The following is a 55,327-nucleotide window of genomic DNA, read 5'->3' on the forward strand; positions in this document are numbered from 1 at the left end:
GCACGCATCAGCACGGGATCAAACGCATCATGCCCGGCGCGCAATAGTCTGCATTTCAGCAGTGCTCGTTGGCGCAACCAACGCAGGCTCGACAGGCCGATAGGGTCATTGATGCCCTGTATCACGTGGCACGCACAGCTCAGTGTCAGCCCCTGATCCTCCTCGCAAAAAAAATAACCGGCGCGATGGTAGTGCACCTCCAGACGGATTGCGCGCAAGGCGACTTCATCAATGAAGTGCTCCAAGGCTGCCTTGCCCATCCGCTGGCGATTCAGGCGCAGCGCTGCGCCGACCCATGCCATCGCTGCCTTGTGTTGCAAGCGTTCGCAAGATTGTTCGAGGTCCTTGCACACTTGTTCAAACGATGTAACCGCCTCGGCCTTCAAGTAGCACGCTAGTGCTCGATGGTAGGTGGCAAGGTGATTGGGAGTGGGTACGAACAGTGATGCCAGCACCAATCGGCATACTCGCGATGGGGCCTGCCAAGCATATTTGAGCGCCAGCCAACTACCCCAGGAAATACCCAGCAATGTGATCTGGGTAAAGCCAAAATGCTTACGCAACGCTTCAATGTCTTCGATGATCCGGGCCGTTTCGTTGTTCTGCCACTCGCCATGGGGACTCGAGCGTCCGCCACCGCGCTGGTCGAACAGGACGACTTCGAAGTGTTCCAGGTTAAAAAACGCCAGGTGATCGTGGCTGGAACTACCGCCCGGCCCGCCGTGCAAGAAGAACACCGGTTCACCACCTTCCTGGCCGTGCCGCTCCCAATACACCTGATGGCCGCCGGATACCGGCAAGTGCCCACTGCGATACAGAGGCTTCATGCCGAGGGGCGACTGAGCAAGTAAAACTGAAACAGCTCAAGCTGTCCTGGCCGGGCTGCCACACAGGATTCCAAGGTGATGCCCAGCGCTTGTGCGATCCAGGGGACTGCCGGCAGTACCGGCGTATGACCAAAAACCAAGGCCAGGCCACTCGGCTTGAGGCTGCCGAGTAATGTGCGCAACAAGGTTTCGGCGTCGCGCCGCGTGACCACCTCGGCGTTGAGAAAGCGTAGGATCAAGGCATCGCAGGCAGGGTTTTCCCGTGCAGCGTCAGCTTGCCTGAAGCGCACGGTTGAACCGACGTGGCGTTGCGATGCGTAGCGAATCATCGAGGCCGAAAGGTCCGAGCCCAGGCACCGGCAACGGGGCAGCGCCTGGGCCAGATGGGCGATCAACTCGCCGGTGGAGCACGCCGGGTCATGGATCAGCGCCCCAGGCTTGAGGCGCTCGCGTAGCACAGCGACACACTGTTCACGAAAGTGCGCTTCGTCGATGTTCAACTGCGTGGCGCGCTCATCGTCACACTCCCAAAAGCTCGGCGGGCAGACGAATTCCTCAGCGTGCATCTCCAGCGGCGGATACGGAAAGCACACGTCGCTATGGATTTGCTGCTGTGCTTCGATAAATGCCAGGTGCTTGGCCGCAGGCGTAGCGGCCTGATAGAAAAGTGCAACGCCTTCATTGCTCCAGTGATGGCTGGTGAGGGGGCCCAGCAGCATGGAGGGACGCAAGAGGCTGCTCAGGCGGCGTTGCCCCTGATCGTCGGGCATCGGCCTGTTGCGGCCTGCCCAGTGGCGGCTCCCGGTATTGAGTACAAACAGCTGACTGAGCCCGAATCCCAATGGCTCAAAATGACGTTGCACGGTGCTGGGGTTCATAGCGTGGCAACTTGCGATTCACCGCATAGACGCCTGCCGCGCTGTTGCGGCACCACGATATTGCCGGTGGAGACCAGGAAAAAACGCTCCAGCCCCGGGATCACCACCTGGACGAGCGTGGTGCCAAGCTGGCTTTGAAACAGGCGGCACACCCCGGGTGTCAGGTTGTGGCTGGCCATATCGCCCACCAGGAGAGTGATTTGTTCGCCTAGACCGGTTGGCGCCGGCCGCTCGTGGAGTTGCACCCATTCGACGGGTTGCGCCATCAGGCGCTCAGGGGCGAATTGCAGGCAGCGTTGCAGGCGCGGGAATCGTGCCAGGTGTCGCTGGGCATTGAGCAAATGACGGCTCAAAGGCGGTTCGACCGCCAGCGCCTGCAACTGTGCTAGTTCGGTCAGTGCACGCCAGGCCGCGTGCGCGGGCGTCAGGGAGGTGCCTGAGCCGTAGACGGTTGGCATCGCGCAAGGCGTGTTGATAAAGGCCAGGCAGGTGGTCGCGCAGAATTCGCGGCTGATATCCAGCAAGACCACCTCTGCATCGAAGGGCTGACTCAGTGTTTGCAACACGGCTCGGGCCTCGGGTCCAAGGCTGTCCGGATAGACGCGGCGTAGACGACTGAGCGGGCGCTGGTAGTAGAAATGCTCCAGCAGAAACAGTGAAAGGGCATCCCGTTCGATAGTCTCGTTCAAGGCATGCAGAAGCGCTTCGTCAGCCGTGGCTCCGATGGCAGTTCCGCTGTTGCTCGAATAACGGCGCAGGACGCGCAGGTCTGTCGGATCGTTATGCAGTGGCTGCTCGCAGTAGCGTGGGCAGGTCAACGCTAGCGGGTAGGAAAATGACTGGTCATCCACCAAGCTGCGATAGGTGCGGCAAACGACAGCGTCTTCTTGTTGTGCGACCAGCAATGCCAACGCGCTGTCATCGACAAACTGTGGGTGATCAACAAAGTAGCCGGACGCCTGGCAGTGAAGGGGCGACGCATGCAGATCGTCGCTCAAATAGTGTTCCAGTGCCTCATATAACGCGCCTACACGTGCCGTTGCCGGAGGACCCTTGCCCGCGCCGCGTGCGACCTCTATCGCATGTGCGTCGTACAAACAGGCTTGGACGCACAGCTCGCCTTCACCCACGATGCGCAAGTGTGCGCGCAAATTCAACGCACTCAACTGGGCGAGAATCTGATGGTGGGCGAGTACGAGTGTCTGGCAGCGTTCGGGGGCGATGGCTTGGGGAATGCTCATGAAGGTAACTCCTGGGAAGGAGGAGAGGCATTGCCTCTCCTCGACTCACTTACTCGGCTTCCAGCTCCGCTCTTTCCGTATCAGTGAGTTGCAGGGTCTCGATGAAATCATCCGCGTGCTCCTGCTCCAGCTGTTCCATCTCGGCGATTTTATTTGCGTTTGCACTAGCCATGTAGCCCATGTTTGAAGCCTCATTTTTGTTTGAAGGTAGGGTGACGTGCTCTCGATGAGCACGGCTAGAACCTATTAAAAATGGCCGGCGTGGGCAAATGTGAGCAGCTGTTGCAAAAGCGTTGGCGGAGGGCTATGGAAATGAATTCTTTCACTTCAATATTTCACCGCTGTGGAGAGGTTGCTTTGCTTTGGAACCGGGGGCTGCGTCTGTGGTGAGATCCATCGCTAAGGGGAGTAGCGGTAGGCATTGCCCTGGGCAGGGGCGGGTAAGTCTTCCAGAGGTGTTGAATTTTCGCGGTGGTGAAGCGGTGATGGCCGTCCCGATATTGATCTTGGTTTGATGTACTACTGACGCTGTCGGGCTTGCTTGCAAAAAGATTGATAGGAGCGCTCGCTAGCCTGCGATGGCATCACCACGGTGCGCCTAACGCCCAGATCAGTCCTGCATTGAATGACGGCTTTTGTTCTCGCCTAAAATTCGCGCTGTATCCCTCGCCGGCGGCAGCCCAAACACCCGCGCATAGTCCCGGCTGAACTGGGTCGCGCTTTCATACCCCACTTCAAACGCCGCACTTGTCACGCTGCTCGCGCTGGCCACCATCAACGTGCGCGCCTGCAACAATCGCACACGCTTCTGATACTGCAACGGGCTCAGATTAGTCACCGCCTTGAAGTGCCGGTGAAACGCCGAAACACTCATCGCCGCCTTCTGCGCCAATGCTTCCACTCGAATCGGCTCTGCAAAATCCCGGCGAATCCACTGGATCGCCTGGCTGACCCGCGCTATGGCGGTATCCGGCGCAGCAATCTCGCGCAACATCCAGCCGTGGGGGCCTTGCAACACGTGGTAGAGGATTTCCCGCTCATACACCGGTGCCAGGGCGGCGATCGCCACGGGGTCACCCATCAGGCGCAGCATGCGCACCCAGGCATCCATCAAGGCCGGCGTCACCGCCGCCACTGAAAAACCGGCTTCCTGTTCGCGACGACCACTGGGCGCCGGCAAGTCATTGAGCAGTGTGGTCAGCACGCTCGGGTCCAGGGTCAGGCTCACCGCCAGGTAAGGTTCGCCGGTGCTCGCCGGGTTCACCACCCCCACGGCAGGCAGCTCGATGGACATCACAAAATACGTCGCCGGGTCGTAGCGCAAGGTGCGGTCGCCCACGGTCATGCACTTACTGCCCTGCAGGATCAGGTTGATCATCGGGTCATACACCGCCGCGAGCATATGCTCGGGAATCGCCCCCTGGACCATCGCCACGCGGGGGATACCAGTCTCGGTGCGGCGGTTTTCAGCCTTGGCGGCCAGGGCACGCAGTTCGATCAATTGAGTATTCATGGCCGCCATGCTGTTCCTTCCTACAAACCTCGCGCAAGCAAAAAGCAGAAACAGGCAGGATTGGAGTAGGAACGGCTGCGTGGAGGCGTGGGGTGATGGCTACTGTGGTCACTCAACTTTTTAGCACTGGAGCAGGCCATGAGCGTCATCGTAATTACCGGAGGCAGCCGCGGGATCGGTGCCAGTACCGCCCAATTGTGTGCGCGCCAGGGGCACGGCGTGATCCTTACTTACAACAGCAACCCGGATGCGGCGCAGGCGGTGGTCAAGCGCATAGTGGCTGAAGGCGGTAAAGCCGTGGCGCTGCAATTGGACGTTGCCGCCGTCAGCACTTTCGCTGCATTCCACGATGCCGTGGCGCGCGCCCTGCAAGCCACTTGGGGCGTAAGCACCCTGAGCGGCCTGGTGAACAACGCGGGCTACGGCCTGTTCAACCCCCTTGAATCGGTGACCGAGGCGCAATTCGACGGCCTGTTCAACGTGCACCTCAAGGGGCCGTTTTTCCTGACCCAAACCTTGCTGCCGCTGCTGGAAGAACACGCCAGCATCGTCAACCTCACCAGCGCCACCACCCGCGTCGCTACGGCTGGCGTCGCACCTTACGCCGCTTTCAAGGGCGGCCTGGATGTGCTCACCCGCTACATGGCCAAGGAGTTCGGCGAGCGGCGTATCCGCGCCAACGCCGTGTCCCCCGGCGCGATCCGCACCGAACTGGGCGGCGGCTTGAACGACGAGTTCGAAGCCCAGCTGGCCGGGCAAACCGCCCTTGGCCGTGTAGGCGAACCGGAAGACGTGGCACGGGTAATCGCCCTGTTGCTATCGGAAGAAGGCCGCTGGATTAATGCCCAGACCCTTGAAGTCGCGGGCGGCTACATCATCTGAGTCGGGAGACCCCACCATGCTGGATCATCTGTTTATTTCGGTGAGTGATATTGAGCGCTCCATTCGTTTCTACGCAGCCACCCTGACGCCCCTCGGCATCACTGCGCGGCATGACTACGACGGCAAAGACGGCCCACCCGGCCACCCGGACTTGAAGGGCTTTGGCGCCAATGGCCGGATATTTTTCTGGTTGCGCGAAGGCGTGGTGGAAGGGCGAGCTGTGCATGTGGGCTTTGTCGCCAATAATCGCGCTGAGGTGGAAAACGCCTACGCCGCCGCCTTGGCGAACGGCGCCACCGACGACGGCGCGCCGGGTGCACGCCTGCATTACGACCCCAACTACTACGCGGCCAATGTCCTTGACCCGGACGGCTACAGCCTCGAATTCGTCTACAAGAACTGGCAGCACACCTCATGAAAACCCTGATGATCTACGGCGCCACCGGCTACACCGGACGCATGGCGGCGCAACACGCGAAAACACGCGGACTCAACCTGGTGCTGGCCGGCCGCAACGTCGAACGCCTGGCTTCCCTGGCGGCTGAGCTGGACGCGCCTTACCGCGTATTCACGCCAGATGCCGCCCAGTTGGAAGGGATTGACGTCCTGCTCAATTTCGCCGGCCCTTTCGCCCAGACCGCCGGAGCCCTGATGCGTGCGTGCATCGCCAATGGCACCGACTACCTGGACATCACCGCCGAAATCAACGTGTACCGCTTGGCCGAGCAACTCGGGGCTGGAGTGCAGGTGATGCTGCTGCCCGGTGTGGGCTGGGACGTGGTGCCCACCGACTGCCTGGCCCTGCATGTTGCCCGCCGTGTGCAGCAGCCGCAGTCGATAAAAATCGCTCTGCAGGTGCCCGGCGCCATGTCCCGTGGGTCGGCCATGAGTGTCGGCGAGATCATCGGTGCCGGCGTGATGGCGCGGATCGACGGCCAACTGGTCGCCACGCCGGACGCGCAACCGCAGTACCTGGACTTTGGCGATGGCCCGGCGCTGTGCGCGCCCTTGTCGTTTGGCGACCTAGTGACGGCCTGGCATTCCAGCGCTATTCCGAATATCGCCATGTTCGTGCACATCACCGGCGAAGCCTTTCCCGAAGGCGACCTGTCGCTGCTGCCCGATGGCCCCACCCAGGCACAGCGTGACGCCCATCGCGCCCTCGCCGTGGCCGAAGTTATGGGTGCCGATGGTTCGGTGGCGCGTTCGGTCATCGAGACCGTCAACGGCTACAGCTACACCCCACTGGCAGCCGTCGAAGCCGCGCGCCGGGTACTCGGCGGTGAGCGCCGGGCCGGCTTCGAAACACCTGCAAAGCTGTTCGGCGTGGGCTTTGCCCAGACGATTGCCGGTACGCAGATCATCGATTATTGAGCTATCGGGAATTGCCATCGGCGGGTATTTGAGAACGTCGCAGCTCCCACCTATTGTCGTGCGGTGATTTCAAGATCACGCCGCCTGTGGCTGAACCAGCAACTCCCCCTCGACATCCTTGACCAACTCACTGGCCAAAAACAGCGGTGCCAGGCGTTTATGCAGTTGTGGCTCGACAAACTCCTTCACCGTCTCCAGCGCCAGTACGCCGCTCAACGGCAACTCGGCCTTGGTGTACGACAACCAGGCTTTCTTCAGTGCCTGCAACACATCACTGCCGGCGGTGGTGGCGAAGCGGCGGTGGGTAGGTTTACCGTCAAAAGTGAAGGTGTGCTGGAACGCGTAGCCGGTTTCATCACCCTGGCTGGCGGTGCAGCGGATGCAGCTGCACGGGCCTTCGCCGAAAGCACTGCGCAGGTAGGCGTTGAAGTCCACCACGGGTTTGAGTGACAGGCGCTTATCCACCTCGAACAGGTCCCCGGTCATTTTTTCGTCAGTGTTCAACGTCCATTTCCTCGCAGGTTCGGCGGTTTTTCAAAGCGCGGCACAATAGCAGCCGAGCGGCTGTTTGTGGGTTATTTGCATAACAATAGATCTCGATATTCTTTTCCCGTCTTAAAAATCGTGGCTACCCTCGTTCACCTTCTCAAAAGTGCGGCAGATCCCCATGACCCTCAAGCGCTCCTCTTTGACCCTTCTGGCTGCCTCGCTGGCTGCCGCAAGCACTTTGCTCAGCCCCGGTGCCCAGGCTGAGGGCAAGATCAGCATTGCCCAGCAATTCGGCATCGGCTACCTGATCCTCGACGTGGTGCGTGACCAGCACCTGATCGAGAAGCATGGCAAGGAGCAGGGCCTGGATATCCAAGTGGAGTGGAACAGTATTTCCGGCGCCACGGCGATGAACGAATCGCTGCTGGCCGGCGCGCTGGACGTGGTTTCCGCGGGCGTGCCGCCGATGCTCACCCTGTGGGACCGCACCAAGGGCAAGCAGAACGTCAAGGCCATCGCTTCGCTCGGTTCGATGCCCAACTACCTGCTGACCAACAACCCCAACGTGAAGACCCTCAAGGACTTCAGCGAAAAAGACCGCATCGCCGTGCCCGCCGCTGGCGTGGGTTTCCAGTCGCGGACCTTGCAGATCGAGACGGCCAAGCAGTTCGGCGATGCCAACTACAAGAAGTTTGATGACATCTCCATCAGCCTGGCGCACCCCGACGCCACTGCCGCATTGATTGCCGGTGGCTCGGAGATCAACTCGCACTTTTCCAGCCCGCCGTTCCAGTATCAGGAATTGCTCAATCCGAATGTGCACAAGGTGCTCAGTTCCTACGACATCCTCGGTGGGCAGGCGACGTTCAACGTGCTGTACACCACGCAGAAATTCCACGACGAAAACCCCAAGACCTACAAGGCGTTCTATGCCGCGCTGGCCGAAGCCGAACACATCATCAAGGCTGATAAACCGGCGGCGGCCAAGACGTACATTCGGGTAGAGCAGTCGAAGTTGCCGTTGGACCTGGTGGAGAAGATCGTCCAGGACCCGGAAATCGACTTCACCATCGTGCCGCAGCGAACCTATATCTATGCTGAAAAACTGCAGGAACTCGGCGTGCTGAAAAACAAGGCCGACAGCTGGAAGGACTACTTCTTCGAAGAAGCCCACAGTGGTAACGGCAGCTGACCTCCAATGTGGGATCTGCAGTGTTTGAGCGGTCAGCGGAAAAACTCACCGGGCGTGGCGTCAAACTGCTGCCGAAACGCATTGATAAACGCCGACGTCGACTCATACCCACACCCCAACGCCACATCCGTTACCCGCTCGCCTTGCTCCAGGGCGGGCAGGGCGGTGAGCAACCGCAAGCGCTGGCGCCATGCGCGAAACGTCAGCCCGGTATCCCTCAAAAACAACCGGCTCAACGTCTTCTCACTCACGTCCAGCTTTTGGCTCCACTGGCCCAACGTTGTCTGCTGCTCCGGGTGCAGGTTCAAACTGCGATAGATCTGCCGCAAGCGCGGGTCCAGCGGCAGCGGTAACATCAAATCGACCTGCGGCGCCGCTGCCAATTGATCCAGCACCACTTGCGCCAAACGCCCATCCGGCCCGTCCTCAGCGTATTCCACCGCGAGTTCGCTGAAGCTGCGGATCAACTCGCGCAGTAAATTGCTCACTTCCAGCACATGACAGCGCTCAGCCGCCCAGGCCGTGACGCTGCAATCGAGGTACAGACTGCGCATTTCTGTGTGGGGCGAGCTGAACACCCGGTGCGGCATTCCCGCTGGTATCCACACAGCGCGCTGTGGCGGCGCCACGAAACGGCCGACGCTGGTCTGGATCTCCAGCACCCCGGAAATCGCGTAGGACAATTGCACCCAAGGGTGGCTGTGTCGGCGGGTCAGCGCACGGTTGGGCAGCGATTCGGTGCGCCCATACACCGGCCGTGGCAGGCTGGAAAGCCCAGGGACACTGCGGCGGACGGTCTTTTCATGTCCTTTAGGCGGCATTTACTGGCTCATTGGCGTTAGTCGGTAATAAGCCGTTACGTTAGAGTCGCGGTGACGCTCTTGGCAACCCCTGGAAGATCCTGTTTATGACTCGCCCGCGTTTCGTGCCCGACAACTTCACCCTGACGCTGATCGCCACGGTGATCCTCGCCTCCCTGTTGCCCGCCAGCGGCCAGACCGCCGTGGCCTTCGGCTGGGTCACCAACCTGGCTATAGCACTGCTGTTTTTCCTGCACGGCGCCAAGCTGTCGCGCCAGGCCATTGTTGCCGGCGCCGGTCATTGGCGCCTGCACCTGCTGGTGTTCAGCCTGACCTTCGTGCTGTTCCCGCTGCTGGGCCTGGCGCTCAAGCCGCTGTTGTCGCCAATGATCGGCAACGACCTGTACATGGGCATGCTTTACCTCTGCGCTCTGCCGGCTACGGTGCAGTCGGCGATTGCCTTCACGTCCCTGGCACGCGGCAATATCCCGGCGGCGATTTGCAGTGCGGCGGCCTCCAGCCTGTTTGGCATCTTCCTCACGCCGCTGTTGGTGACATTGCTGCTCAACGTGCACGGTGACGGCGGCTCGACCGTCGACGCAATCCTGAAAATCAGCGTGCAATTGCTGCTGCCGTTCATCGCCGGGCAGATCGCGCATCGCTGGATCGGCGAGTGGGTGGGGCGCAATAAATCCTGGCTGAAATTCGTCGACCAAGGCTCGATCCTGCTGGTGGTGTACGGCGCGTTCAGCGAAGCGGTCAACGAAGGCATCTGGCACCAGATCCCGCTGTGGGAACTGGGCGGGCTGGTGGTGGCGTGCTGCGTGTTGCTGGCCTTGGTGTTGGTGGCGTCGGCGGTGCTGGGCAAGGCCTTCGGCTTTAACCAGGAAGACCGCATCACCATTCTGTTCTGCGGCTCGAAGAAGAGCCTCGCGACCGGCGTGCCGATGGCGCAGGTGCTGTTCGCCGGGGCGACCATGGGGGTGCTGATCCTGCCGCTGATGCTGTTTCACCAGATCCAGTTGATGGTCTGTGCGGCATTGGCCCAGCGTTATGCCAAGCGCCCGGAAAGCATTCCGGAATTGATGGGGCAGGTGGATCCTTGATCTACGTCACAGCCTTTGCCGAGTAAGCTCAATAAACGCCCGGCCAGACAACTTAGTGGTAAGAGCCCAGTAAGGCGTGTCGGCATGAGCACTAAAGGTATTTCGCTGCTTACCGGCCTGTTGTGCGTCTGGGCGGGGCGTGCGGCGCGGCGCAAACCGTGGGCAGTGTCGTCGAGCCCGGATGTGCGACAAATGCGCACAGGGGCACGGTCATGGCGTCGAACGGCTGTGCCGAGTCCAGGCGTGACAGGCGCCTGGATGTGTGCAACATGGCGTAGCCAGTGTCAATGCAGCCCATGTGCATCGGGTGGCGAACAGTGGTAACGGGCGTTATTACGAGCAGCGGTATGTGCTGGTGGACAGCGCCGGCAAGCCGATTCAGTCGGGTAACTACGTGATCATCCTGACGTCGCCCTGACCCCCTTAGGCGACGATCCGCGTCAACAGTGGGGCCAGAAACCTATAGAATACTCGGCGGCGGCGCTTGTCCTGGGTGGCCGCTCGATCACCGTCAGAGTACCGCGCCGTTCAATGAGCATTTCAGCCGCAACCCCCCAAACCAATTGGCAACCGGTCATCGCCCTCGCGTTGGCCGCCTTTGTGTTCAATACCACCGAATTCGTGCCCGTTGGGCTGCTCAGTGCCATCGGCGCCAGCTTCGACATGCCGGTGTCCAGCGTCGGCCTGATGCTCACGATCTACGCCTGGATCGTGTCCCTGACCTCCCTGCCGGTGATGCTGCTGACCCGCAACATCGAACGGCGCAAGCTGCTGATCGTGCTGTTCTGCATGTTTATTGTCAGCCACATCCTTTCCAGCGTCGCTAACAGCTTCGGCCTCCTGATGCTCAGTCGCATTGGCATTGCCTTGTCCCATGCCTTGTTCTGGTCGATCACCGCATCGTTGGCCGTTCGCTTGGCGCCGGAAGGCAAGCAGGTGCAAGCCCTCGGCCTGTTGGCTACCGGTACGTCCCTGGCCATGGTCCTGGGCATTCCCCTGGGTCGCCTGCTCGGCGAAGCCATGGGCTGGCGCACCACGTTCCTGGTGATCGGCGCCTTCGCTGCCGCACTGGTGTTCTGGCTGGCGCGCACCTTGCCGCTATTGCCGAGCCAGAACTCCGGCTCCCTGCGCAGCCTGCCGCTGCTGTTCAAGCGCCCGGCGCTGGTGGCGCTTTATGTGCTCACCGCGATGACCGTCACCGCGCAATTCACCGCCTACAGCTACATCGAACCCTTCGTCGAAGGCGTGGCCGGCATGAGCGGCAGTGCGGTGACCCTGATCCTGCTGGTATTCGGCGGCGCGGGCATCATCGGCTCTCTGCTGTTCAGCCTGGTGCACCGCTTCAACCCGCATGTATTCGTTGTCGGCGCGGTATTTATCCTGGCCGCGTGCCTGGCGCTGCTGCTGCCGTTGAGCGGCGCGGAATCCTACCTGGTGGTGCTGAGCATTTTCTGGGGCATGGCGATCATGGGCTTTGGCCTTGCCATGCAGTCCAAAGTGCTGGTGCTGGCACCGGATGCCACCGACGTGGCCATGGCGATGTTCTCCGGCATCTACAACATCGGCATCGGCGGCGGCGCACTGATGGGCAGCTGGGTCGGCAGCCAGTTCGGCTTCGCCTGGATCGGCGCGGCGGGCGGGTTGCTGGCGGCGGTGGCGTTGATTGGGTATTGCTTGGCGATTCGCAAGTTTGGGCAGGGTGTGGCGGGAGCCTGAATCAAACTCTCGCGCCAGCCACCGTTGGGTTAAAGGGCCAACGCATTCAACACATGGACCGGGTCATTGTGAATGGCCCTCAACAGCGCCTTTGCTGGCCCTGTTGGTTCGCGTCGCCCCTGTTCCCAATTACGTAGCGTGCCGATTTGAACATCGATGATGGCTGCGAATTTGGCTTGAGTCAGGCCCGTTGCCTTACGGATTTGTTTGACTTGAAGCGCGTCAACAATGAATTCGCGAGAGGGCTTGCGCTCGCCTCGGACGATTTCGTCCATCTGTTGCACGCTTTCCATCAGCTCATCGAAGAATTTGCTCATGGTTATCTCCAGTGTTCGATGACGGCTTTCAGTGCTTTGCGTTCATCGTTAGTCAGGTCTTGCTGTTCGTTTTTTGGATAGATCATTAATAACGCAATTTTTGAAGCCGTTACAAAGTGGTAGTAAATCACTCTGGCGCCGCCTCGTTTGCCGTGACCTTTTGAAGCAATACGCAGCTTTCGGATGCCGCCCGTTCCTTCGATCACATCTCCAACGCACGGATTGAACATCAACGCTACCTGCAAACCCAGGTAGGCGTCGTGATTCATGAGCTCCGTTACACGCCGGGTGAAAACCGCAGTTTCAATGAAAATCATAGCAAATGTACGCCATTGACTTAGTCGGCGGCAATGCTAGTGCAGTCAGGGAAGGGGAACAGCTGGTTAGTTGTAAGCGGGTTTTATACAAAGGGCCGGCGTGCTTCAGAAGCAACGTGTTCAGGGGCTAGAACTCCAGACAAGTCTTACACAGTATTTTGATACCCATTGCTACCGTCGCCCAGGACCGCCCACGGCCTGTGGTGACGGCACTTGAGCAGCAATGGAGTCCACTGTGCAAAAGCGTTTGACCGCCGAGTTTATCGGCACTTTCTGGCTGACGTTCGGCGGCTGTGGCAGCGCCATTCTGGCGGCTGCCTTCCCCGGCTTGGGCATTGGCTTTGTGGGCGTTTCGCTGGCGTTTGGTCTCACTGTATTGACCATGGCCTACGCGGTCGGCGGCATCTCCGGCGGGCATTTCAACCCGGCGGTGACCATTGGCCTATGGGCAGGGCGCCGCATTCCTGCGGGTGATGTGCTGCCGTACATCGCGGCGCAGGTCAGCGCAGCGATCGTCGCCGCTGCGGCGTTGTACCTGATTGCCAGCGGGCAGCCTGATTTCGCAGTGGGTGGTTTTGCCGCCAACGGGTATGGCCCATTGAGCCCAGGCCTCTTCGACATGAAGGCCGCTTTGCTGGCCGAACTGATCGCCACGTTTTTCTTCGTATTCATCATCATGCGCGTGACCGCACCAGGTGCTGTGCCCGGCTTTGCGCCGATCGCCATTGGCTTGGCGCTGACCTTGATTCACCTGGTGCTGATCCCGGTGACCAATACGTCGGTGAACCCGGCGCGCAGCACCGGACCGGCGTTGTTTGCTGGGGGCGAATACATGGCGCAGCTGTGGTTATTCTGGGTGGCGCCGATTGTTGGCGGAGTGTTGGGAGCGTTGGCAGCTCGCACGTTGGGCGAGCGGAAGCCGGCTTGACGCCTTATACGTTTGAGAAAATTGGTACAGCCTTAGCTTTCAGCAGCGTTTGCTTTGGCTTCGGCTTCGGCTTTTGATCTGTTTTTGATGTTGATCTCGAGCGCCCCGTTAACCACGCAGGCCGAATGCAGGCTTGAATTCGTGGGTAACCCGGCAGGACGCCGGGTTAGCCGCGCTGGGCCAAGGATGGCCCATCGCGGCGGCCCACGGATTCAAGCCTTCGTTCTGGCACACCGAGCCTAGGCGAGGTGCCGAGTGGTGGGGCGAGAGCGCTTTGGTTACTTTGCCGCTTTTGCAAAGTGACTCGCCGTAAGGGCGAAACCTATATTAGCCATCACCCAAATAACGGATATGTACTCATTCCAACCACAACACATGGCCGCCCTACAAACCGCCATCGCAGGCAAGCCAGCTCCCACATTTTGATCGATTTACACCTGATAGGGTTCGGGCGACTCCCAGGTCGCCACAGGACCGAAAGTAGCCAGCGTCATCACAGCGCAGCCAATACCGCCTCAAGCTTTTCCTGATCCCGCGCAAACTGGCGAATGCCTTCGGCCAGCTTCTCGGTAGCCATCGCATCTTCGTTGGAATCCCAGCGAAATTGCGCCTCGTCGATGGTCTGGCGCGGCTCGCCCGTCGCCCCCGGTACCAACTTGCGCTCCAGCGGGCCGTGGTCTTCATCAAGTTTTTGCAGCAATTCGGGGCTGATGGTCAGGCGATCGCACCCGGCCAATTCCTCTATCTGGCTGAGGGTACGAAAGCTGGCGCCCATGACCACAGTCTTGATGCTGTTGGCCTTGTAGTAGTTGTAGATCCGCGTCACCGACTGCACGCCCGGGTCTTCAGCGCCGGTGTAGTCCAGGCCCGTGCTCTTGCGGTACCAGTCGTATATGCGGCCGACGAAAGGTGAAATCAGGAACACCCCGGCATCGGCGCACGCTGCCGCCTGGGCAAACGAGAACAACAACGTGAGGTTGGTCTGGATACCGGCTTTTTCCAAGCGCTCGGCGGTGCGAATGCCTTCCCAGGTAGAAGCCAGTTTGATCAGTACACGGTCGCGGCCAACACCGGCTTTGTCATACAGCTCGATGAGCTGGTTGGCCTTGGCCCACAGCGCGTCTTCGTCAAACGACAGGCGCGCGTCGACTTCGGTCGAGATGCGACCTGGAATGGCCTTGAGGATGCCGCAGCCTACTGCCACCGAAAACTGGTCGCAGGCCAGGCCCAGGTCACCCTTGGACAGGTCGACCGAGTGACGCAGGATGTCGCCGTAGTGTGCGATAGCCGAGGCTTTGAGCAGCAGCGACGGGTTGGTGGTGGCGTCGACCGGTTTCAGACGGCTGATAGCCTCAAGGTCGCCCGTGTCGCAGACCACCGTGGTGAACTGCTTGAGTTGTTCGAGCTTGGATGTCATGAGCGGTCGATCTCCCTAATGAGTTTAGTGATTCAAGGCCTGTGCGGTATCCAGGTCGGTGATCAGGATGTCCAGGTAGCCGCCCTCGAGCGCGCCGCGAATCGCCTGGACCTTGTTCAACCCGCCGGCCAGGCCGAGCACGCGGTGGATCGAGCGCAATTTGGGCAGGGCCACCGACACTACGAATTCTTCGTCTTCCTCCAGTACCGGCTTGCCCTGGGCATCGAAGTAGCGCAGGCAGATATCACCTACGGCACCGCGCTCGGCCAGCAGGCGCAGCATGTCTTCGGTGTAGTAGTTACCGCTGTTGCGCAGCAGTTGCGACGGTTCCAGGTCGCCGATGCCGACAATCGCCAGGGTGATGCTGTCAAAGCGTTGCAGCACCTCCTTGACCTCTTCCATCTGCATGATGCGCTGCTTGCTTTGCACTGATTGCTCGATGCTTTGCGACGGCAGCAAAAACGCCGGGCAGTTGAGCAGGGTGGCCAGGCGCTGGGTGAGCAGGGTGGCTTCAAACGCGCCCTTATGGCCGACGCCGCCCAACAGTTGTACCACTTCCTGGGCTGCCTGTTTGCCCGGCTGCGCATGCAAGTGGCCAACCATGGCGCGAATGGTGCTGCTCCACGACGAAATACCGATATGGTCCTGGGGCGACAGGCTGGTTTCCAGGTAATGCGCGGCCGCTGAACCGATGGCCTGCTTGATGCTTTCATCGTTACCGGGCTCGGTGGCTTCCACCACGATCACCTGGCGCACGCCGTAGCGGCGCTGCAATTGGGTTTCCAGCTCCAGGTGAAGGCCCTGCAGGCGCATCACGCTGATCTTCACCACGCCTTCCTGCAGCGCCCGACGCAGGGCGCGGCTGATAAAGGACTGCGACAAGTCCAACTGTGCGGAAATCTCGGATTGCTTGAGCCCTTCTTCGTAATAGAGGCTCGCGATCTTGGTGATCAGGCGCTGTTCTTCGATCTGGCTCATGAAGGCCTCAGTGATGACATCAATGCGGGTGAGGATACCAAACCCTTACGACATGATCAGGCCGCCGTCGATATTGATCGCCTGGCCGGTCAGGTAAGCCGCGTCATCGGACGCCAGGAACGCCACCAACCCCGCGACATCCGAGGGTTTGCCGGCGCGGCGCAATGGGATGTTCTTGACCCATTCGGCCATCAACTCCCCCTTGCCGTAGCGCTTTTCGTCGGTGCTGAGAATCTCGCCCCAGACGCGGTCGTTGTAGTCCCACATCTCGCTTTCGATGATGCCGGGGCAGAACGCATTCACCGTGATGTTGTGCCGCGCCAACTCCAGCGCCAGGCTCTGGGTGATGCCGATCACGCCCATTTTGCTCGCGGCGTAGTGCGGCGTGTAGATAAACCCCTGGCGGCCCTGGCCGGATGACGTGTTGATCAGCCGTCCGCTGCCTTGTTTGACCATGTACTTGGCCGCTTCCCGGCACCCCAGCCACACGCCGGTAGTGTTGACCTGTAGCACCTTGTCGAAGTCGGCGCGGGGCATGGTGTCGTAGTGGTCGATGGTGATGATGCCGGCGTTCTGCACCGACACGTCGATGCTGCCAAAGCGGGCATGGCCTTCGCGGTAGAGCTTTTCGATGTCGCTTTCGTCTGTGACGTCGATGCCCAGGGCCAGGGTGTCCACGTTGTATTCCTGGGCGAGCTGGTTAGCGGTAAAGGTCACGCGTTCCAGATCGTTGGAGGCCAGTACCAGGTTGGCGCCCTCTTGGGCGAAGCGCTCGGCAATGCCGGCGCCGATGCCACGGCAGGCGCCGGTGATGACGATGGTTTTACCGCTGAATCGTTGCGACATGATGAACTCCTACCAGCACACAAAGCCGCCATCGACCAACAGGTCGACACCGGTGCAGAAAGATGACGCCTGGCTGACCAGGAAGATCGCCGGGCCAACCATTTCTTCCACGCTGGCCATGCGGCCCATGGGCGTGGTCTGTTCAAATATCTTCACCTGGTCGGCCACTTCCGGCCGCGAGTTCATCGGCGTGGCGGTGTAGCCGGGGCTGATGCAGTTCACGCGCAAGCCCTTGTCGGCCCATTCCATCGCCAGGCTTTTGCTCAGGTGGATCACCCCAGCCTTGGAGGTGTTGTAGTGCGCCTGCAACAGGCCACGGTTGACGATGCTACCGGACATGGAGGCGATATTGACGATGGCGCCTTTGCCACGCGGCAACATCACCGCGGCCTGGGCCTGGCAACTGAGGAAGATGCCGGTGAGGTTGATGTCGAGGGTGGTTTGCCAGCGTTGCAGTTCCAGGTCTTCGGCAGCCTGGGCGTTGGCGATGCCGGCACAGTTGACGGCGACGCTGAGTTCGCCGAGTTCGCTTTCGGTGCGGGCGACGGCCGCATCCAGGGCGGCACGTTCGGTGACCGTGCCGCTGAGGGCCAGGGCGCGACGGCCGAGGGCTTGGATGCGTTCGACGGTGCTGGCGATACCCGGGCTGCCGGGTAGATCGAAGCAGGCTACATCGGCGCCGGCTTCGGCGAGGCCGACGGCGATGGCTTGGCCGATGCCACTGCCGGCGCCAGTTACAAAGGCGACTTGGCCCTGAAGACTAAAAAGCTGCATGAAATACTCCATTGTTGAAATCACAGTGGGACCCCTGTGGGAGCTGGCTTGCCTGCGATAGCGGTCGTTCAGTCACATCTTCGGTGGCTGTACACCGCCATCGCAGGCAAGCCAGCTCCCACAGTTGATGTGTGTTGTCTTTGCTCACGCGGTGGCCATTTCCATCACTGACACCGGTGTGGCTTCACCACGCTCCAGAATCCCCATCTGCCGTCCCCGGCTCATCACCATCACCCGATGGGACAATCCCAGCACCTCATCCAGGTCCGAACTGACCACTATCACCGCCATGCCCTTGGCCGCCAGGTCTGCAATCACCTCATAAATCGCCGCCCGCGCACCCACGTCGATGCCTCGAGTCGGCTCGTCCAGAATGAACACCTTGGGATTACGCGCCAGCCATTTGGCAATGATCACTTTCTGCTGGTTACCGCCGGACAGGCTGGAAATCCGCGACTGCGGCGCGCCTTTCACGCCGAGTCGAGCCACCGCCGTACGCGCGAATTCGCGCAGCGGGGCAGGGAACACCCAGCCGCGTTTATCCAGCAGGTCGGTGTTGCCATAGATCAGGTTGTCTTCGATGCGATGTTCCACCACCACGCCTTGCTGCTTGCGGTCCTCGGGCACCAGCACCACGCCGGCCTGGATGGCTTCGAACGGCGAGCGCAACTGACGCACCTCGCCATCCAGCACCATAAGCCCCTGAATGTCCTGGGCCGCGCCGGCAATGGTGCGCACCAGTTCGGTCCGCCCGGCGCCGACCACGCCGGCAATGCCGAATACCTCACCGGCGCGCACGCTGAAATCGATGCCGTGCAGGGCGAATTCACGGCAGCTCAACTCCTTGACCTGCAACATCACCTGGTCCTGCGGCGGTTGCAGCGCGGGGAAAATGCGCTCCAGGCTGCGTCCGACCATTTGCTCGACCAGCTCACGCACCGGCACCTGGGCCGTGGCGTGCAAGGCAATCTGGCGACCGTCGCGCAGTACCAGCACACGGTCGGCAATACGCGCGATTTCTTCGAGGCGATGGCTGATATAGATAAATGACACACCCTCGGCCTTGAGCCGTTCCACCTGTTTGAACAGCAGCTCGGTCTCTTCCCCACCCAACGCCGCGGTGGGTTCATCGAGAATCAACAGGCTCGCCTTGAGGGTCAGCGCCTTGGCGATTTCCACCAGTTGCTGCGCCGCCACGCTCAGGCCTTCGACCTTGCGCGACGCCGGCACCTTGAGCCCCAGGCGTTCCAGTTGGATCTGCGCCTGGGCTTCCATGTATTCGCGGTCCACCTTCCCATAACGCATGGGCAGGCGGCCGACGAAGATGTTTTCGGCGATCGACAATTGCGGCAGCAGGCGGATTTCCTGATGGATCAGGCCGATCCCGGCGCTCAGCGCGGCCCCCGGCGAACCCGGTGCGTAAGGCGCGCCGAGCCAGGTCATGCTGCCGCCGGCTTCGGGCTGCACAAGCCCGGCGATGATCGACGACAGGGTGGATTTACCCGCGCCGTTCTCGCCGAGCAGGGCCAATACTTCGCCGGGGCGAATGTCCACGTTGACCTGCGACAGGACCTGCACCGGCCCGTAGGCCTTGCTGATATTGCGCAGGCACAACACCGCTTCGGCGGTGTTATCCAGAGCTGCTGCTCGCATGACGACCTCCAAGGTTTACGGGTGCTGTTGCAGGAACGGCGCGACGTTGTCTTTGGTGGTCAGCACGGTGGGCAGCAGTTGTTCCTTGGGCACGTCTTTGCCGGCCTTCAGGTCAATCGCCGACGCCACCGCCAGGCGGCCCATCTTCTGCGTCTGCTGGGTCATAGTCGCGTTCAGCACACCGCTTTGCACCGCCTTGAGCCCGGCGACGTCACCGTCAAAACCAACCACCACGACCTTGTGATCCAGGTTGCCGACTTTCACTGCCTGTGCAGCGCCCAACGCCATGGCATCGGCACGGCCGAAAAACACGGTGATGTTCGGGTCACGCTGGAGCAAGTCCTGGGCGACGGCGAAGCCTTTGTCCTGGGCCCATTCGGCGGGTTGCTGGGCGACGACTTTGAGGTCCGGGAAGGCTTTCAAGCCTTCTTCGAAGCCTTTGGCTCTATCGTTTTCAGGCGTGGTGCCGAGCTGGCCTTGCAGGATCGCGATGCGGCCCTTGCCGTCGGTGATCTTGCCGACGTATTCGGCCAGCGTCTTGGCACCTGCCACGCTGTCGCTGGCGATAAAGGTATCGCCCGGCGCGTCAGGGGCGTTGCGGTCGACGGCGATCACCGGGATGCCGGCGGCCTTGGCGGCTTTGACTGGCACACCGGCGGCGGTCGCACCGGCAGGGATGTAGATCAGCACGTCGATCTGGCGGGTGATCAGGTCTTCAATCTGGCTGACCTGGGTAGACGAGTTGCCCTGGGCGTCCACGGTGATCACCTTGATCCCCTTGGCCTTGCCCTCGGCTTCCACCGATTGCTTGATCTGGTTGAAGAAGTCGGCCTGCAGGTTGGCCACGGCGAGGCCGATGGTCAGGTCCTTGGCCCAGGTGGTGCCGGCAGCGGAAAGGGTGGCGGCAGCGAGAGCGGTGGCCAACAGCAGTTTCTTGGGGCTGAACATGTCGGTGACTCCTGGTTTTATTGTTGGAGGGTGTCAACTGTCGAACAGGTTTTAACGGGCAGTGCTGGAGCGGCGTCGCAGGGTGTCGATGGTCACGGCGAGGGCGATCACCACGCCGATCACCACTTGTTGGATAAAGGGCGAGACGCCCAGCAGGTTGAGGCCATTGCGCAGCACGCCAATGATCAGCACGCCCACCAGGGTGCCGCCGATGCTGCCGACGCCACCGTTAAGGCTGGCGCCGCCAATCACCACGGCGGCGATGGCGTCCAGTTCCAGGCTCAGGCCGGCGCTGGGTTGGGAAGAATCGAGGCGCGCAGCCAAGGTCACGGCGGCGATACCGGCGAGGGCGCCACTGATGGCGTACACCCACAACGTAATCGCGCGCACCTTGATACCCGACAGCCGCGCAACTTCCGGGCTGCCGCCCATGGCGTACAGGTTGCGGCCACCGGCACGAAAGCGCAGGAACACCCAGGCCACTACCAGCATCACCAGGAAAAACCCGACCGTCGCCGAGAGAAAACCGAAATGCCGCACCGTGGCCAGATTGGTAAACCACTCCGGGTAGCCGACAATCTGCCGGCCTTCGGTGAGGATATTCGCCAGGCCACGGGCCACCGACATCATGGTCAGCGTGGCAATGAATGGCGGCAACTTGGCATAGGTAATCAGCGCGCCCGACACCAGCCCGGCGAGCATGCCGGTGGCGATCGAGATCGGAATCGCAAAGCCCAGCGGCACGGCCTGATCCTGATAGAGCCAGCCGAGCATCATCATTGAGAAGGCCAGCACCGACCCTACCGACAGGTCGATGCCGCCGATCACGATCACGGCGGTCATGCCAATCGCCAGGATGCCCAGCACCGTGACCTGATCAAGGATGTTCAGGCCATTGCGTAAAGAGAAGAAGAATTCCGAACTGAAGGAGAAGACCAGCACCAGCAGCACCAGGCCGATCAGCGGGCCGCCGATGTTGCTGGGGAGCAGTTTCACCAGCCGTGGGCGGTGGGGCGGCTTGAGTTCGGCCGGGTGCTGGACAATAGCTTTGGCGTCCACAGTGTTCTCCTGATTTATTTTTTTTGGAGTGCTTTCAGGCGGCTTGAATATTTATGCGTGCCTGACTGTTAATTCAGATTCCAGTGCCACCGTGTCAAAGTCAAGCGCTTAATTTTTCAGGTATGTCTCTAGAACGCTGCTTTCACCGGGCGCAAAGCCACGGGATAGAGTGGTGCGCGTGGGATTTTGGCCGTTTGTCCGAGGGGTCTTTTCGAGTTTTATTTCATTTTTCCACTGTTCGCTCACTTGACCTGCCGGGCGTTCGGCGTCTAAATATAAATATATTGTCACTGCTGAATAAATATTCAAACACAGCTTTTGGCACTTTCAACTCGCGTGGTCAGCCCACAGGAGCCGCTGCATGAATGCCTTCCAGTACGACGCCCACCAGATCAAAGAACAGGCCCGCCTGATCCGGCGCCATGTGATCCGCCTGAATGCCGACTCTCCGGCCGGCGGCCACACCGGGGCGGACCTGTCGGAAACCGACATCCTCGCCACCCTGTATTTCCGCATTCTCAATACCGGCCCGGAGCGCACCGAAGACCCGGAGCGGGATATCTACATCCAGAGCAAGGGCCACGGCGTCGGCGGTTTGTATTGCTGCCTGGCGCAGGCGGGCTACATCCCCACCGAGTGGTTGCCCACCTACCAACACTTCAATTCCCACTTGCCCGGCCACCCGGTACGCCAGAAAACCCCTGGCATCGAACTGAATACCGGCGCCCTCGGCCACGGTCTGCCGGTGGCGGTGGGGCTGGCGTTGGCGGCGAAGATGTCCGGCAGTAAAAAGCGCATCTACGTACTCACCGGCGACGGCGAACTGGCCGAAGGCTCCAACTGGGAAGCCGCGATGGCAGCGGCCAAGTACGGCCTGGATAACCTGTTTGTGATCGTCGACAAAAACAAGCTGCAGCTGGCGGGGTTGACGGCCGACATCATGCCGCTGGACCCGCTGGACGTGAAATGGGCCGCCTTTGGCTTCAGCGTCAGCGAATGCGACGGCAACGATGTGGGCCAGTTGATCGCAGCCCTCGAAACCATGCAGACCAAGACCGGCGCGCCCCAGGTGCTGATCGCCCATACCATCAAAGGCAAGGGCGTGTCGTTTATCGAAGCCCGCCCCGAATGGCACCACCGCGTGCCCAAGGGTGACGAAATCAACGCAGCACTGGAGGAGTTGAATCATGGCGAGTGAACATTTGGCGAGCGTCATGGTGGACGCCTTTATTGCCGCCGTCGATGCCGGGCTCGACGTGGTGCCGGTGGTCAGCGACTCCACCTCCACGGCCAAGATCGGGCCGTTTGCGCAGCGTTTTCCCGACCGCCTGATCAACGTTGGCATCGCCGAGCAGTCGCTGGTCAGCGTTGCGGCGGGGCTGGCATTGGGCGGTAAGATCGCCGCCACCTGCAATGCGGCGCCGTTCCTGATTTCGCGGGCCAATGAACAGATCAAAGTGGACGTCTGCTACAACCAGGCCAATGTGAAGATGTTCGGTCTGAATGCCGGCACCAGCTATGGCCCGTTAGCCAGTACCCACCACAGCCTCGACGATATTTCGGTAATGCGTGGCTTTGGCAATGTGCAGATCTTTGCCCCTGCCGATGCCGTCGAGTGCCGGCAGATTGTCGATTACGCGCTGCGGTATGAGGGGCCGGTGTACATCCGTCTCGACGGCAAGGCCTTGCCCGACGTTCATGGCGCCGATTACCAATTCAAACCCGGGCACGTGGATATCCTGCGCCAGGGTGCAGACCTCAGCATCGTCGCCTTGGGGTCGGTGGTGCACGAAGCGGTCGACGCGGCGGCGTTGCTGGCGGAGCAGGGCATTGAGGCGCAGGTGATCAACCTGTCGTCGATCCGCCCCTTGCAGCGTGATGTGCTGTTGAGCGCGTTGCGTGGCACGCGCGCGGTGATCACTGTCGAAGAACACAACATCAATGGCGGTGTCGGCAGCCTGGTCGCCGAAGTACTCGCCGAGGCCGGCCTGGGCATTGCGCTGACTCGCCTGGGCATCGGCGATGGCGAATACGCCGCCGCGGGCGCCCGGGAACCGACGCGCGCCTTGCATAACATCGACGTGGCTGGGATTGTGGCGGCTGCCACTCGGTTGCGGTGAACGTCATGAATAATCCTACGCCGCTGATCCTGGCGATAGATGAAGGCACCAGCAACGCCAAGGCGGTGCTGGTCAACGAGCTCGGGCAGGTGATAGCACGCGGCTCTCGGCCATTGAGCATCATTCATCCACAGCCGGGTTTTTCTGAGCAGGATCCGCTGTTGATCTGGCACAGCACCCTGGCCGCCATTGAAGAATGCCTGGCTCAGGTGGATCGGCCAGTCACTGCATTGGCCATCAGCAACCAGCGTGAATCGGTGGTGGCCTGGGATCGACATACCGGTGAAGCACTCTCGCCGTGCATCAGTTGGCAGTGCCGGCGCTCCACGGCGTTATGTGCCCGGCTGCACGCGCAAGGTCATGAGGCGCTCGTTCTGGAAAAAACCGGTTTGGCCCTCGACCCGATGTTTTCCGCCGGCAAGTTTCGCTGGATTCTCGACCACCTGGAAAATGGCCATGCCCGCGCCGCTGCGGGTGATATCTGCCTGGGCACGGTCGACAGTTGGCTGCTGTGGAAACTCAGCGGCGGCCAGGTATTTGCCACCGACTATTCCAACGCCGCGCGCACGCAATTGTTCAACCTGCACACCTGCGCCTGGGACCCAGAGCTGTTAGCGCTGTTCGCCATCCCGCTGGCGGCACTGGCGCCGATTCGGCCCAGCGCCGGCTTCTTCGCCGAAACCGTCGCGGTGGGCGGCTTGCCCGCCGGCATCCCGGTGATGTCGATGATCGGCGACTCACACGCCGCACTCTACGGGCAGGGTGGTTTTGCGCCCGGCCTGGTGAAAGCCACGCTTGGCACCGGCTCATCCTTGATGACGCCCATGAGCGGCCCGATTGCCTCCACTCACGGCCTTTCGACCACACTGGCCTGGCACGACGGCGGCACACCGACCTTCGGCATGGAAGGCAATATCGTCCACACCGGTGCCGCCGTGCAGTGGGCTTCGCGGCTGGTGGCCGGGGAATCCCTGGACGCCTTGACGGAGCAGGCCGCGCAACTGCCCGACAACGGCGGCGTGTATTTCGTGCCGGCGCTGTCCGGGCTGGGCGCGCCACATTGGAAAGCTGACGCACGCGGGTTGATCTGCGGGCTGACCGAAGCCACGTCCGGCGCACACATCCTGCGTGCTTCACTGGAATCCATCGGTTATCAGATCCGTGATGTGTTCGAAGCGATGCAGCAGGACATCGGCAGCCCGTTGAAGGCGTTGTGGGTGGATGGCGGCGCGACGCGCAACCGCTGGCTGATGCAGTTCCTGGCCAACCTGCTGCAACGCCCGGTGGTGCGCAGCCTGTCACCGGAGGTGTCGGCATTGGGCGCGGCGCACCTGGCGGGCAGGGCGTCGGGAGTGTGGGCGAGCGATGAAGCGCTGGGCGCGTTGGAGCGCCAGCGGGAGCGGTTTGAGCCGCAGGAAGATCCGGCGATGGCGGGGCGTTATGGCGAGTGGAAAAAGGCCTTGAGCCGTACTCTTCTCTAACTATTTATGCAGCCTAAAAGTGTGGGAGCTGGCTTGTCGAATCGTCGCACCGCTGCGATAGCGGTTTTTCAGCCAATATTTTCATTGCTGACCCACCGCCATCGCAGGCAAGCCAGCTCCCACAATTGATCGAGTTGTGCCTGTTATTCGCTTAAGGCTTCCAGGTCTGCACATCCTTCGCATCCACCGCCTTGGGCAACAACCCCGCCTTGAAGAATGCATCGGCAATCTTCTGCTGTTCACCCAACTGATCGATCGTCACCGGCTGCACCTGATAACTGCGGTGTGCATTCGCCGCTTCAACCGTGGCGACATCCAGATTGCCCCACAACGGGCCGAGCACTTTAGCCGCGTCCTGCGGGTTGGTTTTCACCCACTTGCCCGCTTTTTCCAAAGCGTCATACACCACCTTCAACGCGCCCCACGATAGCCTGGGCCTCGGCGCTTATGCCGATGGAAAAAGCCAGCAACCCGATTACTGCGGCGAGGGGACGACGTATGGACATGGTGTGCTCGATCTCTAACGAAATAGATTTGAGCTTAAGGTTCTAAAAACTATTCGCTAAATACTCTTTCGATCTTAGCTTAGGGCGCTTTTTCCAGGTTCCGACGAATTGGGCATAACCATAGAATTATAGGGTTCTTTCATAATTTCTCGTCATTAATATAATCGAATTAACTCTACTGCCAGGCCTTGCGCGGGTTTTTGGCATATGCAGCTCTTTTCATTTCTCCCACGCCAAGGTCTTCCATGACGTTCAAGAAACTTATTGTTGCCGCCAGTTTGCTGTTCGCCGCTGCGGCGGCCCATGCCGAGCAAAGCCTGGATATCAGCTACCAGCGTTCGTCCACCTTGTGGATCCTGCTCAAGCAAAATGGCCAGTTGGAACAGCGCCTCAAGCCGCTGGGTTTCACAGTTAACTGGCATGAGTTCAGCACCGGCCTGCTCAGCTCGCTCAACGCTGGCAGTGTCGATCTGCACGCCGATGTGGCCGACGCCTTTGCCCTGTTTACCCAGGCCGCGGACGCGCCGTTGACCTACTACGCCCAGGAAAACTCATCGCCGAGTGCCCAGGCGATCATCGTCCAGGAAAAATCACCGATCCACAGCATCGCCGACCTCAAGGGCAAGACCGTCGCCGTATCCAAAGGCTCGGGCAGCAACTTCCTGCTGATCTCTGCGCTAAAAAAAGCCGGGCTGACGCTAAGCGATATCACCCCGCGTTACCTGGAAGCGCCGGATGGCGGCGCCGCCTTCGCCAATGGCAGCGTGGACGCCTGGGTGATCTGGGACCCGTTTCTCGCCACCCAGCAACTCGATCATCATGTGCGTGTGATCGCCGATGGCAAGGACGGCTTGGCCGACTACAACCGCTTCTACCTGGCCACCACTCAGTTCGCCAACGCCCACCCGGACGTGTTGCAGGTGACCTTCGACACCCTGCGCGAGACCGGCCAATGGGTGAAGGCCCATCCCAAGGAAGCCGCCGAAATACTTGGCCCACTGTGGGGCAATATCGCCCCTGCCACGGTGGAGCGCGCGAACAGTCGCCGCAGCTACGACATCATTCCCGTGAAGGTTGAACACCTCGCCGAACAACAACGCATCGCCGACACCTACTACGCCGCCAAGCTGATTCCCAAGGCGTTGAAGGTCAGCGCAATCACCGTGTGGACACCCAAACCATGAGCCGCCAAATCCATTTATCCGCGTTCCTGTTGAGTGGGCCGGTGGTGCACAGCCATGCGGTGTGGCGCCACCCGGAAACCGTCGGCAATTACCTCGACCCCGAGTATTACGCACGGGTAGCCAAGGTGGTGGAGGAGGGGCTGTTCGACTTCCTGTTCTTCGCCGATCGCCTCGCGGTGGGTGACCATATGGGCGGCTCCCGCGAGTTCGCCTTGCGCTACGGCGCCCAGGACGCCACGCGCCTGGACCCGTTGCCGATCCTCTCTTACCTGGTGGGCAAGACCACCAAGCTGGGCCTGGGCGCCACCCGCTCCACCACCTATTACGAGCCGGCGCACATTGCCCGTGAATTCGCGACCCTCGACCACCTGTCCAAGGGCCGTGCAGCGTGGAATATCGTCACCTCGATGAACGACAGCGAAGGGCGCCTGTTCGGCAAGGACAAGCACCTGGAACACGACCTGCGCTACGACCGCGCCGACGAGTTTGTCGAAGTCGCGCTGAAGCTCTGGAACAGCTGGGGCAAGGACGCGCTGAAGCTGGATCGCGAAAGCGGGGTGCTGGCTGACCCTGAGCTGATCCGTTCGGTGCAGCATCAGGGCGAGTGGTTCAAGGTTGAAGGCCCGCTGAATATTCCGCGCACGCCCCAGGGCCGGCCGGTGCTGATCCAGGCCGGTTCTTCGGGGCGTGGCCGGCGTTTTGGTGCGCGTTGGGCCGAGGCCATTTTCACCATTCACCCGCACTTGGCGGCGATGCGCGCGTTTCGTGATGACGTACGTGCCCAGGTCGTGCAACAAGGCCGTGCCGCTGACAGCTGCAAAGTGCTCACGGCGGTGATGCCGTTTATTGGTGGCAGCGAAGCCGAGGCCCGCGCCAAGCGCGACAAGCACAACGCGCTGGCACGTCCGGAGTTGGGGTTGGTGACCTTGGCTTCGCAGCTGAATGTCGACCTGTCGCCATTCCCGCTGTCGGCGACGCTGGCCGAGATCGCTCAGTCGCCCCAGATCCCTCGGGCGGCCGCTGAAAAGCTATTGATGCAAGGCCCGGAAACCACCCTCGAACAACTCGGCCGCATCTTCGCCAGTAGCGTGCGTGTGCCCCAGTTGGTGGGCACCGGCGCACAAATCGCCGACCAGTTGGCCGAGCTGTTCGAGCAGGGCGGTTGCGATGGGTTTGTGATTTCGCCGGGGTATCTGCCGGGCTCGTTCACGGAGTTTGTGGAGAGTGTGATTCCGCATTTGCAGCGCAAGGGGTTGTTCCGCACGGCGTATGAGGGGACGACGCTGCGCGAGCACCTGGGCCTCGCTGATCTCACACGCTGAACGCCCACATGTCATATCCGCAAATCTATCAATTTAGAAGGGACACTTTGCATGACTGATTTCGATTATTTAACCCGTCGTCGCCTGCTTGGCCTGGCCGGTATCACCCTGGCCAGCCTGTCGCTGCCGCGCCTCGGCTTCGCTGCCGACGCGCATGCCGGCCATAATGTCGCCCAGGAACCTGCCGGCACCGGTGAGTTCATCCGCCTCGACGCACCGCGCAAGTTGAAACTCGCCGTCAACCTGAACGCCGTGTGCCTGGCCCCGGTGGTGATCGCCCACGGCCAGGGCTTTTTCACCAAGCACAACCTGGACGTGGAACTGGTCAACTTCGGCAACTCCACCGAAGTGCTGTTGGAAGCGATTGCCACCGGCAAGGCCGATGCCGGCGTGGGCATGGCGCTGCGTTGGCTCAAGGCACTGGAACAGGGTTTTGACGTGAAACTCACCGCCGGCACCCACGGTGGCTGCCTGCGCTTGCTCAGTGCGGTGAATGGCGGCGTGACCAAACTCGAAGACCTCAAGGGCAAGGCCATTGGCGTGACCGACATGGCCAGCCCGGACCGCAATTTCTTCTCGATCCTGCTGAAAAAACACGGTGTCGACCCGGTACGTGACGTGGAATGGCGTCTGTTTCCAGCCGACCTACTCGGCACTGCGCTTGAGCGCGGCGAAGTGCAGGCGGTGAGCGGTAGCGACCCCTTCATGTACCGCCTGATCAAGTCTGGCGTGGCGAAGGAGCTGTCCACCAACCTGGTGGAGGAGTACGCCAACCTCAGCTGCTGCGTGGTCGGTGTCACCGGCAAGCTGGTGCGTGAAGAAAAGCGCGTGGTCGCGGCACTGACCCAGGCGATCCTCGAAGCTCACGACTATTCGGTGCAACATCCGGAAGAAGTCGCCAAAGGCTTCCAGGCCCATGCGCTGAACACCTCGGTGGAGGAAGTGCAGGCGATCCTCCACGACCACACCCACGGTCACCACGCGGTGGGCGCGGCGCTGACCCAGGAAATCCTCACCTACATTACCGACCTGAAAACCGTCGAGGTGATCAGCAAGAGCACCGACCCGTTGGAGTTTGCCAAGGAGATCACCGCCGATGTCTTCAGCTGATGCAACAACCCTGAACCCCTCCCTGGCGTTCAAAGTCTGGTGGCAGGGCGTGGCGGTGGTCGGGGCCTGGGCCGCCGTTGCGCTGTTGATCAGCTACTGGCCCAACGCGACACGCAACTGGCCGATGACCCAAGGCTTGGCCAACCTGTGTGTGGCTGTGGCGGCGCTGTTCATCGTGCTGAGCCTGCTGGGGCGCAAGCTGCCAGGGCTAGGCCTGCGCTTGCGTAATGCCGGCCCTTGGTTGATCGCCTTGCCGGTGCTACTGGGTATCTGGGAGTTGGCCACCGCCAAGCTGGCGCTGTTGCCGGTGCCGTTTTTTGCGCCGCCCCAGGCCTTGCTGGCGGTGTATCTCGAAGACTATCCGCGACTGGCCGACAGCCTGCTGCATTCGGCGTTGCTGCTCGGCTCGGGCGTGGCCCTGGGCGCGATCACCGGGTTTATTGCCGGGGTGGCCATCGGTTGGTCCACGCGCATCGGCTACTGGTTGCACCCGGTGCTGCGCATCCTTGGCCCGGTGCCGTCAACGGCGTTGTTGCCGCTGTGTTTTTTCCTGTTTCCGAGCAGTTGGAGCGCCAGCGTGTTTCTGATCGCCCTGGCCACGTGGTTCCCGGTCACGGTACTGACTTGGTCCGGCGTGTCGAGCGTGGATCAAGCCTATTACGACGTGGCCCGCACCTTGGGCGCCAAGCAGGGCTTCCTGGTTTTCAAAGTGGCGATTCCCGCGGCTTTGCCTCACGTGTTCGTTGGCCTGTTCATGGGCCTGGGCGCTTCATTTTCGACCCTGGTGGTGGCGGAGATGATGGGCGTCAAATCCGGCATCGGCTGGTACCTGCAATGGGCCCAAGGGTGGGCCGCCTACGCGAATATGTACGCCGCATTGCTGATCATGGCACTCGCCTGTTCGGGGTTGATCACCGGGTTGTTCCTGGTGCGTGATCGGTTGCTGGCTTGGCAGAAAGGATCAATGAAATGGTAGCCCTGGCACACGCAGTATCGGCGTCGGAAGGCTTGGCGCTGCGCATCGAAAACCTCAGCCATGGCTTTGCCCTGGACGGGCAGCACCTGCCGGTGTTGGAGCGGGTATCTCTGGAGGTAGCGTCGGGAGAGTTCGTGGCCTTGCTCGGACCGTCGGGTTGCGGCAAATCCACCTTGCTGCGTTTGGTGGCCGGCCTGGAACCTGCGGATTCCGGCCGCTTGCTGGCGGATGGTGAAGCCATCACCGGCCCGGACCCGAGCCGCGTGGTGGTGTTCCAGGACCCGACGCTTTACCCGTGGCGCCGCGTGTGGGACAACGTGGCGGTCGGCCTGGAAGCCCAGGGTCTGCTCAAGACCCATTCGGCCAAGGTCGATGAAACCCTGGAAAAAGTCGGCCTGAGTCAGTTCGCCCGTGCCTATCCTCGGCAACTGTCCGGTGGCATGGCGCAGCGGGTGGCTCTGGCCCGCGCACTGGTCAATCAACCGCGCCTGCTGATCCTCGATGAGCCCTTAGGCAAGCTCGACTCCTTGACCCGCATCACCATGCAAAAAGAGCTGATCGACCTGTGGCAGCGCCAGGGCTACACGGCGTTGCTGGTGACCCATGACGTGGAAGAAGCCCTGCTGCTGGCCAACCGGGTGATTGTGTTCAGCGACCGTCCGGCAAAAATCCAGGCGCAATTGAGCATCGATCGGCCGTATCCGCGGCACCGGGATGATCCTTATCTGGTTGACCTGCGGCGCCAGATACTAGGCCTGCTGGGGTTGGGCGGTAGCTGGTAGTCATTCAGGCTCAGCTTCTTTCAGCGCAATGGCCTGGGGCATCGCGCTGAATGCTCCGGCGCGGTCTGCCAGGTAACGCGCCGGCGGCTGGCCCACCGCCTTGCGGAACATGGTGATAAAGCCGCTGGCGTTCTCATAGCCGAGCTCCAACGCCACCGTTTGCACGCTCTGGCCTTTGGCGAGGCGCTGCAACGATAGGATCACATGCAACTGCCGGCGCCAGCGGCCAAAGCTCAGCCCCAGTTCCTCCAGCAGCAGGCGCGTCATGCTGCGTTCGCTCATGCCGATGCGCACCGCCCATTGGCCGAGGGTGGCTTTGTCCGCCGGTTCGGCCAACAAACTATCGGCCAGGCGACGCAGTCTAGGGTCCTTGGGCATGGGCAAATGCAAGGCTTCGATAGGGGCGGCTGCCAGTTCATCCAGCAGCGTATTGATCAAACGGCCCTGGGCACCCCCTTCGTCATAGAGCTGCGGGAAACTCACGGCCTTGCTGATCAACTCATGCAACAGCCCCGACACGGCCAACGTGCAGCATCGCGGGGGCAGGGCGCATGCGACGCCAGGGTCGATCAACAGGCAATAGACTTCCGCTTCGCCAGACCCGCGCGCCGCGTGGGACGTGCCGCCGGGAATCCACAGTGCACATTGCGGCGGCACGATCCAGATACCCGCCTCGATCTCGCAATGGATGATCCCGCGCAGGGTGTACATCAACTGGCCCTTGCGATGGGCATGTTGCGCATGTTCCCAGGTGTCCGACGTGCTCGTGGCGGTCACGGCCACCACGGCGCGGGGGAACACATCGGCGTCCTTGGCCATCAGCGGGTCGTGCATGTCAAGGCGATGGTGCTTCATGGCGTGGATCGCAAGTTGGCTGAATTGCGAAACAGTCTGGCTATCCTGTGCAATGCCGTCTAGTGGTGCGGTGGATATAGTGAGATCCGTTCTCAACAAGGAGCTCTGCCATGCGACTCGACAGCACAACATTCCCAGTGGTGAAAATCGTCTTTGATGCGCCCAGCGAGAGAGGCCCGGAAGATGCCTTCCGGATTTTCGAAAGCCTGTTGGCCCGTCAGCAATCCTTCGTGTTGCTGCACGAAAAAACCGTGGATGAAAACAACCACGAACACTCCCACGAGGAACGCAAGCACGCCTCGATCTGGATGAAGAAAAACAAACAGGCGCTGCGTGCCTACGTCAAAGGCATGATCCAGGTGGAACCCAGCGCTGCACAGCGCCTAGCGCTCAAGCCGTTCGCCGCGATGTTCGGCAAGGCGTGGGGGTACCCGTTGCTGGTGGTGGAGTCCAAAGACCAGGCGTGGGCACTGGCGCGGGATGTGCTGGATGAGCGGGTGTCGGATGTGGCGCATTTTTGAAGGGTAATGTGGAGCAAAAAATGTGGGAGCGGGCTTGCTCGCGAATGCGTTTGATCAGTGGATACATCGTTAACTGATACACCGTATTCGCGAGCAAGCCCGCTCCCACATTTGTTCGGTGGCGAGGCTCAGTCCACGCAAATCGCCCGGCCGAGCTTGCCTTTTTCCACCGTCGCCGAGCAGCCGAAGTGGCTGTTGTCCACCTGGCACGCGCCTGTCACCGGGCCATTGCCCGTTTGGGTGGTGACACTGGTCTGGCACTCGCCATCACACTGACTAGAGTCGGTACACGCCTTGCCTGCATCCTTGTACGGCGTGATGCATGTCCAGCTCTGCAACTTGCCGACTTGCTTCATCGTGCCGCCGCCTGCCAGGCAAGTCGACGCGGTGGAGTCTTGCGCAGGTGGCGTGGTGGGCGCTGTTGAGGTGCAAGCCGATACCAACAGCAGGGCGGCCAGGCCGATCATCAATTTCATGCAAAAGTCCTCATAGGGTAAGCGCAGCGGTGCAGTGTACGGGCAATTGGACTACTTTGATTGACGAGCGATCCCTACCCGGTACTTACCCATGCACACGTTATGGAAGCGGTATTTGGCTTTGCTGGAAAACGATCTGAGCACGCAGATTTTTGACAACGTGAAAAACCTGCTGGTGTGTGCGCTGTTGTTTGCGGCGGGGACCAACACGCTCGTGGGCCAGCAGGACCTGTTTATCGGGGTGTTTGCCTCCAGCGTGGCTGGCTGGGGGCTGATTGTGCTGTCGACGCTGTTGATGCTGTTGAACGTCAGCGATGGCATCCGTCGATTGGCCAAGTTGCGTTATCACCTGGCGCTGCAGCTGTTGTTGATCCTGGTGTATCTGGTGGTGGCCGAGCGGGTGGTAGAGATTGTGTGGGGCTTCCGCGCGCATTGAAGTATCCTCCGCGCCCCGCTTATCACTGATTCAAAGACAGATGACAGGACAAGACATGCAGGCGCTGCTGGACTCGATCCTTGACGAAGTTCGTCCATTGATCGGCCTCGGCAAAGTCGCCGACTACATCCCCGCGCTGGCCGATGTACCCGCCAACCAGATCGGCATCGCCGTGTACGGCAACGACGGCTCGGCCTACCGCGCCGGTGACGCCGATACGTTGTTCTCGGTGCAGAGCATTTCCAAGGTGTTCAGCCTGGTGCAGGCCATCGACCACGGCGGCGAAACCATCTGGGAGCGCTTGGGCCACGAACCGTCCGGGCAACCGTTCAACTCCATGGTGCAGTTGGAGTTTGAACGCGGCCGGCCGCGTAATCCCTTCATCAACGCCGGCGCGCTGGTGATCTGCGACATCAACCAATCGCGCTTTGCCGTGCCGATCCTGTCGATGCGCGACTTTGTACGGCGCCTGTCCGGCAACCCGCAGATCCTGGTGAACAGCGTCGTCGCCGATTCCGAAGCCCAGCACGGCGCGCGCAACGCGGCCATGGCTTACCTGATGAAGTCCTTCGGCAACTTCCACAACGACGTAGACGCGGTGCTGCACAGCTACTTCAACTATTGCGCGTTGCAGATGAGCTGCCTGGACCTGGCCAAGGCCTTCAGCTTTCTCGCCAACGAGGGCACCAGCGCCCACAGCGGCGAGCAGATCCTGACGGCGCGCCAGACCAAGCAAGTCAACTCGATCATGGCCACCAGCGGGCTGTATGACGAGGCAGGGAATTTCGCCTATCGCGTGGGGTTGCCAGGCAAAAGCGGGGTCGGCGGCGGGATCGTCGCGGTGGTGCCGGGGCAGTTTACGGTGTGCGTGTGGTCGCCGGAGCTGAACGCGGCGGGGAACTCGCTGGCGGGGATGAAGGCGTTGGAGTTGTTGAGTGAGCGGATTGGGTGGTCGGTGTTCTAAGGTGGAATGGCGTTGATCTGCTGAAATGCAATCTACCAGCACCATGATTTCCCTGTGGGAGCGGGCTTGCCCGCTCCCACAGGGGTTAGCGATCACTTTAGGCCTTACGTTTCAAAAACAAATCCATCATCAAGTACAGCGCTCCAGCGGTGATCGCGATATCGGCGATATTGAACACGCCGGTATGCGTCGGTCCGACATTCAGGACCATGTAGTCGACCACATGACCGTCGCGAAAGACGCGGTCTATAAGGTTGGCAATGCCACCCAACGCAATCGCATACAGCGGCAAGACCTTACGCAGCGGTTGGCTCCAGTTGGAAAGCGACCACCACATCGCCCAGGCCACCACTACCGCCACGCCAACGATAAAGATCAACTGTTTGACCTGCGACGGCAAAGCCGCGCCCAGGCTCAGGAAGGCGCCTGGGTTCAGGCTCAGTTCCAATGCGAGGTTGATGGGGTTAGAGCCGATTTTGAAACTGTTGGCTTGCAGTGAAACCAGGGCCAGTAGTTTGACGAGTTGGTCGACGGCAACAAAGGCGATACCGGCGAGGAGTGCGAAGGTGCGGCCTCGCAGTAGGGGGGACGTGCTCAAGCGGTAACTTCCTGTTTGGGGGCGGTCGATAGAGCGCCCGAAGATAGCTCAGGCGTTCTATCCCGTCTATCTTCAAGCCGCCGGGTGGGCTGCGTCCAATGCCTTGTCGACCAGCAGTTGCACACCTTCGAGCATGCGGCAGATACCCAGCGCGACGTTGCGTTGAGCACCGTCGATTTCAAAGGCCAGGTGAGTGGCGATATCGTTGATGGAGGCCAGGTCCTGGGAGGCGTTGACCAGCAGGGTTTCCGTGCCTAAGTCGGCGCGGACGGTGAAGAGTGTTTCTGGGGGATTTGGACTGTCTTTGATCATGGTAAAGCTCCTTTGTAAATGGAGCTGCCACGATTCGCGGTCAAACGAATTAGGGTGGCAGCTATACGCGGGTTGACCGACCGGCCAAAGAAGCAAAACCGGCATACCCGAAGATATCCCGCGTACAGCTGCCGCGACACAATACAACAGGCGTAAAAAAAACGCCGAAGATCGGTGTAGGTGCAGTTGCTCTTTGAAGTCGGACGGTCAAATCCGGTCGCTGAATTGGCAGCGACGGCAGAGAGGTTAGTCAGCGAACTTCCGAGCGACAACCTGAAACGGTTGTGGGAAATATCCGAGAATCCGGGGCGCAGTGCCATCCCTGTGGGAGCTGGCTTGCCTGCGATGCAGTGTGTCAGCTAGCACATCACGCACTGGAAGACCGCTATCGCAGGCAAACCAGCTCCCACATGTTGATCTTCATTCTTCTTTGGGATTTATGTGAGCCCCAACAAAAAATGCGCCCCTGAGGGCGCATTTTTTTGTTCGGTCAGCTATCGCCTATTCAGGCAGTCGCATCCCAAGCACGATCACCATTCTCGTCTTTAATCCGAGTTGGCAACCCCATCACGTCCAGCGCCTTCAGGAACGGCTCAGCCGGCAGTTCCTCGACGTTGGCCATGTGCTTCACATCCCACTCACCACGGGCAACCAGCAGCGCAGCGGCTACGGGTGGAACGCCTGCGGTGTACGAAATGCCCTGGCTGTCAGTCTCGGCAAAGGCTTCTTCATGGCACGCCACGTTGTAGATGAACATCTCACGCGGCTGGCCGTCCTTGGTGCCTTTGACCAGGTCGCCGATGCAGGTCTTGCCGGTGTAGCCGGGCGCGAGCGAAGACGGGTCGGGCAGCACGGCCTTGACCAGTTTCAGCGGCACGACTTCCAGGCCTTCGGCGGTGGTGACCGGCTTCTCGGAGAGCAGGCCGAGGTTTTTCAGTACGGTGAACACGTTGATGTAGTGTTCGCCGAAGCTCATCCAGAAGCGCACGTTGGGCACGTCGAGGTTTTTCGACAGGGAGTGCACTTCATCGTGGCCGGTGAGGTAAAGGTTCTGCGAACCGACGACCGGCAGGTCGTCGGTGCGTTTGACTTCGAACATGGTGTTGCTGGTCCACTGGCTGTTCTGCCAGCTCCACACCTGTCCGGTGAACTCGCGGAAGTTGATTTCCGGGTCGAAGTTGGTGGCGAAGTATTTGCCATGGGAGCCGGCATTGACGTCGAGGATGTCGATCGAGTCAATGCGGTCGAAATGCTGTTGCTGCGCCAGCGCGGCGTACGCGTTGACGACACCTGGGTCGAAGCCCACGCCAAGGATGGCGGTGATGTTCTTCTGTTTGCACTCTTCCAGGTGGTTCCATTCGTAGTTGCCGTACCACGGCGGGGTCTCGCAGACCTTGCCCGGCTCTTCGTGGATGGCGGTGTCGAGGTACGCAACGCCCGTGTCGATGCAGGCACGCAGTACCGACATGTTGAGGAACGCGGAACCCACGTTAATGACGATCTGCGATTCAGTCTCGCGGATCAGGGCCTTGGTCGCTTCCACGTCCAGGGCGTTCAGCGCGAAGGCTTGGATGTCGGCGGGAACCTTGAGGCTACCCTTGGCCTTGACGCTGTCGATGATGGCCTGGCATTTGGAGATGTTGCGCGACGCGATAGCAATACGACCGAGTTCGTCGTTGTGCTGCGCGCACTTGTGGGCCACCACCTTGGCGACACCTCCTGCACCAATGATAAGAACGTTCTTTTTCAATTGCTTTATCTCTCCTTTATCCGCCAGCTTACGAAAGGCTGGACAGGTAGTCGTCGTAACCAAATTCACGAACCACCTCGACTGTACCGTCGAGTTGTTTCACTACGATGGACGGCATTTTCAGGCCGTTGAACCAGTTTTTCTTGACCATGGTGTAGCCCGCGGTGTCGATGAACGACAGCCGATCGCCGATGGCCAGCGGACGATCAAATTGATACTCACCGAAAATGTCCCCGGCCAGGCAGGATTTGCCACACACCATGACGGTGTGTTCACCCTCGCTCGGTGCCAGCTTGGCATTGAGGCGATAGATCAGCAGGTCCAGCAGGTGGGCTTCGATGGAGCTGTCTACCACGGCGAGGTTTTTGCCGTTGTAGAGGGTGTCGAGCACGGTCACTTCCAGGGAGGCGCTGTTGGTGATCGCCGCTTCGCCGGGTTCCAGGTAGACCTGCACGCCGTACTTCTCGGAGAACGCCTTCAAGCGCGCGCAGAACGCGTCCACGGCATAGTCTTCACCGGTGAAGTGGATGCCGCCGCCAAGGCTGACCCACTCGACCTTGTGCAGCAGCGCGCCGAAGCGTTCTTCGATGGTGCCGAGCATCTTGTCGAACAGGCTGAAATCGCCGTTCTCGCAGTTGTTGTGGAACATGAAGCCGGAGATCTGATCAATGACGCCTTCGATCTTCACCGGGTCCCATTCGCCGAGGCGGCTAAACGGGCGCGCCGGGTCCGCCAGGAGGTAGTCGGAGCTACTCACCTGTGGGTTCACGCGCAGGCCACGGGTCTTGCCTTCGGAGCGTTCGGCAAAGCGCTGCAGCTGGCTGATCGAGTTGAAGATGATCTTGTCGCAGTGCTCCAGCATCTCTTCGATTTCATCGTCGGCCCAGGCCACGCTGTAGGCGTGCGCTTCACCTTCGAATTTCTGGCGGCCGAGCTTCAACTCGTACAGCGACGACGAGGTGGTGCCGTCCATGTATTGCTGCATCAGGTCGAACACCGACCAGGTGGCAAAGCACTTGAGCGCCAGCAACGCCTTGGCGCCGGACTGCTCGCGCACATAAGCAATCTTCTGCATGTTGACCAGAAGTTTCTGTTTATCGATGAGGTAGTACGGCGTTTTGATCATTTTTGAGAGCCTGCGGCGGTGCCTGCCAAAAAAGGACAGGCATTGTGCCCGCACTTGGATTGAATCGAAAGGTTAGTGGGCGGAATTTGCTGCACCCAGTTTTCAATCGTAGTTGCGAAGTATGACTGTCTATAGGCATACACAGGTCGAATGTGGGCGCTGGCTTGCCTGCGATAGCGGTGGGTCAGTGCCAACAGTACTGGCTGATAGTCCGCAATCGCAGGCAAGCCAGCTCCCACCTTTGATCATCACCCAGCGGGAGAGGGCGCTTAATGCTCAGTGACATCAAACCGTCATCTCCCCACCACCGTCCTGCCACATTCCCCCGCTACTGTCCTCGCCAATGAGATCGATCTCAAGCGAGTGACAATGACTGACCTGAAAGACGTTGCGCGCCTGGCTGGCGTATCCCGCGCCACCGCCGCCCGCACTTTTGCTTCCCCTGATCAAGTGCGCCCGGCCACCCGTGAACAGGTGTTCGCCGCCGCCCGCGAGTTGGGGTTTCGGCCCAATCTGCTGGGCCGCCAACTGCGCCTGCAAACCACCCAGTTGATCGGCGTGGTGGTGCCCAACCTGCTCAACCCGGTGTTCGCTGAACAGTTCCAGGCCATGGAGCGCGCTGCACGGTCGCGCGGCTACAGCCTGTTGCTGGCGACCACCGACTACAGCAGCGAACGTGAGTGCATTGTGGTGGAAGAACTGCTGCGCCAGCGCGTCGACGGCTTGGTACTGACGGTCACCGATGCCGAAAGCAACAGCGTGCTCAGCAGCCTGAACACCGAGCAGACCCCGTTCGTGCTGGCGTATCACCAACCGAGCAACCCCAACTACAGCGCTGTGTCGGTCGACAACCGCGCAGGCATGGCCCTCGCCACGCGATATCTGCTGGAAGCCGGGCACCGCCGCATCAGCATGGTCGCCGGGCCCGCGTTGCAATCGGACCGTGCTCGCCTGCGCTACGCCGGCTACTGCGATGCCATGCAGGAATACGGCCTCAAGAGCCGTCCGGTGATCGAAATGCCGGCCCACACCCAGGCTGAATTCGCCGCCATCGAACCTTTACTCCAGGGCGCCGAGGCACCCACCGCCTTGGTGTGCTCCAACGACTTCCTGGCGATCAGCCTGATTGCCGAACTGCGTCGCCACGCCTGGAACGTGCCCCAACAGCTTTCGGTGATGGGCTTCGACGGCATCAGCCTCGGTACCCAGATGCACCCGACCCTGTGCAGCGTGGTGCAGCCCATTGCGCTATTGGCCAGCACCGTGATTGACCAACTGCTGGCGCAAATCGCCGGCAACACCCCGACGTCCCATTGCCTGCCTTGCCATATCCGGCCCGGCGAAAGTACTCAACCCTACGAGGAGACCCTTGATGCGCGCACTCAGTAAAACCCTGGCAGCCCTGTTGCTGTGCGGTGCGGCCAGCCTGGCCCAGGCCGCCGAAACCGCGATCTGCTACAACTGCCCGCCGGACTGGGCCGATTGGGGCACCCAGCTCAAGGCCATCGCCGCCAGCACCGGCGTGCAAGTGCCGCTGGACAACAAAAACTCCGGCCAGTCCCTGGCGCAATTGGTGGCGGAAAAAGCCGCACCGGTCGCCGATGTCGTTTACTACGGCGTGACCTTCGGCCTGCAGGCGCAAAAAGCCGGCGTGGTCGACACCTACAAACCCAAGGCCTGGGACCAGATCCCCGCTGGCCTCAAAGACCCGGCCGGCCATTGGTTCGCGATCCACTCCGGCACCTTGGGCATCATGGTCAATGTCGACGCGCTCGGCGGTTTGCCGGTCCCGCAAAGCTGGGCTGACCTGCTCAAGCCGGAATACAAAGGCATGGTCGGTTACCTCGATCCGTCCAGTGCCTTCGTCGGCTACGTGTCGGCAGTGGCGATCAACCGCGCCATGGGCGGCGACCTGGACAACTTCGCCCCGGCCATCGACTACTTCCAGAAACTCGCGAAAAACGCGCCCATCGTGCCCAAGCAAACCGCCTATGCGCGGGTGCTCTCCGGCGAATTGCCGATCCTGGTGGACTACGACTTCAACGCCTATCGCGCGCGCTACAAAGACAACGCCAACGTCGCCTTCGTGATTCCGAAAGAAGGCAGCATCAGCGTGCCCTACGTGATGAGCCTGGTCGCCAATGCGCCGCACCGCGCCAATGCCGAAAAAGTCCTCGACTTCGTGCTGTCGGACGAAGGCCAGGCGCTTTGGGCCAAGGCTTACTTGCGCCCAGTGCGTCCAATGAAAATGCCGGCTGACGTGGCTGCGCAGTTCCTCCCGGACAGCGACTACGCCCGTGCCGGTGTGGTGGACTACGAAAAAATGGCCGCTGTGCAGGAAGCCTTCGCCGCCCGATACCTTAACGAGGTCAAGTAAGTGGCCGCATCGGCAAGACATGCAGCCTGGGCGCTGGCCCCGGCTTTTGCGGTACTGCTCGCGTTCTGGTTGTTGCCGCTGGCGCACCTGATGGTGCTTGGCGCCGAGAGCCGCGACAGCAGCGGCAGCGGCTATTGGCAGGTGCTCAGCAGCGCGCAGTACCTGGGCAGCCTTGGGCAAACCCTGATCCTGGCAGTGGTGGTGACGCTGGTCGCTTTGGTGATTGGCGGCATCAGCGGCGTGTTCCTCGCCCGCCAGCAGTTTTTCGGGCGCTCGGCGCTGGTGGCGTTGCTCACTTTTCCTTTGGCCTTTCCCGGCGTGGTGGTGGGCTTTCTGGTGATTTTGTTGGCAGGCCGCCAAGGCCTGCTGGCCTCACTGGGCCTGCAACTGGCCGGGGAACGTTGGATCTTCGCCTACTCATTGGCGGGGCTGTTTGTGGGCTACCTGTACTTCTCGATTCCGCGAGTAATTCTCACGGTAATGGCCGCCTGTGAAAGCCTCGACCGCAGCCTGGAGGAGGCCGCGCATTCACTGGGCGCAGGGCACTGGCGCGTGGTCTGCGACGTGATCGTGCCCGGTTTGGCACCCGCGTTGGCGTCCTGTGGGGCGATCTGCTTTGCCACGTCCATGGGCGCTTTCGGCACCGCCTTTACCTTGGGCACGCGGCTCAATGTCACCCCGGTGGCGATCTACAACGTATTCACCAACTACGCCAATTTTGCCGTCGCCGCTGCGCTGTCGGTGGTACTCGGTGCGGTGACCTGGGCGGTGTTGCTGCTCACGCGACGCCTGGTGAAAAACGCGGGGACTGTGCTGTGAAACGCTCATCGCTGTTTGTGATTCAACTGCTGTTCACCCTGCTGGTGTGCGCCTTCATGCTGGTACCGGTGCTGATGTCGTTGCTGGCCGGGCTGACCCGCAACTTTTTCGTGGGTGTGTCCAGTGGCTTGACCTTTGATTGGATTATTCAGGTGTGGCAGGCCTATTCGCCGACTGTGTGGCTGTCGCTGCAATTGGCCTTGGCCTGCGCGGTGTGCGTCTGTGTCATCGGTGTGCCGGCCGCCTACGCCTTGGTGCGCATGAACAACCGCTTCAGCCGCGCCTTCGAGGAGCTGATGGTGCTGCCGGTGGCCATGCCCGGCTTGGCCAGTGCGTTGGCTTTGCTGCTGACCTACGGCCAGTTCGGCAGCTTCCGCAGCAGTTGGCTGTTCATCCTCGTCGGTCATGTGCTGTTCACTTTGCCGTTCCTGGTACGCCCGGTGATGGCGGTGATGCAACGCCAGCAATTGCCGGTATTGGAGGAAGCAGCGGCCAGCCTGGGTGCAGGTCCGATAAAGCGCTTTTTCAGCGTGGTGGTACCTAATTGCCGGGCGGGGATTCTGGCGGGTGTGCTGATGGTGGTCACCTTGTCCCTGGGTGAATTCAACCTGACCTGGATGCTGCACACGCCGATGACCAAAACCTTGCCGGTCGGCCTGGCCGACAGCTACGCCTCGGCCCGGCTGGAAATCGCCAGCGCCTACACCCTTATCTTTTTGCTGATGATCGTGCCGCTGCTGATTGCGTTGCAGGCCATCAGTGCCCGTTTGTCCCGTGGAGAGCGTCGATGACCGCTATCACTATCCGCCTGCAAGGCTGTCGCAAGGCGTTCGCCGACGGCACCGTGGCCGTGCATGACTTGAATTTGACCGTTGAAGGCGGCGAAACCCTGGCGATCCTTGGCCCGTCCGGCTGTGGCAAAACCACCACCCTGCGCCTGATTGCCGGCCTGGAACGCCCGGATGTGGGCCAGGTGTTTTTCGGTGACCAGAACGTGACCCGCCTGCCCATTGAACGCCGTGACGTGGGCATGGTGTTTCAGAACTACGCGCTGTTTCCCAACCTGGATGTGGCGGGCAATATCGTCTACGGCCTGAAAATTCGCGGTATGTCGGCACCGGAGCGCAACAAGCGTTGTGATGAATTGCTGGAATTGGTGGGTTTGCAGGACCACGGCAAGCGCAGCATCCATGAACTCTCCGGCGGTCAGCGTCAGCGCGTGGCGTTGGCCCGTGCGTTGGCGCCGCGCCCCAAGGTTTTATTGCTGGATGAACCTCTGGCAGCGCTGGATGCGCAACTGCGCGAACGCCTGCGCAGTGAGCTGAATGAACTGTTGCGCGGTCTCGGCATTACGTCAGTGTTCGTCACCCACGACCAGGGTGAGGCCATGGCCCTGGGCGATCGTATCCTGGTGATGGAGCACGGTCGCGTCGCCCAGTTGGCCAGCCCACGGGACATCTACCAGAAACCGGCCAACGCCTTCGTCGCGGGCTTTGTCGGCAACCTTAACGCTTTCGTGGTGATCGAGCCGTCAGCCCATGGCTTGAAAGTCTGCGGCGGCGAGTTGCCGTGGCACGAAGCCAACCTGCCGGGCACGGTCTACTGCCGCCCCGAACACCTGCGGGTGATGGAGGGCGAAGGGCACCTGCACGGCCATCTGCTGGCGCAGTTTTTCCAGGGCGCGCAAAGCCGCCTGCTGGTGGATGTCGGCGGCCCGCAACCGCTGTTGGTCGACAGCAGCGACAACCAGCTGTACGCGGTCGGCGCGCCGATTGCCCTGGCGGTTGCGCCGCACATGTTGTTCACCCTGAATGCTTGAGAATCTATTGTGAATCGTCCGTTTCTAGTCGCGCAGATCAGCGACCTGCACCTCAAAGCCGGCCAGCGCCTGACCTATGGCGTTGTCGATACCCTGGGTGCGTTGCGCCGCGCCGTCGACCATTTGAACGCAAGCCACCCACGGCCCGATATCGTGGTAATCAGCGGTGACCTGGTGGACTTCGGCCGCGCCGATGAATATGCCGTGCTGCACCCCGAACTCGCACGCCTGCACATGCCGTGCTACCTGGTGCCTGGCAACCATGACACACGCGGGCCGTTGCTGGAGGCGTTCCGTGATCACCCTTATTTGCCACTGTCGGCAGATGGCCCGTTGGACTGGGTGGTGGACGAGTATCCGCTGCGCCTGATCGGCCTCGACTCCACCATTCCCGGCGGCCATGGCGGGCAGTTGCTGAACAGCCAATTGCAGTGGCTCGATGAGCAACTGGCGTTGCGTCCTGATGCACCCACCTTGCTGATCCTGCATCACCCGCCGTTCATCAGCGGCATCGGCCATATGGACCGCGAACCCTTCATCAACGCCGCTGGCCTGGAGCAGGTCGTCGCACGCCACCCGCAAGTGGAGCGGCTGTTGTGCGGGCATCTGCATCGGCCGATGCAGCGCCGTTTCGGCGGCAGTTTGAGTTGTGTGTGTCCCGGCACGTCTCACCAGATCGTGCTGGATTTGCAAGAAGCGGCGCCCGCGCATTTCAACCTGGAGCCGGCGGGCTATTTGTTGCATCGCTGGGAGGCGCAACAAGGTTTGATCAGCCACAACGGCGTGTTCGGGGAGTACCCGGGGCCGTATCCGTTTTATGACGCTCATGGATTGATTGACTGAGGTTTTACGGAGGTTCACTTCGCGCAACTAAGTCGTAAACGTTAGTTAACGCACCGGCCAAGCCGAGTTTGGCCACGTGCTTCCTGCTGCCCATTTTTTGCGCCCGGAACTTGGATTCCGCGCCGGAGTTCGTCCTGATGAAAGCCACTTTGAATGTAATAAGCGTATTGACCGGCGGCCTGGGCATTGCCCTGAGTCCCTTGGCCTCGGCTGATTTCTTGAGTGACAGTAAAGCCAACGTGAGCATGCGCAACTTCTACTTCAACAACGACAACCGTGACGGCGCCGCCGCACCGTCGAAGACCGAAGAGTGGGGCCAGGCGTTTATCCTCAACTATCAGTCGGGCTTTACCGATGGCACGGTGGGGTTTGGTCTGGATGCGGTCGGCATGCTCGGCCTGACCCTCGACAGCGGCGCCGGCCGCCATGTGGGCAGCTCGATGATCCCCAACGACGACGGTAAGGCCGCCGATAGCTGGAGCCGTGGCGGCGCCACCGCTAAGGCGCGTTTCGCCAAGACCGAGGCGCGCTACGGTTACCTGCGACCGAACCTGCCGATCCTGGTGAGCAACGATGGGCGCCTGTTACCGCAGTCGTTCGAAGGCGGGCAAATCACCAGCAAGGACATCGACAACCTGACCCTGGTCGGCGGCCAACTGCAACACACCACCGGTCGAGGCTCCAGTGATCGCAGCGGCCTGGCCGCGGCGGGTGGCACTCAGGAAAGCAACAAATTCAACTACGCCGGTGCCGACTACCAAGTGACCAAGGACCTGATGGTCCAGTACTACTACGCCAACCTTGAAGACTATTACCAACAGCACTTTGCCGGGCTGATCCACGTGTTGCCGCTCGGCGAATACGGCTCGCTGAAGACTGACCTGCGTTACTTCAAAACCACGTCCGACGGCAAAAACAGCACCGTCGCCGGTCGTGCCGAAGGCTACAAACTTGGCGGTTATACCAAGAACGGCACTGGTGAAATCGACAACAACACCTGGAGCGCAGCGTTCATCTATTCCCTGGGCCCGCACGCGATTACTGCCGGTTACCAGCAAGTCTCGGACGACAGCAACTTCGCGCAACTCAACCAGGGCGGCCTGGTGAATAAAGGGGAGGGTGGTTCCAGCCTGTACCTTTACACCGACCGCACCGTGCAGACCTTCATCCAGGCCGGCGAGCGCACCGCGTTTGCGCAATATGCCTATGACTTCGCGTCGCTCGGCGTGCCGGGTTTGAAGGCGTCGCTGATGTACTTGAAAGGCGACCATATCCTTACCGCCAGTGGCAACGATGCCAGCGAATGGGAGCGGGATATTTCCCTGGATTACGTGGTGCAGAGCGGTACGTTCAAGAACGTTGGGTTTGGCTGGCGTAATGGGGTTTCGCGCAGCGAGGTCGCACGGGATCAGGACCAGAATCGGCTGTTCGTGAGTTATTCGATTCCGTTGATGTAATTACTCTCAAAGCTCTGCAAAAACCAATGTGGGAGCCGTCGAGCCCCAGCGAGGCCGCGATGACGGCGGCATTGCCGATAGAGATGCCGCCTGACACACCGCCATCGCAGCCTCGCTGAAGTTCGACAACTCCCACAGTTGATCGATGTTGCTGAACGGACAGTGTCCGTCTCAGCAACGCTTCAGTGCCTTTGCATGCGTTGCCGTGTCATCCGCCACCTGATGAAAGCCACAGCGAAGATAAAACGCTGCGGCTTCGGGCGTATCGGTCGACAGGCGAACCGATTGGAACTGCGCGCGGGCATGTTCCAGCAGCTGTTGCACCAGTGCTTTTCCGACATTGCGACCGCGTACGGCGGGCGCAACGTACACGCGGCGGAGTCGTCCCGTGCCTGGAGGTGCATACGGGTCACAGTTAAGGCCGCCGATTGCGACCAGTTGCCCTTCACAAAATACGCCCAACAGGCACTCGCCCGGTTGGTCGAATCGGTTGGCGTGGTCGTCCCACTCGGTAATCAGGCGCGTCAGGAATCTGAAACCTTCGGCGATAGCTTGGGCTTCCAAGTTACGGATCTGTTCTGGAAGTCGTTCGAGTTTGCGTATCGAAGGAAGGTTGTCCTGGCATTTTCTGGAATGGCTGTGGTTGGTGGCATCCATGCTAATTCTGCTCTTGATAAATACCCACGCGATTACAACCCTGAAAACCCAGAAGATCAAATGCGGTAGCCGCCCCTGTAGTGAGCGGGCTCGCCCCGCGCTGGGTGGCGAAGCCGCCCTAAACCCAGGCGCCGCAATCTTTCTGAAAAACCGAGGTGGATTTATTGGGGCGGCTTCGCCGGCCAGCGCGGGGCAAGCCCGCTCACTACCTACCAACATGAGCAGATCTTGTGATCATCTCGAATAAAATGAGTTTGTTTCACTATCTCCATCTGCCGACAATAGCTCCATAAATATTGACATTGGAGTTGTAAGTCATGGCAGTCGCTCATTCCCTTGGTTTTCCGCGCATTGGACGCGATCGTGAATTGAAAAAAGCGCAGGAAGCGTTCTGGAAGGGCGAGCTCGACGAAGCCGGCCTGCGCGCCGTTGGCCGTGATCTGCGCAAGACCCACTGGGACCTGCAAAAACAGGCCGGCATTGAACTGCTGCCAGCCGGTGATTTCGCCTGGTACGACCAAGTACTGACCCACTCGCTGATGTTCGGGGTGATCCCGGAGCGGTTCCGCCCGGCGGATGGCATAGCCACCCTGCAGACCCTGTTTGGCATGGCCCGTGGTGTCAGCGACAGCTGCTGCGGCAGTGCCCACGCCCAGGAAATGACCAAGTGGTTCGATACCAATTACCACTATCTGGTGCCTGAATTCAGTGCTGACCAGCAGTTTCACCTGGGTTGGGATCAGTTGTTCGAAGAAGTCCAGGAAGCCCACGAGCTGGGCCACAACGTCAAGCCGGTAGTGATCGGCCCGCTGACTTACCTGTGGCTGGGCAAGGCCAAGGGTGGTGATTTCGACAAGCTCGATTTGCTTGACCGCCTGCTGCCGCTGTACGGCCAGATCTTCCAGCGCCTGGCAGAGCTGGGCGTGGAATGGGTGCAGATCGACGAGCCGATCCTGGTGCTGGACCTGCCGCAGGATTGGAAAAACGCCTTTGAACGTGCCTACAACCAGATCCAGCGCGACCCGTTGAAAAAGCTGGTGGCGACTTACTTCGGTGGCCTGGAAGAGAACCTCGGTCTGGCCGCCAACTTGCCAGTGGATGGCCTGCACATCGACCTGGTGCGTGCGCCGGACCAGTACCCGACCATCCTCGACCGCCTGCCGGCGTATAAGGTGCTGTCCCTGGGCGTGGTCAACGGCCGTAACGTCTGGCGTTGCGACCTGGAAGAGGCCTTGGCTACCTTGCAGCACGCCCATGAGAAACTGGGTGATCGGTTGTGGGTTGCGCCGTCCTGTTCCTTGTTGCACAGCCCGGTGGATGTAGGCCGTGAAGACAAATTGGATTCTGAGCTGAAAAGCTGGCTGGCGTTTGCCGTGCAGAAGTGCGCTGAAGTCGCCGTGTTGGCACGTGCGGTCGACGCGCCAGAAGCGCCAAACGTACTGGCTGCCCTGGCTGAGAGCCGCACCGTACAAGCGGCCCGCGCCGCGTCGCCGCGTATCCACAAACCTGCGGTGCAAGCCCGTGTGGCTGCGATCACCGCCAAGGACAGCCAGCGCCAGTCACTGTTTGGCCAGCGCATCGAGAAGCAACGTGCCGGCCTCAAACTGCCGCTGTTCCCGACCACCACCATCGGTTCGTTCCCGCAGACCGCGTCGATTCGCCTGGCGCGTCAGTCGTACAAGGCTGGAAAACTGAGCGAAGCCGAATACGTCGAAGCCATGCACAGCGAGATCAAGCACGCCGTGGAGGTGCAGGAAAACCTCGGCCTGGACGTGCTGGTGCACGGTGAAGCCGAGCGTAACGACATGGTCGAGTACTTCGCCGAGCAACTGGACGGCTATGCATTCACCCGCTTCGGCTGGGTGCAGAGCTATGGTTCGCGCTGCGTGAAACCGGCGGTGATTGTGGGCGACTTGAGCCGCCCGAAAGCCATGACCGTGGAGTGGATACGCTACGCCCAAGGCCTGACAGGCAAGGTGATGAAGGGCATGCTGACCGGCCCGGTGACGATGCTGATGTGGTCGTTCCCCCGCGAAGACGTGAGCCGCGAAGCGCAGGCCCGTCAACTGGCCCTCGCCATTCGTGATGAAGTGGTGGACCTGGAAGCCGCCGGCATCAAGATCGTGCAGATCGACGAAGCCGCATTCCGCGAAGGCCTGCCGCTACGCCAGGCGCAGTGGCAGCCTTATCTGGATTGGGCCACCGAAGTGTTCCGCCTGTGCGCCTCGGGTGTGCGTGACGAAACCCAGATCCACACCCACATGTGCTACAGCGAATTCAACGATGTGATCGAAAGCATCGCGGCGATGGATGCTGACGTGATCACCATCGAGACGTCACGTTCGGATATGGAGTTGCTGGATGCGTTTGAAGCCTTCGCTTACCCGAATGACATTGGGCCGGGCGTGTATGACATCCACTCGCCGCGCGTGCCGGAGGCTTCGGAGATGGCCAATCTGTTGCGCAAGGCGGCGAAGCGGATTCCGGCTGAGCGGTTGTGGGTGAACCCGGATTGTGGGTTGAAAACCCGTGGCTGGCCGGAGACTGAGGCGGCGTTGATCCACATGGTGACGGCCGCCCGTCAACTGCGCGCCGAACTGGCCTGATTCCTGAGTAGAACACGGTCAAAAATGTGGGAGCTGGCTTACCTGCGATGCAGGCACCTCGGTCTAACGTGATACCGCGGTGATGCAATCGCAGGTAAGCCAGCTCCCACAGAAAAGCAACCGGGGCGCTACAGGTATTTGAGCCAGGCCAGGTCGCGGCGCCGCGCTTTTAGCCCGGCGAACCAGCGCACTGGCAGGTAGAGCCCCAGCGGCAACAACAGCGCCATTAGCCATATCGCGCCCATGCCGTCGAACCCAAAGTAGTTGCCATGGTTCAGGCCAAACAACGCCACACACGCGACATACAGCACTTTCAACACATACAGATGCAGTAAATAAAAGAACATCGGCGCAGCCCCGAACGTGGCGAGCACGCCAATCCAGCGTTTCTGCCCCGCACGTTCAAACGCCAGCAACAGCAACAACCCAATCCCCAACGTCAGCGCCAAAAACAACAGCGAAGGCGGGTACTTGGTGACGTTGAAAAAGCTCATCAACGTCTGCACGCCACTGTCATACGCCTGCCAGGGCTTCTCGCCATAACCATTGGCCGCGCGCACTACCACACACCCCACCAACGCACCCACACCGCCCAGCAACAGATAACGTTGGCGAAACGCCGGTTGCATGCCATTGGCAAACAGCGGGCCCAAGCCGTAACCCAGGGCAATCACACCGATCCACGGCAGCACCGGATAAGTGGTGCGCAGTCGCAGCGAGTCGCCCACTTCGATCCAGTTGCGCTCATGCAGGATCGTCCACGGAATATGCAACGCCGAACCCGCGTCGAAATGCAGCCCATCCAGCAGGTTATGCCCGGCGATGATCACCACCGCCAACACGATCAACGCCGGACGCGGCAACCACACCAGCGCGGCCAGGGCGATCATGCTCACGCCAATCGCCCAGATCACCTGCATATAGATCACGCTGGGCGGCAGCTGGAAGGTCCAGGCGAAGTTGACCAGGGTAAATTCCAGCACCACCAGGAACAGCCCGCGCTTGAACAGGAACGCCGAGACATCGCGGCGGCCCTGGTATTTCTGGCCGTATAGCCACGCCGACAAGCCCGTGAGCAATACAAACACTGGCGCACACAGGTGGGCGAGGGTGCGGCTGATAAACAGTGCGGGCTCGGTGCTGTCGATGGTCATCGGGTCGCTGACCTGGCGGTGCAGCAGGAAGGTTTCGCGCACGTGGTCCAGCAGCATGAACAAGATCACCAGACCGCGCAGGGCGTCGATGGAAAGCAGGCGTTGGCGTAGCGGAACAGCATCGGTCATGGGCAGGGTCACAGGGCAGGGTGGAAATGGGGCGTTATCCTATAACATTAATTTGCGCGTTGCCGCGATTCGTTGCGCGGATTAGAATGCGATCAATTCTTAATTACTCCTTGGCCCCTGTGCCGGTGACTCGCATGTCGTCCCCCGTCAATCTGCCCATTCAGGACCTGTACTGCGAACACCACGGATGGTTGTACCGCTGGCTCGACCGCAAGTTGGGCAATGCCAGCGACGCGGCCGACCTGGCCCACGACACCTTTATGCGCCTGCTGACCCGTCAGAACGGCGCCGGGTTCGGCACTGAGCCGCGCGCGTTGCTCACCCATATCGCCAAGGGCTTGATGATCGACAGTTGGCGTCGCCAGGAAGTCGAGCGCGCCTACCTGGAAACCATCGCCCATCTGCCGGAGCAGGAAGTGCCGTCGCCGGAAACCCGCTGGCTGATCCTGGAGGCGCTGTACCGCATCGAAGCCATGCTGCGCGATTTACCGGACAAGACTCGCCGAGCCTTCCTGATGTCGCAGATCGACGGCCTGACTTACCAGCAGATAGCCGATGAATTAGCGGTGTCGCTGGTCTCGGTCAAACGCTACATGCGCGAGGCCTTCCTTGCGTGCCTGAGCGTGGCATGAACCCGTCCATCGACCCGTTGATCCTTGGCGAAGCCGCTGACTGGATGGTGCAATTGCAGTCCGGCAGCGCCACCGATGAAGACCGCCGCGCCATCGCTCAATGGCAGGGCCGCAGCGCCCAGCACGCCCAGGCGTGGCAACGGGCGCAGGCGATTCTGGGGGATTTCAACAGCGTGCCGGCTGCGATTGCCGGCGACACCCTCAAACGCATCGGTCGCAAGCAATCCCTCGGCCGCCGCCAGGCCCTCGGGCTGTTGCTGCTGGCGGCGCCGGCGACGTGGCTGGCCTATCGGCACAAGCCCTGGCAGCCCTGGACAGCCGACCAGCACACCGCTATTGGCGAGCAACGCAACCTCACGTTGCCCGACGGCACACGCCTGCTGATCAACACCGCCAGCTCGCTGAATATCGCCTTCACCGACCAGGTGCGGCGCCTCGAGTTGCTGCAAGGCGAGGTGATGATCACCACCGCCAAAGACCCCGCGCCGACACCTCGACCGTTTGTCGTGCAGACCCGCCACGGCACCGCCCGTGCGCTGGGGACGCATTTCAGCGTGCGGGTCGGCGAGCAGAGCAGCCGCGTGGCTGTGCTCGACGGCGCGGTGGAAATGCTGCCGCAGCGCGCCAGTCGTGGGTTGATCCTCAAGGCCGGCGAGCAAAGTGCCTTTGGCAGTGACGGCGTCGCCGCAGTGCAGCCGCTGGATATCAGCACGACGACCTGGCAGAGCGGCATGCTGCTGGCCCAGCACATGCGCCTGGCGGATTTGCTCGATGAACTGGGGCGCTATCGCCATGGCGTGTTGCGTTGCCACGACAGCGTGGCCGGGTTGACCGTGTCCGGGGCATTCCCCTTGCGTGACACCGACGCCAGCCTGCGCCTGTTGCAGGAAACCCTGCCGATCAAAGTCAGCAGCCTGACCGGTTACTGGGTGACCCTCGAACCGCGCTGAAATTTTTTCATTTTTCGCTGATACCTTTTCAGTTGTCGCCCGGTGTAGAGGAGAACCCTCAACATTTGTACCGCGCCGACAGGAATTCCCATGACCTTCACACCGCATCCCATCCGCCCTTTGAAGGCCTTGAGCCTGGCTGTTGCCCTGGCGGCGATCGCACCGTTGCACAGTGCCGTGGCAGCGGACGCGGCGTCGACCAGCGCAGTACGCAGCTACAGCCTCGCGCCGGGCCCCTTGGGCAATGTGTTGGCGCAGTTCGCGGCGTTGTCCGGGGTGCCGTTGTCGTTTGATTCCACACTGCTCAATGACCAGCAAAGCGCCGGTTTACAGGGTAGCTATACTGCGCAATCAGGTTTTATGCAGCTGCTGCAAGGCAGCGGCTATACCCTGCAAAACACTGGCGCGAATGGCTACACCGTAGTGCCCCAGGCCACTGGCGATGCGCTGGAGCTGGGCGCGACCACCATCAGCGGCGAGAGCGGGGCGCAGGCCGACACCTATGCCGGTGGCCAGGTCGCGCGTTCGGCGCGTTTGGGGGTGTTGGGTAATCGCTCAATCAATGACGTGCCATTCAGCGTGGTCAGCTACACCGCCAAGACCATTGCCGACCAGCAGGCGCGCACCGTGGGAGATGTGCTGCTCAATGACGCGTCGGTGCGCCAATCCTCGGGTTTCGGCAATTTTTCCCAGGTGTTTACCATTCGCGGCCTGCCGCTGAACACCGATGACATTGCCTTCAACGGCCTGTACGGCGTGCTGCCGCGGCAGATCATCACCACCGAAGCGTTGGAGCGTGTCGAGTTGTTCAAAGGCCCCAATGCGTTCGTCAATGGTGTATCGCCAGCGGGCAGCGGTATTGGCGGCAGCGTCAACCTGGTGCCCAAGCGCGCCGAAGACACGCCGACCCGCAGCGTCACCCTCGACACCACCACCGATGGTCAAAGCGGCGGCCACCTCGACCTGGGCCAGCGTTTTGGCGAGGACAACCGCTTTGGCGCGCGGGTTAACCTGGCCAAGCACGGTGGCGACACGGCCATCGAGGATGAATTCAGAAGCTCGCAATTGGTGGCCGTCGCCCTGGATTACCGTGGCGATCGCCTGCGGGTGTCCACCGATTTCGGCTACCAGAAACAGCGCATCAACAATGGCCGCTCCGTGGTGTACCCGAATGGCGCCCAAGTGCCAGAGGCGCCATCGGCAAGGCACAACTATGCCCAGGATTGGAGCTGGTCGGAGCTGGAAGACGCCTACGGCATGTTCAATGCCGAGTACGACCTGAATGAAAACTGGACGGCCTACGTGGGCGGCGGGGCCAAGCACACGCGGGAAAATGGTCAGTATTCGTCGCTGTACGTGGGCAACAATGGCAGCGGTCGCGTGGGCTTTTTGTACTCGCCTCACGATGAAGACAACAAAAGCGCCATGGCCGGCTTGAACGGGCATTTCAACACGGGGGCGGTGACTCATCAGGTCAACGTCGGTTTGTCTGGCATCTGGGGTGAGCAGCGTTCGGCGTTTGAAGCGATCCTGCAGGCCAATCGTCAGCCGGGCAATCTGTATGACCCGGTGCAGATTTCGCGTCCTTCTGTCACCTACTTCGGCAGTGATATCCACGACCCGCGCATCGTCGGCAAAAACCGCATCAAAAGCGCGGCGGTGTCCGACACCCTGGGCTTTATTGACGATCGTGTGTTGCTGACCCTGGGCGTGCGGCGCCAGACCATTGAGGTGGACGCGTGGAATACCACCACAGGCGTGCGCAATGCCAACTACGCCGAGACCATCACCACACCCGTGTATGGCCTGGTGGTAAAACCGTGGGAGCACGTGTCGTTCTACGCCAACCGCATTGAAGGGCTGGCCCAGGGGCCAACCGCGCCGTTGACCAATGTCACCAACCCTGGTGAGGTCTTTGCGCCTAACCGCAGCAAACAGACGGAAGCAGGGGTGAAGCTGGATTGGGACAGCTTTGGTGCGACCTTGGGTGTTTACCGTATCGAGCAGCCGAACAACGCCACATCGCGCCTGCCCGGCAATACCCTGGACACCTTCAGCGTCGACGGCGAGCAGATCAACAAAGGTGTGGAGTTGAACGTCTTCGGCGAACCAATTGACGGCCTGCGCCTGCTGGCCGGTGCGACCTGGATGAACACCGAATTGAAGAACACCTCCAACGGCCTCAGCGACGGCAATCGCGCCGCCGGCGTGCCGCGCTTCCAGTACAACGTCGGCGCCGACTGGGACATTCCCGGCATCCAGGGCGCCGCCGTCAACGCACGGATGCTGCGCACCGGCGGCGAGTACGTTAACGCCACCAACACCCTGAGCATCCCCGCCTGGACCCGTGTCGACCTCGGCGCCCGTTATGGTTTCAAGGCCGACGACAAGTACATCACCCTGCGCGCCAACGTCGAGAACGTGGCGAACAAAGCGTATTGGGCGTCGGCGTCGACGGCCAATAATTACCTTACCCAGGGTGAGCCGCGCACCGTCAAACTCTCGGCGACGGTGGATTTCTAACCAGCGACGCCGCTCCCATATTTGATCCCGGCCAGGCGATGGATTCTGATACCGTCAGATGAATCGCTTGCCTAGGCCTCTCATCATGACAACGCCAAATGCCGTCATCGACTTCTGGAAACACGCCGGCCCAAAACGCTGGTTCGCCAAGGACGACGTCTTCGACGCCACGTTCCGCGACACCTTCCATGCTGCCCACTTGCAAGCCGCCCGGCGCGAACTGGAAAGCTGGCTGGACTCGGCGGAGGGCGCGCTGGCCCTGCTGATCCTGCTCGACCAATACCCCCGCAATACCTTTCGTGGCACCGCGCATATGTTCGCCACCGACCCGCTGGCGCGGCTGTATGCCCAGCGCATGGTGGACGCCGGGCTGGATCAGCAGATCGAACCGGCGTTACGCGCGTTCTGCTACCTGCCGTTCGAACATTCGGAACACCCGGCGGATCAGCAACGCTCCCTGATCCTCAACCAGCAACTGGACGCCAACACCTACCATTGGGCCAAGGAGCACGCCGAGATTATCGAGCGCTTCGGACGTTTTCCCCATCGTAATGAGGTGCTGGCTCGAGAGACCACGGATGAAGAGCGTGTGTTTCTGGATGAGGGTGGCTTTGCTGGATAGAGCAGGGTTTTATTGGGCGGGTCGGTAGATGTCCAGCCGCTCGCGCGCATATGGGCAACCGTTGCTTGCCAGCGCTTTCTCCAGGTATTCGATGCGCAGGGGCAACGCCTTCCTCTTATCAGTCTGACTGGCGAGCAATTTGTAGAGCTCAGCGCGGAAGTCGTTTGCACTGCCCAGTTGCAGTTCAACGCCAGTGGGGGGCGCCCCGCACGTTAGCCAGACGGTCGGTTGCGGGTAATAGCGAGCATAGTCGGGCAATTTCGCGAGAGCGCCTTGCAGCGCCGGTTCATACCGTGGGCCTTGGGTGTAACTCAGGCAGGCATTGGCCAGATACAGGGCGGCAGGGGCGAAGCCTGCCTCCAGGCTTGACGCCGAGAGGTCGCACATCTCCTGTTCTTTACCGGGGACCAGATAAGACTGGTAAAGCAACACCAGCCGATATTGCGCGACAGGGTGGCCGGCCGTTGCCGACTCGCTCAGCAGTCGCTCGGTGAGACGAAATGGCTCGCCCAGCTCGCGCATTTTCTGATCAAAGTCCGCCGCCTTCTGGTTGGCCTGCACGGACCGCATCAGGTCGGCGAGCTGTGGGTCGGTTTTCGCCAGGACCGCGACGGCTTCCTGGTACTGCGCTTCGCCGGGAGGCGATGAGTTTTCGCCGGCCATGGCTATCCACGAAGCGGCGAAGAGGGGCAGACAAAACACAAAAGGCAAGCGCAAGACGAAAATCCCTTTCCGGCCGTGCAGGGTTGCACGCGAGGCGGCGAGTCTACCTTGGCAGGCCTGGCCGTCAAAGCCTAGCTTGGCTATTCCTGCCAGGAATGCCCCCATAAAAACAGCGCATTGTCTTTCTCGCGGCACATCTCGTAGCGTGGTGTTCCATTCAAGGAGAGCCGTTATGAGCCAGCGACCGTTGCGTCTGTATGTTGATCATTTGTATACCAGCCCCTACGCCATGTCGGTGTTCG

General features: G+C 60.9%; 57 protein-coding genes and 1 pseudogene (2 of these 58 running past the window's edge). 32 read left to right on the plus strand and 26 right to left on the minus strand.

The features are described from left to right. From BFP95_RS28075 to BFP95_RS28090, 5 genes are all read right to left on the minus strand, one after another. Positions 1–800, minus strand: partial view of an alpha/beta fold hydrolase gene (locus BFP95_RS28075; RefSeq protein ID WP_175403062.1) — the 5' portion only. The gene continues 40 nt to the left of window position 1, outside the view; the window shows 800 of its 840 coding nt (coding positions 1–800); its start codon is at positions 798–800; its stop codon lies beyond the left edge, outside the window. A gap of 23 nt (positions 801–823) precedes the next feature. Next, entirely contained in the window at positions 824–1,597 is a 774-nt protein-coding gene (locus BFP95_RS28080) for a class I SAM-dependent methyltransferase (RefSeq protein WP_175403061.1), read from the minus strand. A gap of 104 nt (positions 1,598–1,701) precedes the next feature. Continuing rightward, positions 1,702–2,946 (minus strand): YcaO-like family protein, encoded by a 1,245-nt coding sequence (locus BFP95_RS29295; protein ID WP_083207192.1) that lies wholly within the window; start codon positions 2,944–2,946, stop codon positions 1,702–1,704. A 49-nt stretch (positions 2,947–2,995) separates the two neighbouring features. After that, the gene (locus BFP95_RS30180; protein ID WP_256532845.1) at positions 2,996–3,127 is read right to left on the minus strand and encodes a hypothetical protein; all 132 of its coding nucleotides are present in this window, start codon (positions 3,125–3,127) and stop codon (positions 2,996–2,998) included. A 429-nt stretch (positions 3,128–3,556) separates the two neighbouring features. Next, positions 3,557–4,459, minus strand: coding sequence for an AraC family transcriptional regulator (locus BFP95_RS28090; protein WP_175406001.1), 903 nt, complete (start codon positions 4,457–4,459; stop codon positions 3,557–3,559). A 138-nt stretch (positions 4,460–4,597) separates the two neighbouring features. On the opposite strand from BFP95_RS28090, the gene BFP95_RS28095 reads away from it, so the two are divergent. Genes BFP95_RS28095 through BFP95_RS28105 form a run of 3 tightly spaced genes read left to right on the plus strand, consistent with a single transcriptional unit; the run spans position 4,598 to position 6,715 of the window. Continuing rightward, complete coding sequence (locus BFP95_RS28095; protein ID WP_065911011.1) at positions 4,598–5,341, plus strand: SDR family NAD(P)-dependent oxidoreductase; 744 nt, start codon at positions 4,598–4,600, stop codon at positions 5,339–5,341. Between the two features lie 16 nt (positions 5,342–5,357). Further along, complete coding sequence (locus BFP95_RS28100; RefSeq protein ID WP_065911012.1) at positions 5,358–5,759, plus strand: VOC family protein; 402 nt, start codon at positions 5,358–5,360, stop codon at positions 5,757–5,759. Then, entirely contained in the window at positions 5,756–6,715 is a 960-nt protein-coding gene (locus tag BFP95_RS28105; RefSeq protein WP_065890791.1) for a saccharopine dehydrogenase family protein, read from the plus strand. The genes BFP95_RS28100 and BFP95_RS28105 overlap by 4 nt, the downstream gene beginning before the upstream one ends. 75 nt (positions 6,716–6,790) lie before the next feature. Here BFP95_RS28105 and BFP95_RS28110 read toward each other — a convergent pair whose 3' ends face one another. Then, the gene (locus BFP95_RS28110; protein WP_065872125.1) at positions 6,791–7,219 is read right to left on the minus strand and encodes a hypothetical protein; all 429 of its coding nucleotides are present in this window, start codon (positions 7,217–7,219) and stop codon (positions 6,791–6,793) included. Positions 7,220–7,382: 163 nt separating this feature from the next. On the opposite strand from BFP95_RS28110, the gene BFP95_RS28115 reads away from it, so the two are divergent. Beyond that, complete coding sequence (locus BFP95_RS28115) at positions 7,383–8,396, plus strand: ABC transporter substrate-binding protein (RefSeq protein WP_065872126.1); 1,014 nt, start codon at positions 7,383–7,385, stop codon at positions 8,394–8,396. 32 nt (positions 8,397–8,428) lie between these two features. On the opposite strand, the gene BFP95_RS28120 is transcribed toward BFP95_RS28115, so the two are convergent. After that, positions 8,429–9,217, minus strand: a complete 789-nt coding sequence (locus tag BFP95_RS28120) for an AraC family transcriptional regulator (protein WP_065911013.1) — start codon at positions 9,215–9,217, stop codon at positions 8,429–8,431. A gap of 86 nt (positions 9,218–9,303) precedes the next feature. Here BFP95_RS28120 and BFP95_RS28125 point away from each other — a divergent pair, with 86 nt between their 5' ends. The 3 genes from BFP95_RS28125 (at position 9,304) to BFP95_RS28135 (ending at position 12,018) form a co-directional block, all read left to right on the plus strand. After that, the gene (locus BFP95_RS28125; protein ID WP_065911014.1) at positions 9,304–10,302 is read left to right on the plus strand and encodes a bile acid:sodium symporter family protein; all 999 of its coding nucleotides are present in this window, start codon (positions 9,304–9,306) and stop codon (positions 10,300–10,302) included. Positions 10,303–10,564: 262 nt separating this feature from the next. Then, the gene (locus BFP95_RS30515; protein ID WP_371914467.1) at positions 10,565–10,720 is read left to right on the plus strand and encodes a hypothetical protein; all 156 of its coding nucleotides are present in this window, start codon (positions 10,565–10,567) and stop codon (positions 10,718–10,720) included. A gap of 113 nt (positions 10,721–10,833) precedes the next feature. Further along, entirely contained in the window at positions 10,834–12,018 is a 1,185-nt protein-coding gene (locus BFP95_RS28135; protein WP_065872129.1) for a sugar transporter, read from the plus strand. A 29-nt stretch (positions 12,019–12,047) separates the two neighbouring features. Here the strand turns inward: BFP95_RS28135 and nadS are convergent, their stop codons facing one another. Further along, entirely contained in the window at positions 12,048–12,335 is a 288-nt protein-coding gene (gene nadS, locus BFP95_RS28140; protein WP_049712743.1) for a NadS family protein, read from the minus strand. A 2-nt stretch (positions 12,336–12,337) separates the two neighbouring features. Continuing rightward, positions 12,338–12,652 (minus strand): type II toxin-antitoxin system RelE/ParE family toxin, encoded by a 315-nt coding sequence (locus BFP95_RS28145; RefSeq protein WP_065872131.1) that lies wholly within the window; start codon positions 12,650–12,652, stop codon positions 12,338–12,340. A 223-nt stretch (positions 12,653–12,875) separates the two neighbouring features. On the opposite strand from BFP95_RS28145, the gene aqpZ reads away from it, so the two are divergent. Then, positions 12,876–13,580 carry an aquaporin Z gene (gene aqpZ, locus BFP95_RS28150; RefSeq protein WP_065911015.1) on the plus strand — a complete coding sequence of 235 codons (705 nt, stop codon included), beginning with the start codon at positions 12,876–12,878 and terminating at the stop codon, positions 13,578–13,580. Positions 13,581–14,073: 493 nt separating this feature from the next. Here aqpZ and tal read toward each other — a convergent pair whose 3' ends face one another. The 7 genes from tal to BFP95_RS28185 all read right to left on the minus strand — a co-directional run bounded on the left by tal (position 14,074) and on the right by BFP95_RS28185 (position 21,255). Continuing rightward, positions 14,074–14,997, minus strand: a complete 924-nt coding sequence (tal, locus tag BFP95_RS28155; RefSeq protein ID WP_065911016.1) for a transaldolase — start codon at positions 14,995–14,997, stop codon at positions 14,074–14,076. A gap of 24 nt (positions 14,998–15,021) precedes the next feature. Then, complete coding sequence (locus tag BFP95_RS28160) at positions 15,022–15,975, minus strand: sugar-binding transcriptional regulator (RefSeq protein WP_065872134.1); 954 nt, start codon at positions 15,973–15,975, stop codon at positions 15,022–15,024. 45 nt (positions 15,976–16,020) lie between these two features. Further along, a complete protein-coding gene (locus BFP95_RS28165) occupies positions 16,021–16,821 on the minus strand; it encodes an SDR family oxidoreductase (RefSeq protein WP_065872135.1) in 801 nt (266 codons plus the stop codon). A gap of 9 nt (positions 16,822–16,830) precedes the next feature. Further along, complete coding sequence (locus BFP95_RS28170) at positions 16,831–17,595, minus strand: SDR family oxidoreductase (RefSeq protein WP_065872136.1); 765 nt, start codon at positions 17,593–17,595, stop codon at positions 16,831–16,833. Between the two features lie 144 nt (positions 17,596–17,739). Further along, complete coding sequence (locus BFP95_RS28175) at positions 17,740–19,248, minus strand: sugar ABC transporter ATP-binding protein (protein ID WP_065911017.1); 1,509 nt, start codon at positions 19,246–19,248, stop codon at positions 17,740–17,742. A gap of 15 nt (positions 19,249–19,263) precedes the next feature. Beyond that, positions 19,264–20,196 (minus strand): sugar ABC transporter substrate-binding protein, encoded by a 933-nt coding sequence (locus BFP95_RS28180; protein WP_065872138.1) that lies wholly within the window; start codon positions 20,194–20,196, stop codon positions 19,264–19,266. A 51-nt stretch (positions 20,197–20,247) separates the two neighbouring features. Then, on the minus strand, positions 20,248–21,255 hold the full coding sequence (locus BFP95_RS28185) for an ABC transporter permease (protein WP_049712752.1): 1,008 nt from the start codon (positions 21,253–21,255) through the stop codon (positions 20,248–20,250). 361 nt (positions 21,256–21,616) lie between these two features. Here BFP95_RS28185 and BFP95_RS28190 point away from each other — a divergent pair, with 361 nt between their 5' ends. Genes BFP95_RS28190 through BFP95_RS28200 form a run of 3 tightly spaced genes read left to right on the plus strand, consistent with a single transcriptional unit; the run spans position 21,617 to position 24,856 of the window. Next, on the plus strand, positions 21,617–22,453 hold the full coding sequence (locus BFP95_RS28190; protein ID WP_065911018.1) for a transketolase: 837 nt from the start codon (positions 21,617–21,619) through the stop codon (positions 22,451–22,453). Then, complete coding sequence (locus BFP95_RS28195) at positions 22,443–23,375, plus strand: transketolase family protein (RefSeq protein ID WP_065911019.1); 933 nt, start codon at positions 22,443–22,445, stop codon at positions 23,373–23,375. The genes BFP95_RS28190 and BFP95_RS28195 overlap by 11 nt, the downstream gene beginning before the upstream one ends. A gap of 5 nt (positions 23,376–23,380) precedes the next feature. Next, entirely contained in the window at positions 23,381–24,856 is a 1,476-nt protein-coding gene (locus BFP95_RS28200) for an FGGY family carbohydrate kinase (RefSeq protein WP_065911020.1), read from the plus strand. Positions 24,857–25,007: 151 nt separating this feature from the next. Here BFP95_RS28200 and BFP95_RS28205 read toward each other — a convergent pair. Next, a pseudogene (locus BFP95_RS28205) lies at positions 25,008–25,271 on the minus strand (ABC transporter substrate-binding protein); the annotation flags it as partial. 336 nt (positions 25,272–25,607) lie between these two features. Here BFP95_RS28205 and BFP95_RS28210 point away from each other — a divergent pair. The 5 genes from BFP95_RS28210 to BFP95_RS28230 are packed head-to-tail and all read left to right on the plus strand — an operon-like array spanning position 25,608 to position 30,736. After that, positions 25,608–26,546 (plus strand): aliphatic sulfonate ABC transporter substrate-binding protein, encoded by a 939-nt coding sequence (locus tag BFP95_RS28210; protein WP_065881958.1) that lies wholly within the window; start codon positions 25,608–25,610, stop codon positions 26,544–26,546. Beyond that, positions 26,543–27,868: an LLM class flavin-dependent oxidoreductase gene (locus BFP95_RS28215; protein ID WP_065911021.1), complete on the plus strand. Its 1,326-nt coding sequence runs from the start codon at positions 26,543–26,545 to the stop codon at positions 27,866–27,868. Before BFP95_RS28210 ends, BFP95_RS28215 begins: the two co-directional genes overlap by 4 nt. A 51-nt stretch (positions 27,869–27,919) precedes the next feature. Next, positions 27,920–28,978: an ABC transporter substrate-binding protein gene (locus BFP95_RS28220; RefSeq protein ID WP_065911022.1), complete on the plus strand. Its 1,059-nt coding sequence runs from the start codon at positions 27,920–27,922 to the stop codon at positions 28,976–28,978. Then, entirely contained in the window at positions 28,965–29,954 is a 990-nt protein-coding gene (locus BFP95_RS28225) for an ABC transporter permease (protein WP_065911023.1), read from the plus strand. The genes BFP95_RS28220 and BFP95_RS28225 overlap by 14 nt, the downstream gene beginning before the upstream one ends. Continuing rightward, on the plus strand, positions 29,948–30,736 hold the full coding sequence (locus BFP95_RS28230) for an ABC transporter ATP-binding protein (RefSeq protein ID WP_065890798.1): 789 nt from the start codon (positions 29,948–29,950) through the stop codon (positions 30,734–30,736). Before BFP95_RS28225 ends, BFP95_RS28230 begins: the two co-directional genes overlap by 7 nt. On the opposite strand, the gene BFP95_RS28235 is transcribed toward BFP95_RS28230, so the two are convergent. Next, on the minus strand, positions 30,737–31,591 hold the full coding sequence (locus BFP95_RS28235; RefSeq protein WP_065911024.1) for an AraC family transcriptional regulator: 855 nt from the start codon (positions 31,589–31,591) through the stop codon (positions 30,737–30,739). It lies immediately after the preceding gene. Positions 31,592–31,701: 110 nt separating this feature from the next. Between BFP95_RS28235 and BFP95_RS28240 the strand changes: the two genes are divergently transcribed. Continuing rightward, on the plus strand, positions 31,702–32,112 hold the full coding sequence (locus tag BFP95_RS28240) for a hypothetical protein (protein ID WP_065890800.1): 411 nt from the start codon (positions 31,702–31,704) through the stop codon (positions 32,110–32,112). Positions 32,113–32,240: 128 nt separating this feature from the next. On the opposite strand, the gene BFP95_RS28245 is transcribed toward BFP95_RS28240, so the two are convergent. Then, positions 32,241–32,588, minus strand: coding sequence for a hypothetical protein (locus BFP95_RS28245; RefSeq protein WP_065911025.1), 348 nt, complete (start codon positions 32,586–32,588; stop codon positions 32,241–32,243). Positions 32,589–32,679: 91 nt separating this feature from the next. Here BFP95_RS28245 and BFP95_RS28250 point away from each other — a divergent pair, with 91 nt between their 5' ends. Together BFP95_RS28250 and glsB are read left to right on the plus strand one after the other, a co-directional pair. After that, positions 32,680–33,024 (plus strand): hypothetical protein, encoded by a 345-nt coding sequence (locus BFP95_RS28250; protein WP_049712765.1) that lies wholly within the window; start codon positions 32,680–32,682, stop codon positions 33,022–33,024. Between the two features lie 55 nt (positions 33,025–33,079). Continuing rightward, positions 33,080–33,988 (plus strand): glutaminase B, encoded by a 909-nt coding sequence (gene glsB, locus BFP95_RS28255; protein WP_049712766.1) that lies wholly within the window; start codon positions 33,080–33,082, stop codon positions 33,986–33,988. A gap of 97 nt (positions 33,989–34,085) precedes the next feature. Here the strand turns inward: glsB and BFP95_RS28260 are convergent, their stop codons facing one another. From BFP95_RS28260 to BFP95_RS28275, 4 genes are all read right to left on the minus strand, one after another. Next, a complete protein-coding gene (locus tag BFP95_RS28260; RefSeq protein ID WP_065911026.1) occupies positions 34,086–34,586 on the minus strand; it encodes a signal peptidase II in 501 nt (166 codons plus the stop codon). A gap of 72 nt (positions 34,587–34,658) precedes the next feature. Next, positions 34,659–34,898, minus strand: coding sequence for a DUF6124 family protein (locus BFP95_RS28265; protein ID WP_065911027.1), 240 nt, complete (start codon positions 34,896–34,898; stop codon positions 34,659–34,661). A gap of 505 nt (positions 34,899–35,403) precedes the next feature. After that, positions 35,404–36,648, minus strand: coding sequence for a saccharopine dehydrogenase family protein (locus BFP95_RS28270; protein ID WP_065872155.1), 1,245 nt, complete (start codon positions 36,646–36,648; stop codon positions 35,404–35,406). Between the two features lie 28 nt (positions 36,649–36,676). Beyond that, positions 36,677–37,774 carry a carboxynorspermidine decarboxylase gene (locus BFP95_RS28275; RefSeq protein WP_065890804.1) on the minus strand — a complete coding sequence of 366 codons (1,098 nt, stop codon included), beginning with the start codon at positions 37,772–37,774 and terminating at the stop codon, positions 36,677–36,679. 369 nt (positions 37,775–38,143) lie between these two features. Between BFP95_RS28275 and BFP95_RS28280 the strand changes: the two genes are divergently transcribed. From BFP95_RS28280 to BFP95_RS28310, 7 genes are all read left to right on the plus strand, one after another. Continuing rightward, positions 38,144–39,163: a LacI family DNA-binding transcriptional regulator gene (locus BFP95_RS28280; protein WP_065911028.1), complete on the plus strand. Its 1,020-nt coding sequence runs from the start codon at positions 38,144–38,146 to the stop codon at positions 39,161–39,163. After that, positions 39,147–40,151: an ABC transporter substrate-binding protein gene (locus BFP95_RS28285; protein WP_065872158.1), complete on the plus strand. Its 1,005-nt coding sequence runs from the start codon at positions 39,147–39,149 to the stop codon at positions 40,149–40,151. The genes BFP95_RS28280 and BFP95_RS28285 overlap by 17 nt, the downstream gene beginning before the upstream one ends. Next, entirely contained in the window at positions 40,152–40,970 is an 819-nt protein-coding gene (locus BFP95_RS28290; RefSeq protein WP_065872159.1) for an ABC transporter permease, read from the plus strand. It begins immediately after the preceding gene. Beyond that, positions 40,967–41,761 (plus strand): ABC transporter permease, encoded by a 795-nt coding sequence (locus tag BFP95_RS28295; protein ID WP_065872160.1) that lies wholly within the window; start codon positions 40,967–40,969, stop codon positions 41,759–41,761. The genes BFP95_RS28290 and BFP95_RS28295 overlap by 4 nt, the downstream gene beginning before the upstream one ends. Next, a complete protein-coding gene (locus BFP95_RS28300; protein ID WP_065911029.1) occupies positions 41,758–42,789 on the plus strand; it encodes an ABC transporter ATP-binding protein in 1,032 nt (343 codons plus the stop codon). Before BFP95_RS28295 ends, BFP95_RS28300 begins: the two co-directional genes overlap by 4 nt. Positions 42,790–42,798: 9 nt before the next feature. After that, positions 42,799–43,632, plus strand: coding sequence for a phosphodiesterase (locus tag BFP95_RS28305; protein ID WP_065911030.1), 834 nt, complete (start codon positions 42,799–42,801; stop codon positions 43,630–43,632). A 137-nt stretch (positions 43,633–43,769) separates the two neighbouring features. After that, positions 43,770–45,089: an OprD family porin gene (locus BFP95_RS28310; protein WP_065872163.1), complete on the plus strand. Its 1,320-nt coding sequence runs from the start codon at positions 43,770–43,772 to the stop codon at positions 45,087–45,089. Positions 45,090–45,260: 171 nt separating this feature from the next. Here the strand turns inward: BFP95_RS28310 and BFP95_RS28315 are convergent, their stop codons facing one another. After that, positions 45,261–45,746, minus strand: a complete 486-nt coding sequence (locus tag BFP95_RS28315) for a GNAT family N-acetyltransferase (RefSeq protein WP_065872164.1) — start codon at positions 45,744–45,746, stop codon at positions 45,261–45,263. Between the two features lie 317 nt (positions 45,747–46,063). On the opposite strand from BFP95_RS28315, the gene metE reads away from it, so the two are divergent. Then, a complete protein-coding gene (gene metE, locus BFP95_RS28320; RefSeq protein WP_065911031.1) occupies positions 46,064–48,352 on the plus strand; it encodes a 5-methyltetrahydropteroyltriglutamate--homocysteine S-methyltransferase in 2,289 nt (762 codons plus the stop codon). A 128-nt stretch (positions 48,353–48,480) separates the two neighbouring features. Here the strand turns inward: metE and BFP95_RS28325 are convergent, their stop codons facing one another. Further along, complete coding sequence (locus BFP95_RS28325) at positions 48,481–49,635, minus strand: DUF1624 domain-containing protein (RefSeq protein WP_065911063.1); 1,155 nt, start codon at positions 49,633–49,635, stop codon at positions 48,481–48,483. A 134-nt stretch (positions 49,636–49,769) separates the two neighbouring features. Between BFP95_RS28325 and BFP95_RS28330 the strand changes: the two genes are divergently transcribed. The 4 genes from BFP95_RS28330 (at position 49,770) to BFP95_RS28345 (ending at position 54,362) form a co-directional block, all read left to right on the plus strand. After that, complete coding sequence (locus BFP95_RS28330) at positions 49,770–50,267, plus strand: sigma-70 family RNA polymerase sigma factor (protein ID WP_049712781.1); 498 nt, start codon at positions 49,770–49,772, stop codon at positions 50,265–50,267. Beyond that, on the plus strand, positions 50,264–51,217 hold the full coding sequence (locus BFP95_RS28335; protein WP_065911032.1) for a FecR domain-containing protein: 954 nt from the start codon (positions 50,264–50,266) through the stop codon (positions 51,215–51,217). The genes BFP95_RS28330 and BFP95_RS28335 overlap by 4 nt, the downstream gene beginning before the upstream one ends. A 90-nt stretch (positions 51,218–51,307) precedes the next feature. Next, positions 51,308–53,740 carry a TonB-dependent receptor gene (locus BFP95_RS28340; RefSeq protein ID WP_065911033.1) on the plus strand — a complete coding sequence of 811 codons (2,433 nt, stop codon included), beginning with the start codon at positions 51,308–51,310 and terminating at the stop codon, positions 53,738–53,740. 85 nt (positions 53,741–53,825) lie between these two features. Next, on the plus strand, positions 53,826–54,362 hold the full coding sequence (locus tag BFP95_RS28345) for a DUF924 family protein (RefSeq protein WP_065911034.1): 537 nt from the start codon (positions 53,826–53,828) through the stop codon (positions 54,360–54,362). A gap of 9 nt (positions 54,363–54,371) precedes the next feature. Here the strand turns inward: BFP95_RS28345 and BFP95_RS28350 are convergent, their stop codons facing one another. Further along, a complete protein-coding gene (locus BFP95_RS28350) occupies positions 54,372–55,190 on the minus strand; it encodes a hypothetical protein (protein ID WP_139115331.1) in 819 nt (272 codons plus the stop codon). A gap of 67 nt (positions 55,191–55,257) precedes the next feature. On the opposite strand from BFP95_RS28350, the gene yfcF reads away from it, so the two are divergent. After that, a protein-coding gene (gene yfcF / locus BFP95_RS28355) for a glutathione transferase (RefSeq protein WP_065890812.1) crosses the window boundary here: on the plus strand, positions 55,258–55,327 show its 5' end (the start). 563 nt of this gene lie beyond the right edge of the window; only the first 70 of its 633 coding nucleotides appear in the window; its start codon is at positions 55,258–55,260; its stop codon lies off the right edge, out of view.

This window comes from Pseudomonas sp. 58 R 12, assembly GCF_900005865.1.
Lineage (GTDB): Bacteria > Pseudomonadota > Gammaproteobacteria > Pseudomonadales > Pseudomonadaceae > Aquipseudomonas > Aquipseudomonas tritici.

Excerpts from the sequence above, each read along its gene's own strand:
- BFP95_RS28080 (WP_175403061.1), bottom strand. The coding sequence starts at position 1,597 with ATGCCCGACGATCAGGGGCAACGCCGCCTGAGCAGCCTCTTGCGTCCC.
- BFP95_RS29295 (WP_083207192.1), bottom strand. The coding sequence starts at position 2,946 with ATGAGCATTCCCCAAGCCATCGCCCCCGAACGCTGCCAGACACTCGTA.
- BFP95_RS30180 (WP_256532845.1), bottom strand. The coding sequence starts at position 3,127 with ATGGGCTACATGGCTAGTGCAAACGCAAATAAAATCGCCGAGATGGAA.
- BFP95_RS28090 (WP_175406001.1), bottom strand. The coding sequence starts at position 4,459 with ATGAATACTCAATTGATCGAACTGCGTGCCCTGGCCGCCAAGGCTGAA.
- BFP95_RS28095 (WP_065911011.1), top strand. The coding sequence starts at position 4,598 with ATGAGCGTCATCGTAATTACCGGAGGCAGCCGCGGGATCGGTGCCAGT.
- BFP95_RS28100 (WP_065911012.1), top strand. The coding sequence starts at position 5,358 with ATGCTGGATCATCTGTTTATTTCGGTGAGTGATATTGAGCGCTCCATT.
- BFP95_RS28105 (WP_065890791.1), top strand. The coding sequence starts at position 5,756 with ATGAAAACCCTGATGATCTACGGCGCCACCGGCTACACCGGACGCATG.
- BFP95_RS28115 (WP_065872126.1), top strand. The coding sequence starts at position 7,383 with ATGACCCTCAAGCGCTCCTCTTTGACCCTTCTGGCTGCCTCGCTGGCT.
- BFP95_RS28120 (WP_065911013.1), bottom strand. The coding sequence starts at position 9,217 with ATGCCGCCTAAAGGACATGAAAAGACCGTCCGCCGCAGTGTCCCTGGG.
- BFP95_RS28125 (WP_065911014.1), top strand. The coding sequence starts at position 9,304 with ATGACTCGCCCGCGTTTCGTGCCCGACAACTTCACCCTGACGCTGATC.
- BFP95_RS28135 (WP_065872129.1), top strand. The coding sequence starts at position 10,834 with ATGAGCATTTCAGCCGCAACCCCCCAAACCAATTGGCAACCGGTCATC.
- nadS (WP_049712743.1), bottom strand. The coding sequence starts at position 12,335 with ATGAGCAAATTCTTCGATGAGCTGATGGAAAGCGTGCAACAGATGGAC.
- BFP95_RS28145 (WP_065872131.1), bottom strand. The coding sequence starts at position 12,652 with ATGATTTTCATTGAAACTGCGGTTTTCACCCGGCGTGTAACGGAGCTC.
- aqpZ (WP_065911015.1), top strand. The coding sequence starts at position 12,876 with ATGGAGTCCACTGTGCAAAAGCGTTTGACCGCCGAGTTTATCGGCACT.
- tal (WP_065911016.1), bottom strand. The coding sequence starts at position 14,997 with ATGACATCCAAGCTCGAACAACTCAAGCAGTTCACCACGGTGGTCTGC.
- BFP95_RS28160 (WP_065872134.1), bottom strand. The coding sequence starts at position 15,975 with ATGAGCCAGATCGAAGAACAGCGCCTGATCACCAAGATCGCGAGCCTC.
- BFP95_RS28165 (WP_065872135.1), bottom strand. The coding sequence starts at position 16,821 with ATGTCGCAACGATTCAGCGGTAAAACCATCGTCATCACCGGCGCCTGC.
- BFP95_RS28170 (WP_065872136.1), bottom strand. The coding sequence starts at position 17,595 with ATGCAGCTTTTTAGTCTTCAGGGCCAAGTCGCCTTTGTAACTGGCGCC.
- BFP95_RS28175 (WP_065911017.1), bottom strand. The coding sequence starts at position 19,248 with ATGCGAGCAGCAGCTCTGGATAACACCGCCGAAGCGGTGTTGTGCCTG.
- BFP95_RS28180 (WP_065872138.1), bottom strand. The coding sequence starts at position 20,196 with ATGTTCAGCCCCAAGAAACTGCTGTTGGCCACCGCTCTCGCTGCCGCC.
- BFP95_RS28190 (WP_065911018.1), top strand. The coding sequence starts at position 21,617 with ATGAATGCCTTCCAGTACGACGCCCACCAGATCAAAGAACAGGCCCGC.
- BFP95_RS28195 (WP_065911019.1), top strand. The coding sequence starts at position 22,443 with ATGGCGAGTGAACATTTGGCGAGCGTCATGGTGGACGCCTTTATTGCC.
- BFP95_RS28200 (WP_065911020.1), top strand. The coding sequence starts at position 23,381 with ATGAATAATCCTACGCCGCTGATCCTGGCGATAGATGAAGGCACCAGC.
- BFP95_RS28210 (WP_065881958.1), top strand. The coding sequence starts at position 25,608 with ATGACGTTCAAGAAACTTATTGTTGCCGCCAGTTTGCTGTTCGCCGCT.
- BFP95_RS28215 (WP_065911021.1), top strand. The coding sequence starts at position 26,543 with ATGAGCCGCCAAATCCATTTATCCGCGTTCCTGTTGAGTGGGCCGGTG.
- BFP95_RS28220 (WP_065911022.1), top strand. The coding sequence starts at position 27,920 with ATGACTGATTTCGATTATTTAACCCGTCGTCGCCTGCTTGGCCTGGCC.
- BFP95_RS28225 (WP_065911023.1), top strand. The coding sequence starts at position 28,965 with ATGTCTTCAGCTGATGCAACAACCCTGAACCCCTCCCTGGCGTTCAAA.
- BFP95_RS28230 (WP_065890798.1), top strand. The coding sequence starts at position 29,948 with ATGGTAGCCCTGGCACACGCAGTATCGGCGTCGGAAGGCTTGGCGCTG.
- BFP95_RS28235 (WP_065911024.1), bottom strand. The coding sequence starts at position 31,591 with ATGAAGCACCATCGCCTTGACATGCACGACCCGCTGATGGCCAAGGAC.
- BFP95_RS28240 (WP_065890800.1), top strand. The coding sequence starts at position 31,702 with ATGCGACTCGACAGCACAACATTCCCAGTGGTGAAAATCGTCTTTGAT.
- BFP95_RS28245 (WP_065911025.1), bottom strand. The coding sequence starts at position 32,588 with ATGAAATTGATGATCGGCCTGGCCGCCCTGCTGTTGGTATCGGCTTGC.
- BFP95_RS28250 (WP_049712765.1), top strand. The coding sequence starts at position 32,680 with ATGCACACGTTATGGAAGCGGTATTTGGCTTTGCTGGAAAACGATCTG.
- glsB (WP_049712766.1), top strand. The coding sequence starts at position 33,080 with ATGCAGGCGCTGCTGGACTCGATCCTTGACGAAGTTCGTCCATTGATC.
- BFP95_RS28265 (WP_065911027.1), bottom strand. The coding sequence starts at position 34,898 with ATGATCAAAGACAGTCCAAATCCCCCAGAAACACTCTTCACCGTCCGC.
- BFP95_RS28275 (WP_065890804.1), bottom strand. The coding sequence starts at position 37,774 with ATGATCAAAACGCCGTACTACCTCATCGATAAACAGAAACTTCTGGTC.
- BFP95_RS28280 (WP_065911028.1), top strand. The coding sequence starts at position 38,144 with ATGACTGACCTGAAAGACGTTGCGCGCCTGGCTGGCGTATCCCGCGCC.
- BFP95_RS28285 (WP_065872158.1), top strand. The coding sequence starts at position 39,147 with ATGCGCGCACTCAGTAAAACCCTGGCAGCCCTGTTGCTGTGCGGTGCG.
- BFP95_RS28300 (WP_065911029.1), top strand. The coding sequence starts at position 41,758 with ATGACCGCTATCACTATCCGCCTGCAAGGCTGTCGCAAGGCGTTCGCC.
- BFP95_RS28310 (WP_065872163.1), top strand. The coding sequence starts at position 43,770 with ATGAAAGCCACTTTGAATGTAATAAGCGTATTGACCGGCGGCCTGGGC.
- BFP95_RS28315 (WP_065872164.1), bottom strand. The coding sequence starts at position 45,746 with ATGGATGCCACCAACCACAGCCATTCCAGAAAATGCCAGGACAACCTT.
- metE (WP_065911031.1), top strand. The coding sequence starts at position 46,064 with ATGGCAGTCGCTCATTCCCTTGGTTTTCCGCGCATTGGACGCGATCGT.
- BFP95_RS28325 (WP_065911063.1), bottom strand. The coding sequence starts at position 49,635 with ATGACCGATGCTGTTCCGCTACGCCAACGCCTGCTTTCCATCGACGCC.
- BFP95_RS28330 (WP_049712781.1), top strand. The coding sequence starts at position 49,770 with ATGTCGTCCCCCGTCAATCTGCCCATTCAGGACCTGTACTGCGAACAC.
- BFP95_RS28335 (WP_065911032.1), top strand. The coding sequence starts at position 50,264 with ATGAACCCGTCCATCGACCCGTTGATCCTTGGCGAAGCCGCTGACTGG.
- BFP95_RS28340 (WP_065911033.1), top strand. The coding sequence starts at position 51,308 with ATGACCTTCACACCGCATCCCATCCGCCCTTTGAAGGCCTTGAGCCTG.
- BFP95_RS28345 (WP_065911034.1), top strand. The coding sequence starts at position 53,826 with ATGACAACGCCAAATGCCGTCATCGACTTCTGGAAACACGCCGGCCCA.
- BFP95_RS28350 (WP_139115331.1), bottom strand. The coding sequence starts at position 55,190 with ATGGGGGCATTCCTGGCAGGAATAGCCAAGCTAGGCTTTGACGGCCAG.